Below are 54,948 nucleotides of genomic sequence, written 5' to 3' on the forward strand. Positions count from 1 at the left end.
CGCCTCACCCAGGTCCTCAACCCCCAGGGCCTGACCTGGGACTACGCATACGACACGGCCGGACACCTCATATCCGAGACCGACTTCGACAACCGGACACTGACGTACGAGCGGGACGTGGCCGGCCGACTCACCGCCCGCACCGACGCCCTCGGCCAAACCATCCGCTACGAGCGCGACGACCTCGACCGCATCGTCCGCAAGGACACCGCCGGGGCCGTGACGACGTTCGCGTACGACTTCACCGACCAACTCGCCGAAGCGGTCAACGCAGACGCCACGATCACATACCTGCGCGACCGGCACGGCCGCCTCGTCTCCGAGACCGTCAACGGCCGCACCATGTCGTACGCGTACGACGCACTCGGCCGCCGCACCGGCCGCACGACCCCGACCGGCGCGGTCAGCACCTGGACCTACGACGCCGCAGGCCGCCGCACCTCGCTCACCACCTCCGGCCGCACCCTCACCTTCGAACACGACGCGGCGGGCCAAGAGATCACCCGCCACATCGGCGACACGGTCACGCTGGCATCCCAGTACGACACCATGGGCCGCCTCACCAGCCAACACGTCACCGGCTCCGGCCGCAGCATCCAGCGGCGGGGCTACACGTATCGCGCCGACGGCAACCTCATCGGCCTCGACGACCAACTCGCGGGCGCGAAGACCTTCGACCTCGACGCAGCCGGCCGCGTGACGGCGGTCCAGGCCGCAGGCTGGACCGAGCGCTACGCCTACGACGAAGCGGGCAACCAGACGGAGGCATCCTGGCCCGCGGCGCATCCGGGCCAGGAAGCGGTCGGCACCCGCACCTACACCGGCACCACGATCACCCGCGCAGGCAACATCCGCTACGAACACGACGCACTCGGCCGCATCACCCTCCGCCAGAAGACCCGCCTCTCCCGCAAGCCGGACACCTGGCGCTACGAATGGGACGCCGAAGACCGCATGCGCTCGGTGACCACACCAGACGGGGTGGTGTGGCGGTACGCGTACGACGCACTGGGCCGTCGGATCTCCAAGCAGCGGCTGGCGCAGGACGGCCGGACGGTCGTGGAGCGTATTGACTTCACCTGGGACGGCACGACTCTGTGCGAACAGACCAGCCGCAGAGAGGCCCTCGCGCACCCGGTGACGCTGACCTGGGACCACAACGGCTCGCGTCCGCTCACCCAGACGGAACGCATCCTCGGGGCGGACGCAACACAGGAAGCGATTGACGAGCGCTTCTTCTCCATCGTCTCAGACCTCGTTGGCACTCCGACCGAGCTGATCGACGAGTCGGGCGCGCTGGCGTGGCAGACACGCGGCCTACTCTGGGGCGCGACAGCGTGGACAAGGGCGAGCACGGCGTACACGCCTCTCCGATTTCCGGGACAATACTTCGACCCAGAAACATGCCTCCACTACAATTTTCACCGCCACTATGACCCACAAACTGCGCGCTACCTGACCCACGATCCTCTTGGTCTTGAGCCCGCACTAAACCCCGGCGCCTATGTTCTAAACCCTCACCGGGAGATCGATCCGCTCGGGCTTTCTCCGTACAAGGTTCTGTATCATGGCACACGAGAATGGAAGGGGGAAGAATTTTCGCTGAACCCGGAAATAAATACAAAGCGTGAATATACCCCCAATGCTGGGATCTATCTGACGGACGATTTCAATCGGGCGGCGACTCAGTATGCCGGTCCGGAGGGAATGGTCGCGCGAGTGCAGGTGCCGATAGATAGGGCCGAAGCTTGGCTCAGGCTCCATGAAGGACCGGCAGGAAATTTGCCAGAGTACTTCGTGAACTCTGTCGACGACCTGCAGTACCTCAATAGTGATTTGCGAGTCCTATCGCAGCGTGAGGCGATAGTTCAGCACTTTATGGGGCTCTTCTAGATGTCGTGAGGAAAGATGGCAAACTCGTTCACATCATCTGAAACGTCGCTCGCGAGGGAAGTTTTCGGCCCTCTAGGCGGAATCGTGGAGCTGGGTGCTGTTGCTGCAGCACGCCAGCAGCCCCTGCGTCAGGTTTCTGTAGGCGACTTCGTCGAACGTCATCGCAGCGAACTGGATCAAATCTTGATCGCCGTCCGAGAGGTCGGTGATTTTCATGACGAGACCATGGCGATTGTTGACGACCTTGGGTGGCATCGTGAGCATGAAATCACAGCCCCATCCCTGCTTCTATGGTCCGCCTGCATCGACGAATTCTCGCCGCGGCTCGATGAACCTTCTGCTGTGCGGAGAATGGTACGGGTCGGATCCGATCTTCAATTGGTGAACCTGATGCAAGCGCTGGTGGGAACTGCGTCACACAGGGCACACAACGTAGAGTCGACATCGGAACTCATTATTAAAGTTACTGGCCTCGCTGCTGCATTGGTGGGGATTGATGGAGAACGGCCAGTTTTCGACATCTTTCGAATGTGGCGTGTTGCATTCTTGCCTCAAGTCCTGATCCCTTCCTCTAAGTCTCCTGAGGAAATTAAGCGAAAATTCCGGAGGTATGCGCACGTACTGGAGAAAATGCTTATTGGGGAATGAATGGGTCGATGATCGATCTGTCCAACGAGCCGTGCTGCTTTACTCGGCGGGAGGGGACAGCCCAGAGGTTGACCTCGCCTGAGCGGTCCCCGGTGAGCCATAATGGCGAGGGGGTGCTCTGCGCAGGCATGACGGCATGGCGTCAGCCGATCGGCTGACGCACTTCCTCGCGGATCTTCTGCACCTGCCGTGCGATCGCGTCCAGATCGACGGAGTCCGGGTCCTGCGCGTCTGAAGCGGGCGTGAGGAAGGCGACGTACGCGGCCGTGTTCTCGTCGCCCCACGCGCAGACCGGAATGGTGGACGTGCCATCCGTGTCCTTCGACAGCATCACGGTGCACTTGAACGCGACGTCTGCTCCCGTTGGCGTGATCGTCCGCGCGGGCTTCGGCTCGCTCATGCCGTCGCCCTTGCGCATCCCGTCCAGAAGGCTGTCGCGGGGCTGCTCCGGATTCCGGAACTGCCCGTACATGCCGGTGATGACGGCCCCGCTCTGCCTCGTGCTGCTGGTGCCGTTGTAGGAGCCGAGGACCGCCTTGACGTTCCGGGCGTCCGGGCCGGCGCCGTAACCGCTCTTCTCCGCGTCGGCGTTCGCCTCCGAGGAGCCGTCCTTGATCAGCTCGTACTCGCCGTCCAGGAGCGTCTTCGGCACGGTCAGCCGGTACGCGGCCATGGGGAACGGCTCCGAAGAGTCGTCTCCTCTGTAAGCGAGGAAGTAGAGGCCCAGCCCGGCCGCTATCGTCCCGAACACGACGCTCAAGGTGAGAACTGCGGTGCTCTTGCGTCGCGGTGCCGGTGGCGGAGGCCCCCAGGTGGCTTGCCCGGGATACGGCGCGTACGGCTGCGAAGGCGCGGTGGGGTGGCCGTAATGCGGCTGAGGCGGGCTCTGTGGATACGGCTGGCCGTACGGGTGTGGCTGAGGCGGCGGTCCGTACGGTCCGGCCGGCTGCTGCGGCGGAGGCATGGTCATGATCGAACGCTATGACAGCCCGCAGGCCGGCTGGCAGTTACCGGACAGCCTCAGGAACGACCGAAGTGGTCGAACTCGCCGGCCTGGACGCCCCGTACGAACGTCTCCCACTTCGGACCCGTCGTCGTCACGACCCCGCCTATGCGGACGAGGCCGTCGGGAGTGTGGGACACGGTTATGTGGGGGCTCGGCGTGCCCGTCTTGAGGGCGTGCGTGAGGGCGGCGAAGGCGCGGCGGGTGGTGTTGAGTATCGCCTCATCCGGGTCGCTGCTCTCGGTGAGGCTGACTGCGGTGTCCGTGCCGGACACGTGCACGCACGACTCTCCCTCGCCGCAGTACGACGACTTCTGCCAGTTGCCGACGGGCATGTCTCGTTTCCTCACAGGTCCTTGGCGATGTTGTGGATGAAGTCCGCGGACTCGGTCGCGCCCAGGGCGAGGCTCTCCAGTCGGGCGAAGACCTGACGGTACTTGTGCAACTGCGCCTCCGCGTCCAGCAGTACGGGGCCGTGGGCCTGATCCAGCTGGACCGTGTCGAGTTGGGGTACCGGTCCGTGGACGTAGTACAGCGGCTGGCCGGAGCCGGGGAACGCGCCCGCAGCGAAGGGGATCACTCTGATGGTGATGTGGTCGCGCTGTCCCGCGTCCAGCAGGTGCTGGAGCTGACGGCCCGCGACGCTTCGACCGCCGAACCTCATGCGCAGGGCGGCCTCGTGGATGACTGCCTGATAGGGGGCGGCGTCCTCCCGGTCCAGAACCGCCTGTCGCTTGATGCGGAACGAGATGCGGTGTTCCACATCCGACGGCGGAAGGGCAGGGACCACTTGGCGCATGATCTCGCGTGCGTGGTCCAGAGTTTGGAGCAGGCCGGGGATGCCGGAGGTGTGGGCGGTGCGCAGGCGGCGGCCGTGGTGCTCCAGTTCGGCCAGGTCGAGCAGGCCGTTGGACAGGATCTCGCGGTATTCCTCCCACCAGCCGCGCTTTCGGTCTCCGGTCATGGCGGCGAGTGCGTCGACGAGCTCGGTGTCGGCGCAGTCGTAATGGCAGGTCAGGGCTCGTACGCGCTCGGCGCTGACGCCGTACCGACCGGCCTCGATGTTGCTGATCCTTGCCTGGTTGCCACCCAGCAGAGCGGCGGCCTGCGTTGCGGTGAGGCCGGCTCGTTCCCGCAGCTTGCGCAGCTCAGCACCGAGGCGCTGGCGACGGGCAGTTGGAGTGAGGCTCGGCGTCATCGAATCTCCCTGAGTGGGTCACCCACAAGAGGGTAACTGGAATGGATTCCTTGGGATTCATGGAATGTATTCCATGAAGCGCCCTACGGTGTGTCTCAGGCCACCGCCTGGAAGCACCCCGCTCGACGGAGCGACCTGGTCACCAGGCACCGCACCATCACCAGCGACAACGCGCCTTCCGTCGAGGAGACTTCCATGCCCACCGTATCCCCGCCCTGGACCTACGCCCTCCAACTCCCGCAGGATCCCCGCGCTCCCGGCATCGCCCGGCACACCCTGCGCGCCGTCCTGAACGCCCACAGCCTGGCGCGGCTCGCCGAGAGCGCCGAGTTGCTCGCCTCGGAGCTCGTCACCAACGCCCTGTGGCACACCGACGGCCCCTACGGGCTCCGGCTGCGGGCCGTCGGGCAGGGGCGGATCAGGCTCGGGGTGTGGGACACCAGCCCCGACCTGCCCGCGCCCTTCGAAGGGCTGCCGCGGCGGCCGGGGCCGGACGCGGAGGGCGGTCGGGGGCTGTGTCTCGTCGCGCACTGCGCCGACGCGTGGGGAGCGACCGCGTTGCCCCAGGGCGGGAAGCTGCTCTGGGTCGAGCTGGGCGGGGGACGGGCGTGATCGGCCGACCTGGGCCCTGCACACGAAGCCGGCCGGCGGCAGCTACAAGGACACCCTGCGCGGCAAGTACGGCGAGGACGTCCCGCTGCCCGAGCCACTGGCGCTCAGGCTCGCCACCGGTGACCTGCCCGTGTACGCGGCCCCGCTGAGGCCCCCGCTCAGCGCGGCCCGATGAACAGGCTCTGGGCGCTGCGGCCGATCGGGCCCTTCTCGTCGTGGAGGCGGGCGTCCGCCAGGCCGATGCCTGCCTCGTCCACGCTGGTGCGCGCCTCGACACAGACCCATTCGCCCACCGGGTGGCGGTGCAGATGGACCGTCAGGTCGGGGTTGATGAACAGGTGCCGTGAGAAGTCCAGGACGTTGCTCATCCCGTTGCCGGAGTCGGCGGCCACGAGGACGCGGTCCAGTGGGCGGGGTGCGTCGCCCGCGACGAGGGGCATGCGCATGCGCATCCAGCACGTGCCGGGGCCCTGTTCCTGCCAGGCGCCCTCGGCGAAGCGGGTCTCGACCGCCGTGTGGTAGCCGACGTCCCACGGGACGCCGAAGAAGGGGGTGGGGGCCGTGTCCTCGGGGGAGGGGAGCAGCGGGCCCTGGGTGACGGACGGGCCGGGTTCGGGAGCGGTCCGTACGCGAAGGGCGCGGGCGAGCATCACGGGCCGGTCCGAGCGTTCCGGTGTCAGCGTCGCCTCGACGACCTCCACGCTCCGGCCGGCGCGCACCACGGTGGTGGACAGCTCCAGGGGTGCGATGGGCACCGGGCGCAGGATCTCGTACGTGACGCGTGCCAGGCGCATGTCCGTACGGGCGCCGGGGCGTTCCTCGATGGCGCGGCCCAGGAGCGCGGCGGGAGGGCCCGCGTGCTGGGAGGCGGCGTCCCAGGGGCCGCGGGTGTGCTCGGTGGGGGCGTAGCGCTCCTCGGAGAGCCGCTCGTAGAACGCCTGAGGTTCCGTCATGCGGGGCCGCCTTCCCTGCCACCTCGCGGATGGGTGTACGGCACACGCTACCTGCCGGTAACCGGGTGATCCAGGGGCCGGAGCACGGCAAGGGGCCCGCGCTTCCTTGCGGTACGCGGGCCCCTCGGGTGGGCTGCGGGGTTCAGCCGGAGACCACCATGTAGCCGAGCAGCGCGACCGCGATGCCCAGCAGTGCGATGAACGTCACCGTGGCGGCGGTGCCGCCGGCATCGTCGCGGCGGCCCTGACGGCGGGCCGCGATCGCCCCCTTCAGCCCTCTGTTCTGCGTGTCCTCCGTAGCCGGCGCGTCGGTCACGATCGCAGAGTTCTTCACGTGCACTCCTGTGTTGCTGGCCCCGCCGTGGTCACCGGAGGGGGTCTGACCTCAGCCTTCCTGGCTGCGTTACACAGAGTAGCGGCAACTGGTCCAGACCACTTGCCCCGGGTGTACGCCCGCGCGAACCGGCGCCGGCCGCGCCGCCGCTGCCCTTCCCCGACCGTATGCCCGGCCGTGGCAGCGGACTCTTTTTCACGCCAACCCTGCTGCTACAGAGAGGAGTTGACTATGGTGCCTGGCGTGACCGACGACGCGCACCTGAGAGCACGCATCGACACCAGCCGGCCCCACACCGCCCGGATCTGGAACTACTGGACCGGCGGCAAGGACAACTACCCCGTCGACCGCGCCGCGGGCGACCAGATCCGCGCCCTGCACCCCGGCATCGGGGACTACGCGCTCGCCGACCGGCGCTTCCTCGGCCGGGCCGTACGCCACCTCGCGGCCGAGGCCGGCATCCGGCAGTTCCTCGACATCGGCACCGGGCTGCCGAGCGCCGAGAACACGCACCAGGTGGCCCAGCGCATCGCACCCGACGCGCGCATCGTCTACGTCGACAACGACCCGCTCGTCCTCGTCCACGCGCGCGCCCTGCTCACCGGCACGCCCGAGGGCCGCACCGACTACCTCGACGCCGACCTGCGGGACACGGACACCATCCTCGAACAGGCCGCCAAGACGCTCGATCTCACGCGGCCCGTGGCGCTGATGCTGCTCGGAGTCGTCATCTTCGTCGAGGACGACGAGGAGTCGTACGCGGTGGTGCGCCGGCTCATGGACGCGCTGCCGGCCGGCAGTCATCTGGTGCTGTCGCACACGATCACCAGCCCCGACATGCCGGACGTGGACGCGGCGGTGGCGTTCTGGAACGAGAACGGCACGCCGCGCCTGACCCAGCGCACCCCGCAGCAGGTCACCCGCTACTTCGACGGGCTGGAACTGCTCGGACCCGGCGTGGTGTCGTGCAACCGCTGGCGGCCGGACGAGGAGACCCTGGCCGCCCCGGCCGAGGTGGCGATGTACGGCGGCGTCGGACGCAAGGGATAGCGGCGTCAGGCGCGAAAACGGCGGGGCGTGCGGAGGGGGGCGTGCGGACGGGGCGCGGCGGGCGCATCGGGGCGACGCAAGGCGTGGCGGCGCGCCCTGGCGCGGCGGGGCGGGACACCTACACTGACTTCCGGGTGGACTGCCGTGGGGTGAAGGGTGATTGACGGTGCGTAAGGCGTGGCTGGTCGCGGGCGCGTCGATCGGGCTGTGTCTGAGCTTCGTCGCGCTGCTCGTCGTCGGGACGTACTCGGCCGCCGCAGGGCTGTTCGGCGGCGGCGTCAAGGGCGGTGCCGTGGGGCTCGCCAAGGGCGCTGTGCCCGCGCTGTACCAGCCGCTGGTGCAGAAGTGGGGGAACCTCTGCCCCGCCATCAACCCGGCCCTCCTCGCCGCCCAGCTCTACCAGGAGAGCGGCTGGAACCCGAAGGCGCAGAGCCCGGCCACCGCGCAGGGCATCGCGCAGTTCATCCCGGGGACGTGGGCGACGCACGGCATCGACGGCGACAAGGACGGCGACCGCGATGTGTGGGACCCGGCCGACGCGATTCCGTCCGCCGCTTCGTATGACTGCGAACTGGCTGGATATGTTCGCAAGGCGCCCGGTGATCCGACCGACAACATGCTCGCCGCCTACAACGCGGGCGCGTATGCGGTCATCAAGTACGGCGGCGTCCCGCCGTACCGCGAGACGCAGAACTACGTGAAGGTCATCCGCAGCCTGGAGAAGAGCTTCGCCCGGCCCGTCGGACGGGTGGAGCCGTCCCGGCAGGCCGCAGGGGCCATCTACTTCGCCCAGAAGAAGCTCGGCACCAAGTACCTGTGGGGCGGCAACGGCACGCCCGAGCAGGACGGCCGCTTCGACTGCTCGGGCCTCACCCAGGCCGCGTACCGGACCGTCGGCATCGAGCTGCCACGGGTGGCCAACGACCAGTACAACGCCGGTCCGCACCCCTCGCGCGACGAACTGCTGCCGGGCGACCTGGTCTTCTTCTCGGACGACCTGACCAACTCGCGGGCGATCCGGCACGTCGGCCTCTACGTCGGCGGCGGGTACATGATCAACGCTCCGTATACCGGCGCGGTGATCCGATTCGACAAGATCGACACCCCGGACTACTTCGGCGCGACCCGTGTCACCAAGGAGGGCGCGGAGGCGCTGCCGACCGACCTGCCGGCGGCGTGAGGCAGCTCTCCCCGGCGGCGGCTCCGGTGGCCTCGGTGGCTGGAATGCGACCTCTCCGCCGGGGCTCTGAGCTGCGTGGGGATACCTCCCGGGCGAAGCTCTGGGGGAGCATCACTCTTCGATAACGTCATGGTGATCTTTCGGTGGAGAGTGGAACGACACCGGGGATGACGTCGTTCCCTGAACAGGAACGGCCGCACTGACCATGCAGCACACACCGGACTGACCACGGGGGTCGGCAGAACGGCGCACAGGCGGTGCGCCGGTGGCACAAGGCAAGGGGCCGCGGCAGATGTCTGGACTCGCAATCGGGTTCCCCCTGACGGAGACGAGGGGCGGGACGAACCCCGACGTCGGGCTGCTCTACGACATCAACGGCCTGGCCAAGGACGCGCCCGGCTGGTTCGACCGGACCATGGAGTTCGTCGGCGAGTACGGCATCATGCTCGGCCTGGTGCTGGTCACCCTCTGGTGCTGGTGGAGCGTCCGCAGGCGCGGCACCGCCGACGACTCGGTCGCCGCGGTGGCCGGACTCGTCTGGACGCCGCTGGCGGCCGGCATCGCCCTGCTGGTCAACATCCCCATCCGCGGATTCGTCGAACGGCCCCGGCCGTTCGTCGACCACGAGGGCCTGGAGGTCCTCGTCGCGGGCAAGACCGACTTCTCCTTCGTCAGCGACCACGCCACGATGGCGATGGCGATCGGTGCCGGACTCTTCGTCGCCCACCGCGGCTTCGGGCTCGCCGCGCTCGGCCTCGCCGTGGCCGAGGGCTTCTGCCGCGTCTACATGGGCGTGCACTACCCGACCGACGTCATCGGCGGCTTCGCGCTCGGCACCGCCGTGACCCTGCTGCTCGCCCCGCTCGCCCTGGCGCTGCTCACCCCGCTCGTGTCCGCGATCGCGGCCTCGCGCCGGCTGTCCTGGCTCGTGCGCTCCCGGCGGGCCGCCGCCGCGGCACTGGTCACGGAACCGCTGGACATCCCGGAGCCGCGCACGGAGGAGGCGGGCCCGGGCGAGAACGGCCTCGCGGCGTAGGGGGTGTCCGGCGGATCTGGGCCGGACAGGACGCGGCGTCTGGTGCATGGGGTCTCCCCAGGCCCGCAGGGGCCGAGTCCACCGGACACCCCCTAGGGCCTCTCCGTGCGTGCCTCGGTGTCCCCTCGCGTCTACAGGCCCTGCGGGTGGGCGAAGAGGCCGTCCGGGTCGTACCGGTGCTTCAGGCGCGTGAGGCGGTCCGCCGCCGGACCGTAGTAGGCCTGGCGCCAGTTGGGCAGGTTCGGGTCCGCGTAGTTCTGGTACGCCGCACCCGACGCGTACCGCCGCATCGACGCGTGGGCGTCCTTCAGCCAGGACTGCTGGGCCGAGCCGGACGTGCCCGGCTGCCAGGCAGCGATGTACTGGGCCAGCATCCGTGAGCGCCGGTGCACGAACGACGTGGCCAGCGGGTCCACCCGGTTCACCGCGCCGCCGAGTGCGGTCAGCGCGATCGAACCGCCTCCGCCGCCCCGGTTCGCGGGGATGCGGGTGAACGCCTCGGCCGCCGCGATCAGCGCCTGCCGGCCGGCCGGGGAGAGGTCGCGGTCGAAGAAGTCCGAGGCCGCCGCGTACGTCTCGCGCGGCAGCGCACCCTGCTTGCTGCGGCCCGGGGTGGTGCCGGGCAGGCGGCACTGGGCGTCCGTGAGGGAGAGGCAGCCCCCGTAGGAGAGCATCGCGTCCAGATAGCTGCGCGTCCGAAGCGCCACCGAGGACGCGGGGGAGCCCACGGCGTCGGCGAGGCGGTCGAGGGCGTTCCGCAGCTCGCCCTCGTCGCCGAGGGTGAAGGCGGCGACGGACAGCGTCGGCCGCACGCCGCCCGGACCGGCGGCCAGGTGCAGCGACGACCAGATCTCGTCGGGCAGCCCCGGACCCCAGCGCTGCCAGGCGCCGAGGACGGCGGCGGCCCTGGACCAGGGCCAGGTCAGAAAGGCGCTGACGGTCGCCGGCGTCGGGTGCGTACGGAAACGGAAGCCGGTCACCACCCCGAAGTTGCCGTTCCCGCCGCCGCGCAGCGCCCAGAAGAGGTCCTTGTTCTCCGTGGCGCTCGCGGTCAGCGTTCTGCCGTCGGCCGTGACGAGCGTCGCCTCGGTCAGGCTGTCGCAGGTCAGACCGTAGGCGCGCGAGGTCACACCGTGGCCGCCGCCGAGGGTGAGGCCGGAGATGCCGACCGTGGGGCACGAGCCCGCGGGGATCGTGCGGCCGCGGCGGGCGAGGACCCTGTAGACGTCGATGAGTTTGGCGCCCGCGCCGATGGCGCCGTCGGCGGCGATGCGGTCCAGCGACGACACGTCGACGACGAGCCGGCCGTTGCCGGACGACCAACCGCCGTAGGAGTGGCCGCCGTTGCGGATGGACACCGGCGTGCCGTGCGCCTTCGCGTACGCCAGGCACTCCTTGATGTCGTCCTCGCCCGCTACGTACGCGACCGCGGCCGGTTTCTGCCCGTCGAAGCGGGTGTTGTACAGCTGCCGGGCGCTCGGGTAGTCCGCGTCGCCGGGCCGGACCAGTTTCCCGTCGAGACCGCGGGCGAGCGCGGTCCAGTCGGCGGGGCCGGCCGGGCGTGCGGACGTCCGCCCGGCCACCGGCGTACGGGTGGCAGGCGTCGTGGTGCCGCTCGCCTCGGGGGTACCGCCGCCGCGGCTGCAGGCAGCGGTGGTCAGAGCGGTGGTGACAGCAACAGCGGTGGTGAGCAGCGCACGACGGTCCATGGGGCCTCCTGGGAGAGGAGACGGTACGGGGCCGGGGCGGGTTCCCGCGAGCCCCTGCCGGTCTCCGGGGCGTGTCAGGAGGTGGTGGCGTGCGCACGGGCGTCCGTACGTGCCCGGTCGCGGGACCTCCTCGCGGGACCCGACCAGCCGCAGCTGCAACGGGCGACCGCGAAGGAGCCACGCTCGACGGTCGTGGTGACGTGCGCCGGATGACCGGCGGGCGGGTCCTGCTGAGGCACTTGTCAACCGTACTGCGGCCCAGCGTGTCGCGATGCCCGGGGCCCGGCGTGACGAGGTGACCGGGCCGTCGTTATGCGTAGGGGTATCCCCAGGCCCTCTTGGGGCCGAGGGGAAGGGTGTCCAAGCAGGGGTCCGGCGTTGGGGGTTGGCAGGCGATGGTGGTGCAGCAGCACAGGCGCAGGGGCGGCGCGGTCGCCGTCGCGGCGACCGTGGTGGGGGTGATGGCCGCCACCGGGTGCTCCGGCGCGGGTGCCGTCGAGGACACCAAGGGCCGGGGCGCCACCGACGAGATCCGCAGGGCGGCGGACGCGCTGGCGGCGGCGAAGAGCTCCCGGGCGCGCACGTCGATGGAGATGGCGACCGGCGGCACCCGGGTCACCATCCGCGGCGAGGGCGGTTACGACTTCGCCCGGCGCATGGGCCGGCTGACGGTCGTCCTGCCGCCGGACCCCGCCGGTGAGGCCGGGCACAAGCCGATCACGGAGCTGCTGACGCCGGGCGCGCTCTACATGAAGAACCGCGGCGCCGGGGTGCCCGCGGACAAGTGGGTGCGGGTCGACACCACCGCGCTTGCGGACGGGAACCTCGTCACCGGCGGCGCGACCGACCCGCTTGCCGCCGCCGAGCTGCTGCGCGCCGCCGAGCACGTGACGTACGTGGGGGAGACGGAGATCTCCGGCGAGAAGGTGCGGCACTTCCGGGGCACGACGGACATCGGCCGGGCGGCGAGGAGCGCCGAACCGCACGCGCGGGCGTCGCTGGCGGCGGCGGCGAAAGGGTTCACCAGGGATGTGGTCCCGTTCGACGCGTATCTCGACGAGTCGGGCCTGCTGCGCAAGGTGCGGCATCGTTTCAGCTTTTCGAACGACGGCCGGACGGTGGCGGTCACCTCGACCACCGTGCTGTTCGACTTCGGGACCCCGGTGGAGGTACGGCTCCCGGACCGGAAGGACATCTACTCCGGCAAGGTCAAGGTCTGAGCGGCGGCTGCACGGGGGCGGCGTACGGTCGGCGCCGAGGGGCGGCCCGGGAAGGCCAGGGTCCAAATGGTCCGGACGTGCCATGCGCGGTGTGTGTCCCGCTCCCTACGCTAGGGAACCGACATCGGCCGGAAGAGGTGATTGCACGTGGCTCCGCCCAGTACGACGACGGTCCAGGAGGACCACGTGGCCGTCGCCCTCGCCGAGATCGAACTGTGCGGTGAGCTCATGATCGCCGCCTCCGCCGCCGACGAGGACCGGCTCAGTGCCGACCGTATCGACGAGGTGCTGATGGTCTCGGCGGAGGGGACCGCGGGGGCGCTCGGCGGGTGATGATCGCCACTCCCCGGTTCGGGGAGGGGTGGAGGAACCGAACGTATGGATCAAGCCACTCACGCCGCCCCGCGGTGCGTGGGCGACCACGGCGCGGGGCGGTGCGGGACGGCGCGAATCGGGACGGAACTCCTCGTCAGGTGCGCAGGAGACGGGCGATCGCCTTCGTCGCCTCCTCCACCTTGGCGTCGACCTCGGCGCCTCCCTTGACGGCCGCGTCCGCGACGCAGTGCCGCAGGTGCTCCTCCAGGAGCTGGAGCGCGAAGGACTGCAGCGCCTTGGTCGAGGCCGAGACCTGGGTGAGTATGTCGATGCAGTAGACGTCCTCGTCGACCATCCGCTGCAGGCCCCGGATCTGCCCCTCGATACGGCGCAGCCGCTTGAGGTGCTCGTCCTTCTGCTTGTGGTAGCCGTGCACGCCCTGGTCGTGGTCGGTGGCGGGGTCCGTGACCGGGGGGCCGGCCGCCTCGGTGGTCGTCATCGCGTCCTCCCGTGGTACAGAAAGGGGTTGTATACCCCTCGTGGGTATATGGTAGCGAATCGTGCGGAAACCCGTGGGGGTCTGTGCTGATCACGGTGGTTCATGGGCGACACTGGGACCTTGCCGGTTAGCCGTGGCCGGATGATGCGCCTAGCATCAGCCTGACCCAATCCAAAGCACCCCGAGGACCCCACGTGCGTTTTCGTCTGACCCCCAGGGAGACGAGCTTCTACGACATGTTCGCCGCATCCGCGGACAACATCGTGACCGGCTCGAAGCTCCTGATGGAACTGCTCGGTGCGGAGTCCTCCGCCCGGGCCGAGATCGCGGAACGGATGAGGGCAGCCGAGCACGCCGGGGACGACGCCACCCATGCGATCTTCCACCAGCTGAACTCCTCGTTCATCACGCCGTTCGACCGCGAGGACATCTACTCACTCGCATCGTCGCTCGACGACATCATGGACTTCATGGAGGAGGCAGTCGACCTCGTCGTCCTCTACAACGTCGAGGAACTGCCCAAGGGCGTCGAGCAGCAGATCGAGGTCCTGGCGCGGGCGGCCGAACTGACCGCCGAGGCCATGCCGCACCTGCGGACCATGGACAACCTCACCGAGTACTGGATCGAGGTCAACCGGCTGGAGAACCAGGCGGACCAGATCCACCGCAAGCTGCTCGCCCAGCTCTTCAACGGCAAGTACGACGCCATCGAGGTGCTCAAGCTCAAGCAGATCGTGGACGTGCTCGAAGAGGCCGCCGACGCGTTCGAGCACGTCGCGAACACGGTGGAGACCATCGCGGTCAAGGAGTCCTGAGCTTCGTGGACACGTTTGCCCTGATCGTGACCATTGGTGTCGCGCTCGGATTCACGTACACCAACGGCTTCCACGACTCCGCGAACGCGATCGCGACCTCCGTCTCCACGCGTGCGCTGACGCCGCGCGTGGCGCTGGCGATGGCCGCGGTGATGAACCTGGCAGGTGCGTTCCTCGGACAGGGCGTCGCCAAGACCGTCAGTGAGGGGCTCATCGCGACCCCGCACGGCGACCGCGGCATGGGCATCCTGTTCGCCGCGCTCGTCGGCGCGATCGTGTGGAACCTGATCACCTGGTACTTCGGTCTGCCGTCCTCGTCGTCCCACGCGCTGTTCGGCGGGATGGTCGGCGCGGCGCTCGCGGGCGGTACGGACGTGATCTGGACCGGGGTGCTCGAGAAGATCGTCATCCCGATGTTCGTGTCGCCCTTCGTCGGCATGATCGCCGGCTATCTGGTGATGGTCGCCATCCTGTGGATGTTCCGGAACGCCAATCCGCACAAGGCGAAGCGCGGTTTCCGTATCGCGCAGACCGTGTCTGCGGCCGGCATGGCCCTCGGCCACGGTCTCCAGGACGCGCAGAAGACCATGGGCATCGTGGTGATGGCCCTGGTCATCGCCGATGTGGAGAACGCGGGCGACCCGATCCCGACGTGGGTGAAGATCGCCTGCGCGCTGATGCTGTCGCTGGGTACGTACGCGGGCGGCTGGCGCATCATGCGGACGCTGGGCCGCAAGATCATCGAACTGGATCCGCCGCAGGGGTTCGCGGCGGAGACGACGGGGGCGTCGATCATGTTCGGCTCGGCGTTCCTGTTCCACGCGCCGATCTCGACGACGCATGTGATCACCTCGGCGATCATGGGTGTCGGGGCGACGAAGCGGGTGAACGCGGTGCGGTGGGGTGTCGCGAAGAACATCGTCCTGGGGTGGTTCATCACGATGCCGGCGGCGGCGGCGGTGGCTGCGCTGAGCTACGGGGTCGTGTACGTGATCTTCGGCTGACGCGGGGGTTGTTGCACGGTGGGGCCCGGTCACCTGGGGGGTGGCTGGGCCCTTTTGCTTGCCCCTCCCCGCCCTCCTCCTGCGGCCCGGCGGCCGTGGGAGGTACTCCCATCCCGCGTCCGGGGCTCCGCCCCGGACCCGTACCGCGCTTCGCGCGGTGTCCTCAATCGCCGGGCGGGCTGGAGTTGCCCCCGGTGACGAGAGACATGCGTGGGCCCGCCCCCTGGGAGAGGGGGCGGGCCCGTCGTCTTGTGGGTGGCACCGCCATGCAGCACCCCAAGACGTCTTATCCGAAGCGTCCCGAGATGTAGTCCTCGGTCGCCTGGACGGATGGGTTGGCGAAGATCCGCTCGGTGTCGTCGATCTCGACGAGCTTGCCGGGCTGACCGACCGCCGCCAGGTTGAAGAAGGCCGTGCGGTCCGAGACGCGCGCCGCCTGCTGCATGTTGTGCGTCACGATGACGATCGTGAAGCGCTCCTTCAGCTCACCGATCAGGTCCTCGATCGCGAGCGTGGAGATCGGGTCGAGCGCCGAGCAGGGCTCGTCCATCAGCAGCACGTCCGGCTCGACCGCGATCGCGCGGGCGATGCACAGGCGCTGCTGCTGACCGCCGGACAGACCCGAGCCCGGCTTGTTCAGGCGGTCCTTGACCTCGTTCCAGAGGTTCGCGCCCTTGAGGGACTTCTCGACGATGTCGCTCAGCTCGGACTTCTTGTAGTTGCCGTTCAGGCGCAGACCCGCCGCGACGTTGTCGAAGATCGACATCGTCGGGAACGGGTTCGGCCGCTGGAAGACCATGCCGACCGTGCGGCGCACGGCGACCGGGTCGACACCGGAACCGTAGAGGTTCTCGTCGTCCAGCATCACCTTGCCCTCGACGCGGCCACCGGGGGTGACCTCGTGCATGCGGTTCAGGGTGCGCAGGAACGTGGACTTTCCGCAGCCGGACGGGCCGATGAAGGCCGTCACGGAGCGGGGCTCCACCGTCATCGAGATGTCCTCGATCGCCTTGTGGGAGCCGTAGTAGGCGGTCAGGCCGCTGACGTCGATTCGCTTGGCCATGGGGATCACTTCACTTCCGGGTGGCCTCAGCGGCCGGTCTTCGGGGCCTTCCAGCGGGCGATGCCGCGGGCGACCAGGTTGAGGAGCATGACGAAGGCGATCAGCACCAGCGCGGCGCCCCAGGCGCGCGCGATCGAGGCGTCCGTGCCGACCGCGTACTGCTCGTACACGTAGAGCGGCAGGGAGGACTGGGCGCCTTCGAAGGGGTTGGGGTTGATCAGCTTCGTACCGAACACGAGGAGCAGCACCGGGGCGGTCTCACCCGTGACGCGCGCGACGGAGAGCATCACGCCGGTGGTGATGCCGCCGATCGCGGTGGGCAGGACCACCTTCAGGATGGTCCGCCACTTCGGCACGCCGAGGGCGAGCGAGGCTTCGCGCAGCTCGTTCGGGACCAGCTTCAGCATCTCCTCGGTGGAGCGGACGACCACCGGCATCATCAGGATCGCGAGCGCGATGGCGCCGGCGAAGCCGGAGGGTCCGAAGCCGAGCATCAGGTTCCACGTCGCCAGGACGAACAGGCCCGCGACGATCGACGGGATGCCGGTCATGACGTCGACGAAGAAGGTGACGGCCTTGGCCAGCTTCCCGCGGCCGTACTCGACCAGGTAGATCGCGGTGAGCATGCCGATCGGGGCGGCGATCACCGTGGCGATCAGGACCTGCTCGATGGTGCCGAGCAGGGCGTGGTAGATACCGCCGCCGGGCTGGGCGTCGAGCACGCCGTTCATCGAGTGGCTCAGGAAGTAGCCGTCGACGACCTCGATGCCCTTGCTGACGGTGACCCACGCGAGCGAGAACAGCGGCACGACGGCCAGCACGAAGCACACCCAGACGACGCTGGTGGCGACGCGGTCCTTGGCCTGGCGGACGTTCTCCACCTTGGACGTGACGACGAAGGTCGCGACGACGAAGATCAGCGCGGCGATCATGCCCCACTGGACGCGGCTGTGCCAGCCGGCGCCGAGGCCGATCGCGCAGCCCGCGGCGATCGAGCCGACCGCGATGGCCGCCGGCGCCCAGCGCGGCATGCGCGCGTGGGAGAGGGGGGCGGTGCGCACGGCGGGCGCCGGACGCGTTTCCTCAATGACCTGGCTCATGCGTTGGCCCCCGAGTACTCCTTGCGGCGGGCGATGATCGCGCGGGCCGCTCCGTTGACCAGCAGGGTGATGACGAAGAGGACGAGACCGGAGGCGATCAGCGCGTCACGGCCGAATTCGTCCGCCTCGTTGAACTTCGCGGCGATGTTCTGCGCGAACGTGCCGCCGCCCGGGTCCAGCAGGTGCCCGGAGATGATGAAGCTGGGGGACAGGACGACGGCGACGGCCATCGTCTCGCCGAGCGCGCGGCCGAGGCCCAGCATGGAGGCGCTGATGATGCCCGAGCGGCCGAAGGGGAGCACCGACATGCGGATGACCTCCCAGCGGGTGGCGCCGAGGGCGAGAGCGGCCTCTTCGTGCATCTTCGGCACCTGGAGGAAGACCTCACGGGTGACGTTGGTGATGATCGGCAGGATCATGATCGCCAGGAGGATGCCCACCGTGAACAGGTTGCGGGCGACACCCTCGCTGGTCTTCTCGAAGATGTAGGTCCAGCCGAGGTACTCGTTGAGCCAGCTGTTCAGGCCGTCGAGGTAGGGGACCAGGAAGATGGCGCCCCACAGGCCGTAGATGATGCTGGGGACGGCGGCGAGCAGGTCGACGACGTACGCGAGCGGGGCGGCGAGCCTGCGCGGCGCGTAGTGCGAGATGAACAGCGCGATGCCGATGGCGACCGGCACGGCGATGACCATGGCGATGACCGAGCTCACGACCGTGCCGAAGACGAGGACGGCGATGCCGAAGACCGGCGGGTCACCGGCCGGGTTCCACTCGGAGGCGGTCAGGAAGTTGGCGTCGTCCTTCGAGATGGCGATGCCGGCGCGGTACGCGAGGAATCCCGCGATCGCGGCCATGATCACCAGGAGGAAGATGCCCGCTCCCCGCGACATGCCGAGGAAGATGCGGTCGCCGGGGCGGAGCTTTCCGCGGGCGCTGCTCTCGGACGGAGGCGCGCCGGGCGCTGGGTTCTTGGTGGTGGTTGCTGTATCCATCAGGGTCTCCGGTCTGCGGAGCCGTGCGGCTCCAGGCGGCGGTGCACCGGATGCCGGGGCCGGTCCGCGGTGGCGGACCGGCCCCGGCCGGACGTCAGGCGAGGGTGGGAACGATCTCGCGGACCTTGGCCGCGATCTCGGCGGGCAGCGGGGCGTAGCCGGCCTCGGCGAGGACCTTCTGGCCCTCGTCGCTGACGGTGTAGTTCAGGAACGCCTTCAGGGTGGGCAGCGTCTCCGCCTTGTTGCCCTTGTCGCAGGCGATCTCGTACGTCACGAGGATGATCGGGTACGCGCCCTCGACCTTGGTCTTGTAGTCGAGGGACAGGGCCAGGTCGCTGCCGGTGCCCTTGACCTTGGCGGCGGCGATGGCCTTGGAGGCGTTCTCCGTCGTCGCCTCGACCGGGGTCGCGGCGCCGGTGTTCAGCTTGACGGTGTCGATGGACTGCGAGGTCGCGTACGACAGCTCGAAGTAGCCGATGGAGCCCTGGGTCTGCTTGACCTGGGCGGCGACACCGGAGGAGCCGTTGGCGGCCTGACCACCGGGGGCGAGCCACGACTTCGACTTCGGGTCGTGCTTCCAGTCGGCCGGGGAGGCCTCGCTCAGGTACTTGTGCAGGTTCTGCGTCGTACCGGACTCGTCCGAGCGGTGGAAGGCCTGGATCTCGGTGTCCGGGAGCTTCGCGTCGGGGTTGAGCTTGGCGATGGCCTCGTCGTTCCACTTCTTGATCTTCGAGTCGAAGATCTTGGCCAGGGTGGGCGCGTCCAGGACCAGGTTGTCCACGCCGTCCAGGTTGTAGCCGATCGCGACGGGGCCGCCGACCATCGGCAGGTTGATGCCCTGGCCGCCCTTGCAGATCTTCTTCGACTCCTCGACCTCCTCCGGCTTCAGCGCGGAGTCGGAGCCGGCGAAGGTGACCTGGCCCTGGTTGAACTTGGTGATGCCGCCGCCGGAGCCGATGGCCTGGTAGTTGACCTCGACGCCGGAGCAGGCGGCCTGGAAGTTCTTGACCCACAGGTCCATGGCGTTCTTCTGGGCGGTCGAGCCGGCCGCGAGCAGCTGGCCCTTGGCGTCGTCGCACTTGATGTTCGACGCAGCGCCGGTCTTCGTGCCGCTGTCGGGCGCGGTGTTGTCGTCCGAACCACACGCCGTGAGGACCAGGGCGCCGGACAGGGCGAGGGCGCCGAGCGCGGTGGCGCGAAGCCCGTTCTTGCGCTGAAGCTTCACTTTCGGGTGTTCCTTCCAGGAGCCGCCGGACGCTGACCTTTGTCGTGACGTTCTGTGGCGGCGTGTGTCGGGTGGGGATGACCGGCACTGCACCGGACACCGTGCACGGCCGAAATTAGGCAGATCAGGTGAAGTGACCAACGGGGGAGAGTGAACGCAAGGTGAACCGTGTCCGGCGGCCTGGTGCCGTCCCAAGGATTGACCCGCGCGAGGGCGTGCGCCCGCCGACACGCGCCGCAGGTGGCGCCGGTTGTCAGGCGGTGCGCAGTTCCTGGAGCAGGGCGTCGACCAGGGTGCGGTCGTGGGGCTGCGTGAGGCGTTCGCGGGCGGCGGCGGGCGGCAGCCAGACGATGCGGTCCACCTCGCGGCTGGCGGCGAACGACCCGGAGCGGGCCTCGGCGGCCCAGTACGTGACGTGCTTGGGGCGGCCCTTCGTGATGTAGCGGATCGAGGGCAGCCGGGCGCCCGGGATGCACCGGTGGCCGGTTTCCTCCAGTACCTCGCGCAGGGCGGCGGCGAGGGCGTCCTCACCCGGCTTGAGCTTGCCCTTGGGATGCGACCAGTCGTCGTACTTGGGCCGGTGGACGAGGCAGACCTCGATGCCGTCGTCGCCGTGGTGCGGTGCCCGGCGCCACAGCACGACGCCGGCGGCGAGCACTGTGCCGTCGTTCATGGTGCGGTGACCGTCGCCGTGGCGCGCCGCCACTCCTGCTGGAAGGCGAACCTGGCGGCCTCGACCTCGTGCCGCTGGTCGGCGTGAAGCACGCCGAGGGCGTACGCGGTGGCCGGCGCGATCCGGGGCGTACGGGCGGCTGCCGCGGCGGCCTCGGACGCCTCGGCGGCGTCGCGGTGGTGGTCCAGCACGCGTCCGGCGTGGCACAGGACCGGATCGGCGTCGGGGTGCAGTACCTCCTGCGCGTAGCGGTGCAACCGCAGCAGCCTGCGGACCTCGTGCCACGGGGCGTCCTGCTCCTCGCCGGCGGTGGCGGTCGTGAGGCCGTTGACCAGGGCGTCCGCGTTGTACGGATGGGCCGCGCGGCCCAGGGGCAGCTGGGCGACGGCGTCCAGCAGGCGCCGCTCCGCGACCTCGGCGAGCAGGCCGAGCGTCTCGGCGGCCGGGCCGGCGGCGGCAGGGGCCAGCGGGAGCTCGCTGGCCAGTAAGGCGACGGCGTCGGCGACGGCGTGGAAACGGGAGGAGCCGAGCGCCTGGAGCGCGGCGGAGTGCGCCCGGGTCCGGGCGAGGGTGAGCTGCCGCTCCAGCAGGGCCCCGGCCCGCGCGGCCCCGACGTTGAGTGCGCCGCCCCGCGCGGCGCTTCCGGTCCCGTTGACCGCGGGCCCGGCGGGCCGGTCCTCGTTCCCTCGGTCGGCTTCCCCACCGCGCAGGGGCGCTGCGTCGGCGGTCTCTTCGCCGCTTGCGGCGTCCCGTCCGGGCGTGGCCCCTGCGGCCGCGCTGTCCGCCGCGTTCGGCAGCGTGCCGGTCGTGGAATCTGTGGCCCCGCCACGGGAGGAGGCAACCGCGTACCGCAGGGACACCTCCGTACGCGCCGGCGGAAGCGGGGCCGTGCCCGACAGGCGGGACAGTGCGTCCAGCAAGCGGGACAGGCGTGACGTGCACGCGTGCTCGAGCGCCAGTGTCGCGGACAGCCAGCCCAGCTCCGTGCGCAGGCCGTCCGCCCACGCCGGGTCGAGCAGCGGGCGGAAGGTGTACAGCGTCCCGCTGATCCGGCGCGACGACGCCCGCAGCGCCCGCGCCGCCTCCGAGGCGCCCGCCGTGTCCGCACCGCTCTCGCCGTGCAGGCGCAGGCTGCGCAGGAAGTCCCCCGCCTGCGTGTGGAGGTAGTGGGCCACCGCCTCGCCCGCAGTGGCGGTGTCGCGGGAAAGTTCAGGGCTGTGCACGCCGGCGCCTCCGGGCGTCTATGAGCATCTCCTGTACGTTCCGCAGCGGCTGGCCGTCGGAGTCCGTGGCGTGCCGGGTCCACGCGCCGTCCGGGCCGAGGTGCCAGGACGACGTGGTGTCGGACATGCCCGTCTCCAGCAGCCGGGTCAGGGCCGCGCGGTGGGCCGGGTCGGTGACCCGTACCAGTGCCTCGATACGGCGATCGAGGTTGCGGTGCATCATGTCGGCACTGCCGAACCACACTTCCGGTTCGCCCCCGTTGCCGAAGGCGAAGACGCGGGAGTGCTCCAGGAAGCGGCCGAGTATCGAGCGCACCCGGATGTTCTCCGAGAGGCCGGCGACACCGGGGCGGATCGCGCAGATGCCGCGGACCCAGATGTCGATCGGCACGCCGACCGCGGCCGCCCGGTAGCAGGCGTCGATGATCGCCTCGTCCACCATGGAGTTGACCTTGATGCGGACATAGGCGGGGCGTCCGGCGCGGTGGTGGGTGATCTCCTTGTTGATGCGCGAGATCAGCCCGTCGCGCAGCGACTTGGGCGCCACCAGCAGCCGGCGGTAGGTCTCGCGGCGCGAGTAGCCGGAGAGCCGGTTGAAGAGGTCGGAGAGGTCCGCGCCGACCTGCGGGTCCGCGGTCAGCAGTCCCAGGTCCTCGTAGAGCCGGGCCGTCTTGGGGTGGTAGTTGCCGGTGCCGACGTGCGAGTAGCGCCGCAGCGTCTCGCCCTCCTGGCGGACGACGAGCGACAGCTTGCAGTGCGTCTTGAGGCCCACGAGCCCGTAGACGACATGGCAGCCCGCCTCCTCCAGCTTGCGCGCCCACTTGATGTTGGCCTGCTCGTCGAAGCGGGCCTTGATCTCGACGAGGACGAGGACCTGCTTGCCCGCCTCGGCGGCGTCGATGAGCGCGTCGACGATCGGGGACTTGCCGGAGGTCCGGTACAGCGTCTGCTTGATCGCGAGGACGTCCGGGTCGGCAGCGGCCTGCTCCAGGAACGCCTGCACGGAGGTGGAGAACGAGTCGTACGGGTGGTGCAGCAGCACGTCCCGTTCGCGCAGCGCCATGAAGATGTCGGGCGCGGACGCGGACTCGACCTCGGCCAGGTCCCGGTGGGTGCCGGCGACGAACTTCGGGTACTTCAGCTCGGGCCGGTCCAGCGCCGAGATCCCGAACAGGCCGGTCAGGTCCAGCGGCCCGGGCAGCGGGTACACCTCGGCGTCGGAGACCTTCAGCTCGCGGACGAGGAGATCGAGCACGTACGGGTCGATGGACTCCTCGACCTCCAGGCGCACGGGCGGGCCGAAGCGGCGGCGCAGGAGCTCCTTCTCCAGGGCCTGGAGCAGGTTCTCGGCGTCGTCCTCCTCGACCTCCAGGTCCTCGTTCCTGGTCACCCGGAACATGTGGTGGGCGAGGACCTCCATGCCGGGGAACAGCTCTTCGAGGTGCGCCGCGATGACGTCCTCCAGCGGCACGTACCGCTGCGGGCTGGCCTCCAGGAAGCGGGAGAGCAGCGGCGGGACCTTGACGCGGGCGAAGTGGCGGTGGCCGCTGACCGGGTTGCGCACGACGACGGCGAGGTTGAGCGAGAGTCCCGAGATGTACGGGAAGGGGTGCGCGGGGTCCACGGCCAGCGGCGTGAGGACCGGGAAGATCTGCTGCCGGAACAGGGTGAAGAGGCGGGCCTGCTCCTTCTCGGTGAGCTCGGGCCAGCGGATGAGGTGGATGCCCTCGTCGGCGAGCGCGGGGGCGACGTCCTGCTGGAAGCAGGCGGCGTGCCGGGCCATGAGCTCGCGCGAGCGCGTCCAGATCAGGTCGAGGACCTCGCGGGGCTGGAGGCCGGAGGCCGAGCGGGTGGCGACACCGGTGGCGATGCGGCGCTTGAGTCCTGCCACCCGGACCATGAAGAACTCGTCCAGGTTGGACGCGAAGATGGCGAGGAAGTTGGCCCGCTCCAGCAGGGGCGTGGCCGGGTCCTCGGCGAGCTCCAGGACGCGTTCGTTGAACGCGAGCCAGCTGCGCTCGCGGTCGAGGAACCGCCCCTGGGGCAGCTCACCGGCGAGCACGTGCTCCGCGTCCTCGACGTAGGTGTCGAGGTCCGCGTCGAGGTCGGGTTCGAGATCGGAGACGGTGGCGGCCACGGTGTGCGGCCGGTGCGCGGCTATGGACGCGACGGACGGCTGGGGGTGCTGGACCGGGACCTCGGCGGGCTGCTGGCTCATGGCCCCATTGTTCCGCGCGGAAAGTGTCACCGGCGCGTCGGAGAGGGCCGGGGCGAGGGCTTTTCTCCCGCGGGGGGAGTCGGGCACAGCGGGCTGCATTGGCCGAGGGTCGCAAGGGTGTCTGAATGGCCGGTAACGACGACATGACGTGAGGGAAAGCGTGGCGGGGCCTTAGGGGCTGCCCGGTGGATCTTGGCCGGGGCCCCGACGCCTGGCACGGCACCTCGCTGCGTTGCCGAAATGCCCCAATAGCTCCGCTATCAGGGCACTCCGGCGCCTTGCGATGTACCGCACCAGACGCCGCGTCCTGTCCGGCCCTGATCCACCGGGCAGCCCCTGGGGGGTCGGCCGGGGCCCCGCAGGGTGTCATCCGTGCCGGTGGCGGAAGATCCGGAACGCGGCGTACGTCACGACCGCGGCCAGCGCGAGGACGATACCGGTCTCGACGAGCTGGAGCGGCCACAGGTGCGACTCGGGATGGTAGTCGTACCAGCGGCCGGTGACACCGTGCTCGGCGAGGCAGGCGTCGCGGTCGGCGGTGAAGCAGATGTCGAAGCCGAGGCGTTCACCTGACGAGGTCAGCATCCCGGTGTCGGTGACCAGCCAGTCCTCCCAGAGGGGGTAGTGGGCGGGGCCGGTCCGGACGGCGTCGGAGACGGTGGGCCAGAGGTTTCCCCGCTGCGACGACATCGTGAGCATGACGGCCCCGGTGGCGAGACAGGCGACGGACATGGCGGCCAGGGTGCGGCGCACCAGCAGCCCGGTGAGTGCGCCGACGGCCACCGCGAGCAGGGCGTACGCGATCGACGCGGGCCCGATGGCGAGGAAGACGTGCCGCGTGTACCAGCGCAGGTGCGTGTTGTGGGACAGCGGGTCCCAGGCCAGGCGGAAGACGCCGACGAGGGCTGCCGTGAGGACCGTGACGGCCACCGCGGGGACCATGGTCTTCGTGGCGAACCACCGCTGCGGTGTCACCGACTGGGTCCAGGCCAGGCGGTACGTCCCGCTCTCCAGCTCGCGGGCGATCACCGGGCCCGCCACGACGGCCGCGATCAGCAGGGGCAGTGTCATGGCGGCCAGGCCGGCGTACTCGACGACCGGCAGCAAGCCGCTGCGCAGGTCCGACCGGGCGAACAGGTTCCTGTCGAAGTCGTCGGGCGGCGTCGCCTCGTACCAGACGCGCAGCCCGGCGGCCACGGCGGCGGACAGCACGAGCAGGGCCGCCGCGACGGTCAGGACCGCGCGGTGCTGGCGGACGACGACCCAGCTCGGGCCCTTCAGGCGCAGCGTGCTCATGCCGTCACCGCCGCGTCCGCCGTCAGCAGGGCGGGGGCCCCGGGGGAGCGGAGATGGGCCATGAGCAGTTCCTCCAGGGAGGGGTCCGACGTCAACCAGACGGGGTCGAGGGCGCCCTTCGGGCGTATCAGCGCGGTGAGCTGACGTCCTGTCGTACGGGACTCGACGACGGTGTGCGGCGCGAGGTCCGTGACGGGGCCGGTGAGCAGGGTGTGCGCGGCGACCAGGTCCTCGGTGTCGCCGGCCAGGCGCACCCGGCCGCCGTCGACGAGCAGGACGTAGTCGGAGGTCGCCTCCAGCTCGGACAGGATGTGCGAGGAGATCACGACCGTGGTGCCGTGGTCGGCGGCCTCGGCCATCAGGATGCCCATCAGCTGGTGCCGTGCCAGGGGGTCGAGGTCGGCCATCGGCTCGTCGAGCAGAAGGAGTTCGGGGCGCTTGCCGAGCGCGAGGGCGAGCGCCACGCGGGTGCTCCCCCACAGCCCTTCGGGCGTGGGAGGTACCCCCACCGCCGGAGAGGCTGCGGATGCGGTCGCCCGGGGTGAAGCCGCCCTCCTCGACGATCCGGCCGGCCAGGGCGGCGTCCCAGCGGCCCGGGTTGAGTTCGCGGCCCAGGCGGAGGGTGTCGGCGACGGTCAGCTGCGGGTACAGGGGCTTGTCCTGGGCGACGTACGCCATGCGGACGCGGGCTCGGCGCCGAGCACCCGCAGCGTGCCGTCGCCCGGGCGGGCGAGTCCCGCGGCGATGGCGAGCAGGGTGGACTTCCCGGCACCGTTGGGACCCGCGAGGGCGCACACCCGCCCGGCGGGCACGCGGAACGAGCAGTCGCGCAGGGCCGGCCGGCCGTGTCTGCGGTAGGTCTTGCCGAGGCCGTTCGCCTCGATCGCGGTCGCGGTCGCGGTCACGCGCCGCCCCCTTCGCTCTTGTGCGGTTCCTCTGCCTCCAGTACGGCGGCGAGGAGCGCGGTGATGTCGTCCGTCTCCAGTCCCGTCGCACGGGCCCGTGCGACCCAGTCGGCGAGCTCCGCGCGCAGCGGTGTGCCGGCCGCCTGGCCGCCGAGGGTCCGGGTCACGAAGGTGCCGAGGCCGCGGCGGGCCTCGACGAGTCCCTCGCGTTCGAGCTCGCGGTAGGCCTTGAGCACCGTGTTCGGGTTGATGGCCGTGGCCTCGACGACCTCGCGGGCCGTCGGGAGGCGGTCACCGGGCCGCAGCAGTCCGAGGCGCAGGGCGCTTTTCGTCTGCTGGACGATCTGGAGATAGGTGGCGACGCCACTGCGCCGGTCGATGCGGAACTCGACCACGTCACTGCACCACCCTTTCACTAATTGAATAGTGAAATGGTGGCGTAGGAAAGGGGGCGGTGTCAACGACCCCGCCCCCTCTGCCCGTTGGCCGGGCCGGATCAGGTCTCGGTGCGGTACATCAGGTCCACCTCGTGCGTCACGAAGCCGAGTTGCTCGTACACCCGCATTGCCGCCAGGTTGTCCGCGTCCACATAGAGCATCGCCGTCGGCAGGCCCTGGGCGGCGAGGTGGCGCAGGCCGGTCGCCGTGAGGGCCTTGCCGAGGCCGCCGCCCTGGGCGTCGGGGCTGATGCCGAGGACGTAGACCTCGCCGAGCTGTTCCTCCGCGTGCACCTTCGTCCAGTGGAAGCCGATGATCCGGCCTCCCTGCTCGGCCAGGAAGAAGCCCTTGGGGTCGAACCACGGCTCGGCCTTGCGGTCGTCCAGGTCCCGCTGGGTCAGCGAGCCCTGCTCGGGGTGGTGGGCGAACGCCGCTGCGTTGACGGCGAGCCAGTCGGCGTCGTCCTGTCCCGGCACGAAGGTCCGCACGGTGACACCCGGCGGGTACACCGGCTCGGGGATGCCCTGCGGGGTCAACGGGCGGCGCAACTGGCGCAGTTCGCGGAAGAGCGTCAGGCCGAGGACCTGGGCCATGTGCCGGGCGGCGGACTTCCCGCCGTGCGCCCACACGCGCAGCCGCTTGCCCGACGCGTCGAGCAGGGTCGTCCCCAGGGCCCGTCCGTGGCCGCGTCCGCGGTGGTTCGGGTGGACGACGAGCTCGGCCGCCGGGGCCTCGACGGGGTCGGTGTCCTCCAGCTGGGCGTATCCGACGAGCTGCCCCTCGACGGTGAGCAGGAAGTGCTGTACGCCTTCCCGCGGCCCGCCGCGCAGCTGCAGCCGGCCCTGCTCGGACACGGCCTGCATCCCGTCGGACCGGGCGGCCTCGGCGAGCAGCTCGGACACGGCCTCGGCCTGCTCGGCGGTGAGTTCGTCCAGGGACTGGATCTGCCGGCCGGGCTCCGGAATCACTGCGTCGATCGTCATGTGTCGAGGGTACGGCGGGCGATGGCGGTGCGGGTGGCGTGCGGCGGGGGTGGTGTCGGCCACGAGGGTGTGTCGTCGCAGCGGGCGAGCCCGCCGGGGCCCACGCCCCCGCCCCGGGAGCCGGCACCCTCCACCTCCGCGGCGCGCCTGACGCACCACTCCCCACGGGCGCCATCAGCCGTTTCGTCCCGATTCCTGAGTGATGGCAACCAGGTCGTAACCCGTATCCCCCTGTCGCGCTACGCGCGTTGACTCTAGGCTGCCGCTCGCCCCTCGCTCCCTCGTTGGACCTGACAAGGAGACAGATGTCAGCGACACCACCCAACCATCGCGCGGCCAAGCGGACCCGGCGCGTCCTCGCCGCCGCGGCCGGGCTGGCCACGGTCGGCGCGCTCGCGGCCGCGCTGCCGGCCGGTGCCGCCGGCGGTGACCGGCAGGGCTCCGGCCACCAGCCGCGCACCGTCGATGTGCAGCTGCTCTCCTTCAACGACCTGCACGGCAACCTGGAGCCGCCGGCCGGCTCGGCCGGCACCGTCTCCGAGAAGCAGGCCGACGGCACGGTCAAGACCGTCCCGGCCGGTGGCGTCGAGTACCTCGCGACCTCGCTGCGCACCGCGCGCCAGGGCCACCCGTACTCCGTCACCGCCGCCGCCGGCGACCTGGTGGGCGCGAGCCCGCTGCTGTCCGGGCTCTTCCACGACGAGCCGACCGTCGAGGCGCTCAACAAGCTGGACCTCGACGTGACGGGCGTGGGCAACCACGAGTTCGACGAGGGCGCGGTCGAGCTGGCCCGCCTCCAGAACGGCGGCTGCCACCCGACCGACGGCTGCTTCGAGGAGGGCAAGGAGTTCGAGGGCGCGGACTTCCCCTATCTCGCGGCGAACGTGACCAAGGAGTCGACCGGCAAGCCGATCCTCAAGCCGTACACCGTCTGGAAGAAGAACGGCGTCAAGATCGGTTTCATCGGCGTCACCCTGGAGGGCACGCCGGACATCGTCAGCGCCAACGGCATCAAGGGCCTGAAGTTCCACGACGAGATCGAGACCGTCAACAAGTACGCCCGTGAGCTGGAGCGCAAGGGCGTGAAGTCGATCGTCGCGCTCATCCACGAGGGCGGCTCGCCCGCCTCCACGTCGTACAACTACGACTGCGACTCGCCGGGCGTGGGCGACGGTGTCTCGGGCCCGATCGTCGACATCGCCAAGGGCATCACGCCCCAGGTCGACGCCCTGGTCACCGGCCACACCCACCAGGCGTACGTGTGCACGATCCCGGACCCGTCCGGCAAGCCGCGCATGGTCACCTCGGCGTCGTCCTACGGCAAGCTCTACACGGACACCACGCTGACCTACGACCGGCGGACCGGCGACATCGTCCGTACGTCGGTCAAGTCGGCGAACCACATCGTCAGCCGCGACCAGGCCAAGGCCCCGGACATGACGGAGCTGATCACGCGCTGGAACAAGCTGGCCGCGCCGATCGCGAGCCGTCCGCAGGGCTTCATCTCGGCCGACATCAACGGCCGCGGCGCCACCGCGCCGGAGAAGCCGCTGGGCGACCTGATCGCGGACGCGCAGCTCGCGGGTCTCGCCCCGGCCGACAAGGGCGGCGCCCAGCTGGCGCTGATGAACCCGGGCGGAATCCGCTCCGACCTGGTGTACAAGGCGTCGGGCAGCGAGGGCGACGGTGTGGTGACGTACGGCGAGGCCTTCACGGTCCAGCCCTTCACCAACATGATGAACGTCGTCGACCTGACCGGCGCCCAGCTGATCACCGCGCTCCAGCAGCAGGTCAGTGGCCCGAACGAGGCGTCCCCGAAGATCCTCCAGGTGTCGAAGGGCTTCACTTACACCCTGGACCTGACGAAGACCGGTGCCGACCGGATCGTCGTGAGCTCGGTGAAGCTGAACGGCGAGGCGATCGACCCGGCGAAGACGTACCGGGTCGCGATGAACGAGTTCCTCGCGGGCGGCGGTGACGGTTTCGCGGTCCTGAAGGAGCACACCAACAAGCTGGTGGGCGCCTCCGACCTGGACGTGTTCAACGCCTACCTGGCGGCGAACTCCTCGGCGTCGGCGCCGATCGCACCGCCGGCCGCGGACCGCATCACGGTCGTGCGGTAAGCGCGCAGGGTCGAACGGTGGGGCGGCGGGCCGGGGGGTCCGCCGCCCCACCGGCGTTTCCGGGGGCGACAGCCGGCCCGTGCGCCGGGCTCCCGGACCCTGGCCGTCTTGTCGTGACCGCGTCATACTCCCGCCCATGGACCGACGGAGACTTCTCGCGGGCGCGGCGGCATTCTCCGCCGCCGCCCTCATCGGCGCCCCCCACGCCGCCGCCGCACCGCGCAGCACCACCCTGTCCGCCCAGGACTGGATGGCCGGTGCCGCCGACTCGACACCCCTGCAACGGCTGACGATCCCGGGCACCCACGACTCGGGCGCCCGCTTCGGCGGGCTGTGGACGGAATGCCAGAACACGACCATCGCCGAGCAGCTGACCAGCGGCATCCGCTTCCTCGACGTACGGTGCCGGGTGACCGGCGGCTCGTTCGCCGTCCACCACGGGCCGTACTACCAGAACATGATGTTCGGCGACGTCCTCGTCGCCTGCCGCGACTTCCTCACCGCGCACCCGTCCGAGACGGTGCTGATGCGGGTCAAGCAGGAGTACTCGGAGGAGAGCGACGCGACCTTCCGCGCGATTTTCGACGACTACCTCGACCGCCGCGGCTGGCGGTCGCTGTTCCGTATCGGCGACGGCATCCCCGCGCTCGGCCAGGCACGCGGCAGGGTCGTCCTCCTCGGCGACAACGGCGGGCTGCCGGGCGTCCGTTACGCGGACGGCGCCCTCTTCGACATCCAGGACGACTGGAACGCCCCGCCCTGGGACAAGTACCCGAAGATCGAGTCTCACCTGCGCAAGGCGGTCCAGCAGCCGGGCAAGCTGTTCGTCAACTACGTGAGCACGTCCGCGTACATGCCACCGCGCTGGAACGCCGACGACCTCAACCCGCGCGTGCACCGCTTCCTCGACGGCACGGCGAGCGGCTGGCGCGGGCTCGGGATCGTCCCCATGGACTTCCCCAACACCCGTGCCGGACTGGTCGAGTCCCTCATCCGCCACAACGGCTGACGGGCGGCGGCGGCCGGCCGCCTGCAGCGACCGGCCGCCCGTCCCGGGTCTACCGGCCGAGCCGCAGCTCGGGCGGTCGACACCCCGCGCCGCCTCGCCCTCGATTCGGGCGGTGAACCGCAGCGGCTGCGGGGGCGGCGGCACGGCATTCTCCGTGAGGCGCCGGGCCGCTCCCGCGCGTCACGGATGCGGCTCGTCGCACCGTGCGTCCGCGACCGGGCCCGGAACGCGCCGGCGCCGCTGAAGCCACGCGGCCCCTTGCGCGGAATCGGGGACAGCGCCCCGGCGAACTGGGAGGCGGTAGCGGTGGCTGGGAGCAAGGGCGATTCCTTCGATGGGTGACCGAGGGGCGGATCTGCGAGACGATACGCATCGTCTCGACAAATACGGTATGCGAGGAAGGGCCGTCACCGCATGACGTTGCGTCTCGCGAAGGTGTCAGGGGGTGGACGGGGGCGGCGCCGCGGCACCCGGCAGGCGGATCACCGCAACGGTGCCGCCGCCCTCCGCCGCGGCGAGCGTCACCTCGCCGCCCGCCTGCTGGACCGTGCGGGCCACGATCGACAGACCGAGGCCCGAGCCCGGCAGCGACCGCGCCGACGGGGAACGCCAGAAGCGCTCGAAGACGTGCGGGAGTTCCTCCCGCGGGATGCCGGGCCCGTGGTCCCTGATGGTCAGTTCGCCGTCCCGCAGGCGCACCTCGACCGCGCCGCCCCGCGGCGAGAACTTCACCGCGTTGTCCAGGACGTTGACCAGCGCCCGCTCCAGGGCCGCCTGTTCGCCGCGTACGTACCAGGGCCGCACGTCCGCCTCGAACGTCAGCTCCGGTCCGCGCAGCCGGGCCCGCTCCAGCGCGCCGTCGAGGATCTCGTGCAGCGCCACGACCTGCACCTGGCGGCCGTGGGCCGCGCTGTCCGGCCGGGACAGCTCCTGGAGGTCGCCGATCAGCGACGCCAGTTCCGTCATCTGCGCCTTCACCGAGGCCAGCAGGGCCCGGCGGTCGTCCGGCGGGATCGCGCGTCCGGTGTCGTCGCTGCGGGCGAGCAGCTCGATGTTCGTCCGCAGCGAGGTCAGCGGAGTACGCAGCTCGTGACCGGCGTCGGCGATGAGCTGCTGCTGGAGGTCGCGAGAGGAGGCGAGCGCGGCGGTCATCGCGTTGAACGAGCGTGACAGCCGGGCGATCTCGTCGTCCCCCTCGGCCGGGATGCGCACGCTCAGGTCCTCGGTGCGGGCCACGTGCTCGACGGCGCCGGTCAGCCGGTCCACCGGGGCCAGCCCGGTGCGCGCGACCCACAGGCCGGCCGCGCCCGCGCCGAACACACCGATGCCGGAGACGACGAGCAGCAGCAGGGCCAGCTCGCGCAGCGTGTTCTCGGTCTCCTTGAGCGGGAACGCGTACATGACGGCCGTGTCCCGTACCACCCCGCCGCCCGGCGGGTCGGCGACGGCGGCGACGGTCAGCACGCGGACGGACCGGCCCTCGGTGTCGGTGCCGGTGCGGTACGTCTCGACCGTCGGGTCCCCGGCCCGCGCCACGTCCCGGTCGACGGCCGTGACGCGGACGGTGCCCGCGTAGTTCCTGGCGAAGACGCACGGCCGCTCGTCGTCGGCGCGCGCGAGCTGGAAGTAGTAGTCGGACCTCGGGCCCGGGAAGTCGGTCGGGTCGGAGGTCTCCCGGGCGCAGTTGCCGAGCGTGGTGGCGATGTCGATGGCCCGCAGCGGGGTGTTCTCGTTCGCCGAGTGCAGCTTGGCGTCCACCTCGTCGTACAGCTTGCCGCGCACGACGAACCAGCACACGGTGGAGACGACCGCGACCGCCGCCGCCACTGCCGTCGCCACCAGCAGCGCGAGCCGGGAGCGCAGGGGCAGGGCACGGAAGCGTGCGATCACTCGGGGCCGCCCGATCGCAGCACGTACCCCACGCCGCGCACGGTGTGCACCAGCCGCGGTTCGCCGGCCGCCTCCGTCTTGCGCCGCAGGTACATCACGTACACGTCCAGCGAGTTGGAACTGGGCTCGAAGTCGAAGCCCCAGACGGACTTGAGGATCTGTTCACGGGTGAGGACCTGGCGCGGATGGGCCAGGAACAGTTCGAGGAGGGTGAACTCGGTGCGGGTCAGCTCGACGGGGCGCGTGCCGCGGGTGACCTCGCGGGTCGCCAAATCCATGCGCAGATCGGCGAACGACAGCACGTCCTGGTCCCCGGCGGCCTCGGCCGCGGCCGCGTAGGAGCTGCGCCGCAGCAGGGCGCGGATGCGGGCGAACAGCTCGTCCAGCTCGAACGGCTTGACCAGGTAGTCGTCGGCGCCCGCGTCGAGCCCGGTGACACGGTCGCCGACCGTGTCGCGGGCCGTCAGCATCAGGATCGGCACCCGGGAGCCGGCGGACCGCAGCCGGCGGGCCGCGGTCAGGCCGTCCATCCGGGGCATCTGGATGTCGAGGACGACGAGATCGGGGGCGTACGCCTCCGCCTTGGCGAGAGCGTCGACGCCGTCGACGGCGACCTCGGTGCCGTACCCCTCGAAGGCGAGGGAACGCTGCAGTGCCTCGCGCACGGCGGGCTCGTCGTCGACGATGAGGATGCGGTCGCCTTCAGTCATGGGCCCAGCCTCGCACGCGTTCAGTTGTCACCGCCGGAGCGCAGACTGTCCAGGTCGGCCTTGACCGTGTCGATGGGGATCGCGAAGCCGAGCCCGACGCTTCCGGCGGTGGAGCCGGTGGCGGAACTGGGCGAGTACATGGCCGAGTTGATGCCGATGATCTCGCCGTTCATGTTGATGAGCGCACCTCCGGAGTTGCCGGGGTTGAGGGAGGCGTCGGTCTGGATCGCCTTGTAGGTGGTCTTCGCGTCGCCGGTGTCGCCGTTGAACTCCTGCCCGCCGAACTCGAAGGGCCAGTTCTGGCGGGGGTCCCGCTGTCCCTGGTCCTCCTCCTTGGCGACCGTCACGTCACGGTCGAGCGCGGAGACGATGCCGCTCGTGACGGTGCCGGTCAGACCCTCGGGGGAGCCGATCGCGACGACCTGGTCGCCGACCTCGACGGCGCCGGAGTCGCCCAGGGTGGCGGGCTTGAGCCCCGAGGCGCCGTTCAGCTCGATGAGGGCGAGGTCCTTGTCGGGGTCGGTGCCGACGATGTCGGCGGTGTACGTCGTGCCGTCGCTGAGCCGCACCTTGATGGTCTCGGCGCCGGAGACGACGTGGTTGTTGGTGACGATCTCGCCGCCGGAGGTGATGATCACGCCGGAGCCGGTGGACTGCCCGGCGGCGGAGGTGGCGTTGATCTCGACGATGCTGGGCGAGACGGCCTGGGCGACGCCGGCCACCGTGCCCTTGCTGCTCTGCGACACGGTGGTGCCGGCGACCGCGCTGCTGGCGCCGGCGTCCCGGTCGCCGACGAACTGGCCGACGAGCACGGACGTGCCGCCGCCGACGGCCGCCGCGGCGATGGCGACAGCGGCGAGCAGTGCGACGGGCCGCTTGGCGCGGCGGTGCGGCGCGGGGACCGGTGCCGGGCCCTGCTGCGCGGGCGGCTCGAAGCCGGGTCCGCCGCCCCCGGGCCACACGGTGACGGTCCCGGCCGGCTGGTGCGGCGGGGGCGGCGGCCAGCCTCCGCCGGCCTGGGTGAGGGGCGCTTCGTACGGCTGCTGGGTGCCGGTGTCGTCGTGGACGCCGCGGCGGTAGTGGTCGCTCATGGCATCGACTTTCGCGGGGCCAGATGAGAGCGGTCTGAGACGGCGCTGAGAAGCCCGACAGAACCGCGTATGCCCGATATAAGGACCCGGGCCCGCACCGTGGCGTCGCACAGGGCAACCCTGGCGGGCGCTCGTCGGTCTGACTGGCGCAGCCATATGCCCCGACGGGCTTCAGGAAGGGAATCCGAAGTGCACCAGGGGATCAGACGCGTTCTCACCGCGGTGACGGGGTTCGTGACGGCCGGCCTGCTGACGGCCACGCTGCCCGCCCAGACCGCCCAGGCCGCGGACGGCGCCTACCGCTGCCCCAGCGGTTACTTCTGCGGCTTCACCGGCACATCAGGCGACGGCGAGATGTTCACGACCAACCGGAGCATGGCGACGCTCGGCAGCTGGGACAACAGGATCCGCTCGCTCGTGAACCGCACCTCCAGCTACGCGTGCGCCTACAGCGAGCCCGACTACTCCCTCGCCGCGCCCGACGCCGACTTCCTCCGCGAGGAGCCCGGCGCCGGCGCCGGGGAGTACAGCTTCACGCCGTACATGGACCGCAGGATCAGCTCGATCAAGTTCGTCAGGACCGAGCGGGAGTGCCACATGCCGGCCTACCCGCAGTGGGTGGCGGCCCCCGCCGGCGCGGCGGCCGGCTTCGGCGACCTCGACAACGACCTGGTCCCCGACGTCCTCGTCCGGGACCTCGCCGGACGCCTGTGGCGCCTGCCCGGCGACCACTCGGGCCGGCTCGTCGGCGGCGGCTGGAACGGCATGACCGCCATGACCCGGCACGGCGACCTGACCGGCGACGGCAACGAGGACCTGCTTGCCCGGGACAGGGCGGGACAGCTGTGGCTGTACCCGGGCACCGGGCGCGGCGGGTTCGGCACCCGCAGGCTGGTCGGCGGCGGCTGGCAGGTCATGCGCCAGATCGCGGCCGCGGGCGACCTGACCGGCGACGGGCGGGGCGACCTGCTGGCGCGCGACTCGGCGGGGCAGCTGTGGATGTACCCGGGCAACGGACGCGCCTTCGGGACGCGCAAGCTGGTCGGCGGCGGCTGGCAGGTCATGAACGCCCTCACCGGGCCGGGCGACCTGAACAGCGACTCCCGGCCCGACCTGCTGGCGCGCGACACCGCGGGCAGGCTGTGGCTCTACCCGGGCAACGGCCGTGGCGCGTTCGGGACGCGCACGCTGGTCGGCGGCGGCTGGCAGGTCATGGACACGTTCATCAGCGTCGGCTCGTACAACGGCGGCACGCTCAACGACGTCCTGACGCTCACCAACGAGGGGTACATGGGCGGCAGCCCCGGCTGGCTGCTCGGCTACCGGGGCACCGGCGGCAGCACGCCCTTCCGGGCCGCAGAGTCGCTCGACGGCGACTGGCACGGACTCAACGGCGCCTGGTGAACCGGTGTCCGGACCGGGGGGCCACCCCCGGTCCGGGCCCGCGTGTCAGGCGTCGCAGCCGCAGGAGCGGCGGATCACCAGGCCCGACGGGAACAGCTTCACCCGCTCGCGGCGCGAGCCCGCCACCCGCAGGCCGTCGTCCAGGACCAGGTCCACCGCCGCGCGGGCCATCGCCGGCCGGTCCGAGGAGATCGTCGTCAGCGGCGGATCCGTCAGCGCCGCTTCCTTCACGTCGTCGAAGCCCGCGACCGCCAGTTCGCCCGGCACGTCTATCCGCAGCTCCCGCGCCGCCCGCAGCACGCCGAAGGCCTGGTCGTCCGTGGAGCAGAAGATCGCCGGGGGCCGGTCGGGCCCGGACAGGATCTTCAGGGCGACCTGGTACGCGTCGTAGCGGTTGTACGGCGCCTCGAAGAGCCGGCCCTCGATCGAGCGCCCGGACTCCTTCATGGCACGGCGCCAGCCCTCGACGTGGTCGGCCACCGGGTCGCCGACCGCGGGGGTGTTCGGCACGCCGCCGAGACAGGCGACGTACTCGTGGCCGTGCTCCAGCAGGTGCCGGGTCGCGAGCTGGGCGCCGCCGATGTCGTCCGTCACGACGGCGACGTCGTCGATCGCCTCGGGCCGCTCGTGCAGCAGCACGATCCGCGCGTCCCACGCCTCGATCTCGGCCGCGGCCCGCTCGCTCATGCCCTGGCTGACCAGGATCAGTCCCGAGACGCGCATGCCGAGGAACGCCCGCAGATAGTGGACCTCGCGCTCGTCGCGGTAGTCCGAATTGCCGACGAGCACCATTTTCCCGCGCTCGGCCGCGGCCTGTTCGACCGCGTGTGCCATTTCGGCGAAGAACGGCTGCCGTGCGTCCGGCACGATCATGCCTATGAGGTCCGTCCGTCGCGAGGCCATCGCCTGCGCGACCCGGTCGGGCCGGTACCCCAGCTCCTTGATCGCTGCGAGAACGCGCTCGCGCGTGGCCGGGGCGACCGGCCGGGGTCCGTTGTTGATGACGTAGCTGACGACGGCGGTCGAAGTACCCGCCAGTCGCGCTACGTCGTCCCGCGTCACCTTGGCCACGGCGCGCAGTCTACGCGGGGTGACCTACCTCTGGGCAGGGCGTACGCCCGCTTCCTCGATCACAGGGGCGTCCTCCGAGTGGGTGACGGCAGCCGCCGCCTTCGCCTTGGCCTCCTCGGCGGCCCGTTCGACCTTCTCGGGGGCGACGAAGCGGTAGCCCACGTTCCGTACGGTCCCGATGAGGGACTCGTGCTCCGGGCCGAGCTTGGCGCGCAGCCGCCGTACGTGGACGTCGACCGTGCGCGTACCGCCGAAGTAGTCGTAGCCCCAGACCTCCTGGAGGAGCTGGGCACGGGTGAAGACCCGGCCGGGGTGCTGGGCGAGGTACTTGAGCAGCTCGAACTCCTTGAAGGTCAGGTCCAGGACCCGGCCCTTCAGCTTGGCGCTGTAGGTCGCCTCGTCCACCGACAGATCGCCGTTGCGGATCTCCATCGGGGAGTCGTCGGAGGTGATCTGCTGGCGGCCCATCGCGAGCCGCAGCCTCGCCTCGACCTCGGCGGGCCCGGCGGTGTCGAGCAGTACGTCGTCGATGCCCCAGTCGGCGGTGACGGCGGCCAGGCCGCCCTCGGTGACGACCAGGACCAGCGGGCAGCCCGGACCGGTGGAGCGCAGCAGCTGGCACAGCGACCGCACCTGCGGCAGATCGCGGCGGCCGTCGACGAGGATGACGTCGGCACCGGGGGTGTCGACGAGGGCCGGGCCCTCGGCGGGGGCCACCCGCACGTTGTGCAGCAGCAGCCCGAGGGCGGGGAGGACCTCCGTCGACGGCTGGAGGGCATTGGTCAGGAGCAGAAGAGAGCTCATCGGATTCCACCCGTCCGGACCGCGTTGCGGTCCTCGTGTTCGGATCGGTGCTCGGTTCGCTCGTCCATGACGTCGGTTCCTCCTCGGTCCCTGCGAGGACGCCTGCGGTACTGCTTCGTGCGGCGGCTCTCTCGCGCCCGAGAGCCTTGGTGAGCTTGTGTTCACCCGGTCGTAACAACGGTGGGAAAACACAAAAGGACCCGGGGGCGGCATTGCCCGGATCCTCTGCCCAGCAGAATAGCCCACATGAGTTGCGAGGAAGAGGGCCGATTTCACACTGTGGACGTGTCCTCGATCTCTCCCGGCCCACGGCGCGCCATATTGCGGGCTCTCGACGGTGTGCCGATCGAGGCGCTCCACGAGCCGTGCACGGCCGGTCCGGCCACGACGGCGATCGTCGTCGCGCACGGTTTCACGGGCTCCGTGGACCGGCCCGCGGTGCGGCGCGCGGCCGGCGTCTTCGCCCGGCGCGCGGGTGTGGTGACCTTCTCGTTCCGCGGGCACGGGCGGTCCGGGGGACGGTCCACCGTGGGCGACCGCGAGGTGCTCGACCTGGCCGCCGCCGTGGAGTGGGCCCGCTCGCTCGGCTACGCCAGGGTGGTGACGGTCGGGTTCTCCATGGGGGGCTCCGTCGTCCTGCGCCACGCGGCCATGGGGAAGCACGAGGGGCGCACGGAGGCGCGGACCGATGCGGTGGCCGCCGTGAGCGCCCCCGCGCGCTGGTACTACCGGGGTACGGCCCCGATGCGCCGCCTCCACTGGGTCGTCACGCGGCCGGTCGGCCGGCTGGTGGGCCGCTACGGCCTCCGCACCCGTATCCACCACCGCGACTGGGACCCGGTTCCGCTCTCCCCGGTCGAGGCCGTTCCGCTGATCGCGCCGACCCCGCTGCTGATCGTCCACGGCGACAGCGATCCCTATTTCCCGCTCGACCATCCGCGCATGCTGGCCGCCGCGGCCCGCGGGTCGGCCGAGCTGTGGCTGGAGGCGGGCATGGGCCACGCCGAGAACGCCGCCGGCGAGGCCCTGCTCGTCCGCCTCGCGGACTGGCTGGCCGGCGCATGACCCATCATGGAGGGCGGCGCGACACGAATGAGAGGAGTGCCGCTATGGCAGCCGGAACCATCCGCTACTGGGCCGCGGCCAAGTCCGCGGCCGGCGTCGCGGAGGAGCCGTACGCCGCCGAGACGCTCGCCGAGGCGCTCGACGCGGTGCGCGAACGGCACCCGGGCGAGCTGACGCGGGTACTCCGACGGTGTTCGTTCCTCGTCGACGGTGACCCCGTCGGGACCCGGAGCCATGAGACCGTACGCCTTGCCGAGGGCGGCACGGTCGAGGTGCTCCCGCCGTTCGCAGGAGGGTGAACCGCACAGCATGAGCAGCGATCAGCAGTACCCGTACGGTTCGTACGGGGCGCACGAGCCGTACGGACAGCAGCAGCCGGGGCCGTACCAGGGGCAGCAGGACGCCTACGGGCAGCAGCCCTCCCCGGACGCGGGTGCCACGCAGACCTGGCAGGGCGACACCTGGGACACCCAGTACCAGCCGGTCGTGCAGCCCGCTGCCGCGGCCGGCACGGGCTACTTCCCGCCGCCGCCCCAGCCCGCCGCGCCGGACACCGCGCTGCCGCCCGAGGCCCCGGCCGCTCCCGCGCAGGAGGGCCACGCGGCGAGCGGGACCAGCCAGGACACACGGCTCACCGCGGCCCAGCGGGCCCGCGCCGAGGGCCGCTCGCCGATCATCGCGCCCGGTGTGCAGCCCGCCGGGCTGACCGCCGTACTCGCCCTGCTGCTCGCGGGCGGCGCGGCCCTCGGCACGTACGCGCTGCTCGTACCGCTCGTGCTGCTCCAGGCGGTCACCGCGGCGGGCTGGTTCCGGCTGAACGGGATGTGGCCCGCGCGGCAGGGCATCGCCCTGGCCTTCGCGGGCGGCCTCGTCGCCGACGCCGCCCTGCTCACGGCGGGCCGGGCGAACGCCCCCGCCGCGATCATCGGCACGCTCGGGGTGTGGGTGCTGCTCACGCTGGTGCTTCAGCTGCGCAGCCACGCGAGCGCGGACGAGCGGATGTCCGGGTTGATGGCGACGGTCGCATCGGCCGCACTGGCGATCCTGGCCACGGCACTCCTCGCGGCGGCCCCCGACGCGGTGACGATCGGCGCGAGCGCCGTCGCCGTGGCCGCCGTCGCCCGTGCGCTGCCGCTGCCGGGTGCGGTCTCCGTCGTGGTCGCGCTGCTGGCGGCCGCCGGGGCGGGCATCGCCGTCGGCGGTCCGACCGGTCCGGGGCAGGCCGGCGCGCTGCTCGGGTTCGCGGCCGGCGCCTGCGCGCTGATCGGACTGCGGGTGGCCAGCTACGACTACCCGTCCCGCTTCGTCCACATGACGGCGGGGGTGGCGCTGCCGCTGACGGCCGCGGCGCCCGCGGTGTATCTGCTCGGCCGCGCGCTGGTCTGAGCGTGCGGCGGACCCGGCGGTCGCGGTGCGCCCCCCTAGGCCGTCCGGAACCAATGCCGGGTCCCGGACGTCGATCATTGAGCAGACGGCGTCGTCCGGACCGTTTCACGCCCGCGGGCGACCGGGGGCCGACAGGACAGGGTCAGGACAGGGTGGGGGACACCGAGCAATGCGAGCACTGCGGATACTGCTGATCGTCGCCGTGATCCTCGGCGGCCTCTTCGTCGCCGCCGACCGGCTGGCGGTCAATATGGCCGAGTCCGAGGCGGCCGACAGGATCAAGAGCAGTCAGGGCCTGTCCTCGACCCCCCAGGTGTCGATCGGCGGCTTCCCGTTCCTCACCCAGGTGCTGGGCAAGGAGCTGGACGAGGTGGACGTGAGCCTCTCCGGCATCACCGCCACCGCGGGCGGGCGCGAGGTCAACGTCACCGAGGTGAAGGCCCAGTTGCGCGACGTGCGCGTCGACGGCAGCTTCTCCTCCGCGACCGCGGGCCGGGCCGACGGTTCGGCCAACATCTCCTACGCGGACCTGACCGAGGCGGCTCCCAAGGGAGCCACCGTCGGCTACGCGGGTCCCGAGCGGGCCGCGAAGGGGCAGGTCAAGGTGACCGGACCGCTCGTCGGGCTGCTGGAGGGCGCGGGCGTGCGCGTGCCCGGCACGCTGAAGATGCTGCTCGGCGACCGGCAGGTCAGCACGTACAGCACGGTGGGCCTGAGCGACGGGACCACGGTGCGGCTGAAGGCGGAGGAGCTGCCGCGGCTGCCCCTGCCGGGCTTCGACGACAAGCTGCGCGAGGCCGTGGACTACGACCTGGAGATCGACGGCCTGCCGTCGAGCATCACGCTGGACAAGGTCGGGGTGACGGACGAGGGCCTGCGCTTCTCGGGTACCGGCACGAATGTGGCCCTGACCGGCTGAGACCGGGCTCTCCGGCGGCCGGACCGAGCGCGTCGGAACGGGCCCCGGCCGCATGGTGAGACGGCGGCGTCCGGTGGGCAGGAGAGCACGGGCCGAACGTCCCCGCCGGCGCGGTGGGGAAAGGGCTCCATCCCCGCTCCGTCCCGCATAGTGGACGATCGCGTCTCAGAATACGACACGCCGGTGACATGGCCGCCGACTCGTCCCTACGATCGGTCCCATGAAGCAGCGACAGGCGGATCTCACGAAGCGGCGGGCAGTAGACCTGTGCCGCGTCGCCGCCATGCTCTGTCGCACTGTCTGAGCGGGCCCCGACTCCCGTATCCCTCAGGCCCTTCGACCTCTGTCGGGGCCGCCCCGTGCTGATCGACGCGCCTTCCGCGTACCCGCACACCTCTCGCGCACAACCCCTCGCGCACCACCGCCGCACACTGCCCCGGAGGAGAAGAAGCATGAGCCGCAGCGACGTCCTGGTAGACGCCGACTGGGTCGAGGCCCACATCGACGACCCGAAGGTCGTCATCGTCGAGGTCGACGAGGACACCTCGGCCTACGACAAGAACCACATCAAGAACGCGATCCGCATCGACTGGACCAAGGATCTGCAGGACCCGGTCCGCCGTGACTTCATCGACCAGGAGGGCTTCGAGAAGCTCCTGTCGGCGAAGGGCATCGCGAACGACTCCACGGTCGTCCTCTACGGCGGCAACAACAACTGGTTCGCGTCCTACGCCTTCTGGTACTTCAAGCTCTACGGCCACAGCGACGTCCGTCTCCTCGACGGCGGCCGCAAGAAGTGGGAGCTCGACTCCCGCGACCTCGTGGACGGTGCTCAGGTGCCCGCCCGTCCGGCCACCGAGTACAAGGCCAAGCCGCAGGACACCTCCATCCGTGCCTTCCGTGACGACGTCGTCGCCGCGATCGGCGCCCAGAACCTGGTCGACGTGCGGTCGCCCGACGAGTTCAGCGGCAAGCTGCTCGCCCCGGCGCACCTCCCGCAGGAGCAGTCGCAGCGCCCCGGCCACGTGCCGAGCGCCCGCAACATCCCGTGGTCGAAGAACGCCAACGACGACGGCACCTTCAAGTCGGACGACGAGCTCCGCGAGCTCTACGCCGAGGAGCAGGTCGACCTGGCGAAGGACACCATCGCGTACTGCCGGATCGGTGAGCGTTCCGCGCTGACCTGGTTCGTCCTGCACGAGCTGCTCGGTGTCGAGAACGTCAAGAACTACGACGGCTCCTGGACCGAGTACGGCTCCCTCGTCGGCGTGCCGATCGAGCTCGGCGCCAACAAGTAATCCGGACCCCGACCCATAAGGACGAAAACATGTGTGGAGCGAAGGCCGGCGGCCCCGACGCCTCGACGATCAAGCCCGGTGAGACCACCATCCAGGGCCAGGTGACCCGCGACGGCGAGCCCGTCACCGGTTACGTGCGCCTGCTGGACTCGACCGGCGAGTTCACCGCCGAGGTCCCGACCTCGGCGACCGGACAGTTCCGTTTCTACGCGGCCGAGGGCACGTGGACCGTGCGCGCCCTGGTCCCCGGCGCCACGGCGGACCGTACCGTCGTCGCGCAGACGGGCGGGCTCTCCGAGGTCGCGATCGCCGTCTGATCGCCGACTGACCGGCCGAAGGGCCGCACCTCCTGGGGGTTGGACGCTTACCGGGAACGAGGTGCGGCCCTTCGGTCGTCCTTCGGTCGTACGCTGAAGGCATGTACGCGCGACGGCGTCGCAACTATCTGTTGCTGATGGGCGGATGCCTCGTCCTGTTCGTCTCCGCCTGGGCCGTCGTGCGGCTGTGGTCGGTGCCGGTGGCCGTCGGCATGTGCCTCGTCGCCATGGTCATCCCGCCGGTCGCGGCGGTGATCGCCAACCGGCGGGGACCGGACGACCGCTGGTGGGACGACCCGTCCGGGGATCCGACGTCCGACGAGTGGTGGGACGAACTCGACGGGAAGCGCAGGCCGCGTCAGTAGACGAGGGCCTGCACGTCGTCCTGCACGGCCTCGCTGACGAAGACCTGCGCGCCCGCGATCCGTACGCCCTCCAGCACGTCCTTCTCCGTGATCTCGCGCCGGGCCGCGCACTGGGTGCACAGGGTGATGCGCCCGCCGGCCAGGACGGAATCGAGGAGGTCGGGCAGCGGCGCGGCATGCGGCAGCTCGAACTCGGCCGCGCGCCCGGGCAGGGCGAACCACGAGGACTCGCCGGTCAGCCAGAGCGAGACCTCGACCCCGCTGGCGACGGCCACGGCCGCCACGGTGAAGGCCTGGGAGCAGCGTTCGGGTGCGTCGGCACCTGCGGTCACCTTGATCACGAGCTTCTTCGCCATATGCCGAACTGTAATGCTCGTGGCCACAACCCCAGGGCGGGGCCGGTGGTCAGGTGTGTGCGCGGATACGGAATCCGCGCTTCATGCCTTGTGGGGGACTCTTTGGAAACGCAGGACACCGGGGCCTCGCCGGCCCCGGCCCCTGGCACGCCTCCGGAACCGGTCCAGGCTCCGGAACCGGCCGCCCCGGCGCGGGCCGTGGCCGAGCCCGTCGTGGCCGAGCCCGTCACTCCCGGTCGCGGGCGTCGGCGCCGCCGCCGTACCGTCGCGCTGATCGCCGCCGCCGCGGTGCTCGGCGTCGTCGCCGGCACGGTCACCGGCTACGCCGTGCAGTACCAGCGCGAGCCCACCGCGCTGCCCGTGCTGTCGCAGCCCGGCCTCCGGACCCCGAAGCCCGTCCCTGCCACGGCGGACACGACCGCCCGTTCCCTGAACGCGAACCGGTGGGTCAGGACCGACGGCGACCTGCGGGAGCTGCTGCTGCCGAAGCCGAAGGGCGCGACGTCCGAGCGGAAGGCCGACTGGCACGACCTGTACTCCTTCTCGACCTGGTTCGAGAAGGAGGCGGCCATGTTCGAGAACCTGGCCGAGGACGGGTTCCGCCGGTGCGCGACCGTCAGCTGGTCCGTGGACGGCGAGGTCTACGTCGACATCAAGCTGGTGCAGTTCCGCGAGGACGAGGAGCTGAACGCCGCGGCCTTCGGCGAGGCGCAGCAGTGGTACCTCGACGACGACAAGTGGGCGGGCAACGAGGGCGAACCGATTCCCGGCAGCCCCGAAGGCCGTACGTACATCTGGGACGAGCCGCTGCGCGAGGCGGGCTACGAGCCCCTTTACCAGGGCCGGGCCGTGGCCTGGCGGGGCGACATCGTGATGGTCGTCGAATACGCGAACAACTCGGGACCGGTCGACGAGAAGGACCTGAAGTCGCTCGCCAAGCGTCAGTGGGAGCGACTGTGACCGAGCCGACAGATCCGACCGCGCCGGCGGCGGCGCCGCACCCGGAGCCCGACGCGACCGAGCCCGGGGGCGCGCCCGCGCCCGGTGGGGCGCCGGCACCCGAGCCGTCCCCCGCCGCAACTGAGCCCGCCGCCGAGCCTGAGGGCGCGACCGGGCCCGTGACCGATCCCGCGCCCGCCGGAACGCCCCGGCGGCGACGCTTCCCGGTCGCGCTCGTCGCCGCCGCCGTGAGCCTCGGCCTGATCGCCGGCGGGGGCGCCTGGGGCTGGTCCGTCGTGCAGGACGCGGACCGCACCGCCCCCACCGTCGTCTGGGCCGAGCCCGACGAGCACCCCGAGGCCGACATCCCGGCGCTGGAGCCCACCGGCCTGGCCGCCGAGCTGCTGCCGATGCCGTCCTTCTACCGGCCGGGCCCCGATGTCGACGAGTTCGGCAACGACAGCGTGCTGGATGCCGAACGGGCCGTCGCGCTGTTCAAGGACGGCTCGCGCGGGCTGCCGAGCGCGAAGCGCAAGCGGCACGACAAGGCCGTCGACAAGCTGGGCATCAAGGGCCTCGCCGTGCGCAGCTACCGCCCCGCGGACTCGCGCTTCGTCGCGGAGATCCGGCTGGCGCAGCTGGAGAACACCAAGGCCGTGCGCGGCATGGCCGCGTTCCAGAAGGAGCTGGCCGACGCCTTCGGCGTCTTCCGCAAGGGGCCGAAGATCGAGGGCCACCCGAAGGCGACGTGTTTCCTGATGCCCACGGTGGACAAGGTGGAGCTCGACGTCATGACGTGCACCGCCCCCGTGGGCGAGATCCTCGTGAGCGTGTACGCGTACGGCCCGAAGCCGCTCGCCACCGGAACGATCAAGAATCTCGTGCGCGACCAGCTCGACCACATCTCGTCGCCCGGGGAGGCCGTGTGACCGACAACGCCCAGCCCATGCCGCCCCACCCCCTCGCGCCGGAGCCCATCGCGCCGGACACCCTGCCCTCTGCCCCGGACACCCCGCCCCGGGACCGGCGGGTGCTGCGGGCCGCGCTGCGCTGGACCGCCGCGGTGGTCGTCTTCGCCGCGGTGGGCACCGGCACCGCGTACGGCATCGTCTCGAAGGAGCGCACCGACGTCCCCGGGCTGTCGACGCTGAGCGACGGACGGTGGCAGTACCCGAGGCTCACCAAGCCGGCGCTGCCGGCCGGCGCCCCGCTGCCCTTCGACCCGACGAACACGGCCGAGATCCACTACGCCGGCCTGGAGCAGTTGCTGCTCCCGGCCCCGGCGGACAGCACTCCCGAGCCGACCCTGCGCGGCGAACGCAGCCGGGTGCCGTTCGACCGCTTCGTGCGGGAGTACATGGACGACGAACAGGACAGCCTGCGCGAGCACCTCACCGAGTCCCGCGCGCGCCACGTCGTGGCACGAGGCTGGACGATGCCCGACGGCACATCGGCCCGGATCTTCCTGATCCGGTTCCACACGTCGGCGATCGCGGGCGACTTCTTCGACACGCAGCTGGGCGGCGGCCCCGACACGCTGCTGCAGCCGAAGGGGGTGGAGGAGATGTCGTCGTACGACGACGCCTACGACCCGAAGGCGAAGGTGAGCTCCACCGAGCGCTACGTCTACGACGAGGCGGCGCCGCGCGGACCCGTCCATGTGCGCCACGCCTACATCACGGCGGGCGACACGGTCGCGTTCGTCGTGTTCTCCCGCAAGGGCGAGGTGCCGCGGGTGCCGTTCCACCAGACCGTCGTCCTGCAGAACCAGCTCCTCGGCTGACGCGGACCTCACAGAACGGGTCCGGCCCCGGCCTACTAAGCTGGGGACCGGCCCGTTCTGCCTTCACCGCTCATTCGAGGAGCACTCCGTGATCGTTTTCTTCGAAGCCCTGCTGGTCCTGGTCTGCGTCGGCGTCCTCGCCTTCACCGGTCTGGCTGTGAAGAAGCTGTACCAGGGCCAGCGCTGACCGCCCGTACCGTCACCGACCGACAGAGCTGCTCATGATCGAGATCCCGTCCGACCTCAACCCGGACCTCGTCCCCCTCGCGTTCCTCCTCGGCACGTGGGAGGGCGCGGGCGTATCCGACTTCCCCGGCGCCGAGAAGTGCAACTTCGGCCAGAGCGTGACCTTCAGCCATGACGGCCGGGACTTCATCGAGTACGTCTCGCACTCCTGGGTCCTCGACTCCGACGGCAACAAGGTCAAGCCGCTGGAGAGCGAGAGCGGCTACTGGCGCATCGACAAGGACCGCAAGGTCGAGGTCGTCATGGTCCGCGACCAGGGCATCGTGGAGGTCTGGTACGGCGAGCTCGCCCACCAGAAGCCGCAGATCGACCTGGTGACCGACGCCGTCGCGCGCACTGCCGCCTCGGGCCCGTACAGCGGCGGCAAGCGGCTCTACGGCTATGTGAAGAGCGACCTGATGTGGGTCGGCGAGAAGTCCACCCCCGATGTCCCGCTGCGGCCGTACATGTCGGCGCACCTGAAGAAGGTCGTCACCCCGGAGCAGGTCGAGGCCTGGGCCAAGGACCTCGGAGACCTGCCCGACGACGGCATCGCGTTCTTCAAGTAGGACAGGGCTTCGGACAAGCCGGCGCCGGGCGGGGTGCCGCTGCCTACACTGGGGGCTGTGGTGAGCACCGACTGGAAGAGCGATCTGCGGCAGCGCGGCTACCGGCTGACCCCGCAGCGCCAGCTTGTCCTGGAGGCCGTGGACACCCTCGAGCACGCCACCCCGGACGAGATCCTCGGCGAGGTGCGCAAGACGGCGTCCGGGGTGAACATCTCCACGGTCTACCGGACGCTGGAGCTGCTGGAGGAGCTGGGCCTGGTCTCGCACGCCCATCTCGGCCACGGTGCCCCCACCTATCACCTCGCCGACCGGCACCACCATCTGCACCTGGTGTGCCGGGACTGCACGGACGTGATCGAGGCGGACGTCGAGGTGGCCGCCGACTTCACCGCCAAGCTGCGCGCGACCTTCGGTTTCGACACGGACATGAAGCACTTCGCGATCTTCGGCCGGTGCGAGGACTGCGCGGGGAAGGCGAAGGAGCAGGCGCCCGGCCGGACGCCGCCTACCGGGTCGTAGTCTTGCTGGTATGAAGAGCCCTCTCCTGTCCCTGCCCGGCGCGGTCCCCGCCGAGGGACGCGACGAAGGGGTCGCCGCGCACTACGGCGACCTGTTCCGTGAGCAGCGCGCGCTCGCCGGCGGCAAGGGTCTCGTCGACCTCTCGCACCGCGGCGTCGTCACCGTCACCGGCGACGACCGGCTGAGCTGGCTGCATCTGCTGCTCACCCAGCACGTGAGCGATCTGCCCGCGGGCCAGGCCACCGAGGCGCTGATCCTCTCCGCACACGGGCACATCGAGCACGCCCTGTATCTCGTCGACGACGGCGAGACGGTGTGGGCCCACGTCGAGCCGGGCACCCAGGAGGCACTGATCGCCTACCTGGAGTCGATGAAGTTCTTCTACCGGGTCGAGGTCGCCGACCGCACCGACGATTTCGCCGTCGTCCACCTGCCGGCCGGTTCGATCGCCGAGGCGCCGGAGGGCGTGGTCGTCCGGGAGACCGCGTACGGCCGCGACCTGTTCCTGCCGCGCGCGGACCTGGAGGCGTACGTGGCGCAGCACGGCCCGGTCGCCGGGATCCTCGCGTACGAGGCGCTGCGGATCGAGCAGCACCGGCCGCGGGTCGGTTTCGAGACCGACCACCGCACCATTCCGCACGAGCTGGGCTGGATCGGCAGCGCGGTCCATCTGCAGAAGGGCTGCTACCGCGGCCAGGAGACCGTCGCGCGTGTCCACAACCTGGGGAAGCCGCCGCGCAGGCTGGTCTTCCTGCACCTGGACGGCAGCGAGGTACACCTGCCCGCCGCCGGCACGCCCGTGCGGCTGGCCGCGGAGGGCGACGAGGGCCGCCAGCTGGGCTTCGTCACGACGTCCGGCCGCCACCACGAGCTGGGGCCGATCGCGCTCGCGCTGGTGAAGCGGAACGTGCCGGTGGACGCGGAGCTGATGGCCGGCGACACGGCTGCCGCCCAGGAGACGATCGTCGAGCCGTAGCGCTGCCCGGCGGACCGGGGCACGTCCCCGGTCGCTACACCTCGACGATGATCGTGAACGGGCCGTTGTTCGTCAGCGAGACACGCATCTGCGCGCCGAACCGGCCCGTCTCCACGTGCGCGCCCAGCGACCTCAGCCGGGCGACCACCTCGTCGACCAGAGGTTCGGCGACAGGGCCCGGCGCCGCCGCGTTCCACGTGGGGCGGCGACCCTTGCGGGCGTCCCCGTAGAGGGTGAACTGCGAGATCACCAGCAGCGGCGCCCCCGTGTCCGAGCAGGACTTCTCGCCCTCCAGCAGCCGTACGGACCAGAGTTTGCGGGCCAGCTGGGCCGCTTTCTCCTTCGTGTCCTCGTGGGTGACCCCCACCAGCACACACAGTCCTTCGCCGACGATCTCGCCGACCGTCTCCGGCCCCGACTCACCGGGAACCACGACGCTCGCGCCGTCCACCCTCTGCACCACTGCTCGCATGGGGAGAAAACTACCTGGCCGCCATTCGGGGCCGAACAGGTGCAGACCGCCTGCGACGGGACGTATCGGAGTGGCACGATGCACGCAGGCGGTGCATCCCCCAGGCCCTCCGGGCCCGGAGAGGCCCATGCACCGGTTGCGAGGGGACGGACAACGCACATGAGCACATCTGGCGCCGGGCGGTCGCTCGGCCCCGTATCGGTTTCCGGGCCGGGTTCCCGGCCGGTCGCCGTGCCGGTCTCCCTGGCGGGTCCGCGGGCGGTGTCCGCGGCGGATCCCGCCCCGGCCGCACGGCCGCCCCACCAGCGCACCTGCGCCGAGCTGCCCGAGCCCGTCCGGCACGATCTCGCCGCGCTGCGGCTGCCCGAACTACGCGCCCTGCGCCGGGACTCGCAGCGGGACGAGGCCGACCTCAGCTATGTGCGGCGGCTGGTCCAGGGCCGGATCGACATCCTGCGGGCCGAACTGGAGCGCAGGGCCGACCCGGAGGCGCCGGTCGTCGACCGGCTCTCCGAGATCCTCGCGGACGCCCCGTCGCGCCGGGGGTCGTCCGCCCGGCACGTCACGCTGTCGACGCCGCACGGGGAGGAGTACCGCCGCCTCGCGTCCGACATGCTCGACGAGGTGGGCCTGTCCGACCTCGACGCCCGCACGGACGACGAGCTGCACACCGCGATGGGGCGGCTGCTCGCCTACGAACAGCAGGTCTCCCGGCGCCGGCAGGAGCTCCAGCGGACCGCCGACGACTGCAGCGCCGAGATCACCCGCAGGTACCGTGAGGGCGAAGCACAAGTCGACGACCTGCTGACCTGACACGGGCTCCTGGGGGCGATCCTCCCAGGGACGGTGTCCGCGGTCGCCCGTCCGGAAGGCCGCCCGCCATGCCCCCCTCCGCCCCCTCCCCGGTCCTCGCCGAGGTCGTGCGTTCCGGCTTCGTCGAGGGCCTGCACCGGGGCGCACTGGTCGTGCTCGCGGCGGACGGCGGGGTCGAACTGGCGCTGGGCGACGTCACCGCGCCCGTCTTCCCCCGCTCGTCGAACAAGCCGATGCAGGCCGCCGCGGTGCTGCGCGCCGGGGTCGACCTGTCCGGCGAGCGCCTCGCGCTGGCCGCCGCCAGCCACTCCGGTGAGGGCTTCCACCTCGACCTCGTCCGCACGATGCTCGCCGAGCACGGGCTCACGGCCGATGACCTGCGCACGCCGCCGGACCTGCCGCTGGACCGGGTGGAGGCCGAGGCGTACCTCGCGGCCGGGCAGGTGCGGGACAGGGTCGCCATGGACTGCTCCGGCAAGCACGCCGCCATGCTGGCGGCCTGCGTCCACAACGGCTGGGACCGCGCGGGCTACGCGGACCCCGACCACCCGCTCCAGCGGCTGGTGCGGTCGGTCGTCGAGGAGTCCGCGGGGGAGCCGGTCGCGGCCGTGGGCACCGACGGCTGCGGCGCGCCGCTGATGGCCATCAGCCTGACCGGACTCGCGCGCGCCTTCCGCCGCTTCGTGCTGGCGGAGCCCGGCTCGCCCGAGCGCCGCGTCGCGGACGCGATGCGCGCCCACCCCGAGTACGTCGCGGGGACGCGCCGCCCCGATACCTGGCTGATGCGGGAGGTGCCCGGAGCGCTGGCGAAGGTGGGCGCCGAGGCGGTGCAGGCGGTGGCGCTGGCGGACGGGCGCGCGCTGGCGCTCAAGATCGACGACGGGGCGTCCCGGGCGCTGGGGCCGGTGACGGCGCGGACGCTGGCGCTGATGGGCGTCGACTCGCCGGTCCTCGCCCGCATCGGGCACATGCCGCTGCTCGGCGGAGGCGCCGAGGTGGGCGCGGTCCGCGCGGTGTTCTGACGCGGGCGGCCCGGGCGAAAACGACATGCGCGGGGCTCGACGGGCGGCCTAGCGTGGGCGCATGAGTGTCGAGACGCGCCGGATCTCCGCGACCGAGTTCCCCGACTGGCTGAAGGCGCTGGCCACGGGCTTTCTGCGGCCGCCGGTGGTCACCGACGAGGAGGTCGCGGACCGCCTCCCGCACACCGACCTCACCCGCACCCGGGGCGCGTTCGACCAGGGCCGCTGTGTGGCGACGTACCGCTCGTTCGCCCAGGAGCTCACCGTCGTCGGCGGCGCCCGCGTCGCGGCCAGTGCCGTGTCGAACGTGACCGTTTCGCCGACCCACCGCCGCCGCGGCCTGCTCACCCGGATGATCACCGAGGACCTGGCGGAGGCCAAGGAGCGCGGCGACGCGGTCTCCACGCTGATCGCCGCGGAGTACCCGATCTACGGGCGGTACGGCTACGGCCCCGCCGCCTCGCTCACCGAGTGGTCCGTCGACGTGCCGCGCGCCGGCCTCGACGGCCGCTGGTCGCGCCCGGACGACGGCGGCCGCGTCGACCTGGTCGACGGCGCGGACGTGCGCAAGCTGGGCCCGGAGCTGCACGGGCGCCTCGCCGCCCGGCAGCACGGCGTGGTCAACCGCGACGAGCGGTGGTGGCAGGTCAACACGGGCCAGGTGGTGACGCCCGCGTTCCCGTGGACGGAGCCGTACTACGCGGTGTACCGGTCGGCCGCCGGCGAGGTGGAGGGCCTGCTGACGTACGCGGCGGACGACAAGTGGGGCGATGCCAAGCAGCCGCTGAACACGGCCACCGTCCGGGATCTGATCGCGGTGACGCCGGCCGCGGAGCGGGCGCTGTGGCACTTCGTGTGCTCGGTGGACTGGATCACCACGGTCCGGTCCGGCGGGCGCGCACCCGACGACCTGCTCCCGGACCTGCTGCCCGACCCGCGGGCGGCCAGGGTGGTGACGCAGGCGGACTTCCTTTGGGTGCGTGTGCTGGACGTCGTACGGGCGCTGGAGGCGCGGACGTACACGACGGAGGCGTCGCTGGTGCTGGAGGTCGTGGACACCGAGGGTCTCGCGGGAGGCCGTTTCGCCCTGACGGTGTCGCCGGACGGGGCGACCTGCGCCCCGTCCTCGTCCACGCCCGATCTGACGCTGGACGTACGGGAGTTGGGTGCGCTGTACCTGGGCGACGCCTCGGCGCTGCGGCTCGCGGCGCTGGGCCGGGTGGCGGAGAACGGCCCGGGCGCCGTGGCGCTGGCGGACAGGGTGTTCCGCGCGGCGCGCCGGGCCTGGTGCCCGGACGTCTTCTGAGACCCGGGGTGTGAGGGGCGGGGGCGGGGGCCCCGCCGGTGTCACCGGACCGGCAGGCTCACTGGCCGGGACCGGTCAGCAGCATCACGAGGATGATCGAGCCGATGGCGGTGCAGGTCGCGTTCCTGGCCTTCACCCCGATGGTCAGCATGGCCAGGCCCACCACGCCCATGGCGCCGAACTGCCATTGGATCAGCTGCTCGAAGCCGAGGGCGAAGACGGCAAGTACGAGGGCGAGCAGAGGCATGGGGGTCCCCTCCTTCACGATGGCGGGGAGCGCCTGTGCCCGCACGCCGTTGTACCTGCTGGGCGCCCCGTGAGTCGGTCAAGAAGTCAAGTCGCAGACAAATCCTTCTCGTTGACCTGATGGTTGTCTTCCCTGTGTCAGGTGACCAGTAAACTTGTATGAATATTTGATCGCCTACTTGACCGGAAAGGTGCGATCAAGTGGAAGATGGCCGAATGGCGTCGCACAGGGCGTCGTGATCTGTCCGACCTGACAAGGCAATTACGCACCGGGTTCGTCTGGTTGTACGGTGGTTGCGTGGCGGTACAGGGAACAGCGGGCGAGGACAGCACCAAGTACGAGTACGTCGCAGGCAAGTTGCGTGACGGCATCCTGGACGGTGTGTACGGGGCCGGCAAACTGCTGCCGCCGCAGCGTGAGTTGATGGAGGCGTTCGACGTCTCCCGCGCGACCGTGACCAAAGCTCTGCACGTGCTCCGGCAGGAAGGGCTGATCGCGTCGCGACAGGGCAGCGGGGCCCGCGTCCTGGTCCCCGGCGGCCGTCTGCCCCGTACTCCGGAGCCCGCGCCGCACGGCGAGCCCCGCCAGGCCCTGGAGACACTGCAGCCCCACCTCCAGGCGGCCTTCGAGGCGGATGTCATCACCATGGACGTCTTCTCTCTGACGTCGGAGACGATGAACCGCCAGCTGGGTGCCCAGATCACCCGGATTCATGACGGCGAAATCCGGCCACAGAGCATCTCCCTGCGGCTGATGGTGCCCGACCCGGGCATCAAGCTCGCCTTCCCCGCCTCGCTGGACGACCCCGACGACGACCGGCCGCGCCGGCGCCACCGCGACACCCTGATCCGCTGTTCCGAGTCGCTGAAGGACGAATTGCGTACGCTCAGGCGACAGCGGCTGGTGCCCCAGGTCTCGGTCCGGATCCGGACCGTCGCCCTGACACCGATCAGCAAGATGTACCTGCTGAACAAGGACCTGCTCCTCGAGGGCTACTACACCCTGGAAGGAACGGATCCGCAGACCGCCGAGGGCGAGGAGCCGGAGGGCACAACCCTCAACTCGCTCGGCCTCGGTGCCACGCTCTTTCCGTACTCCAAGCCCGACCAGGCACTGAAGGTGGAGACAGCGCAAGCGTTCTTCGACTCCTACTGGGACCTCCTGGCCCGAGATGCGGATTTTGGCGACTGATCGTGTTGCTCACCTCCCCTCCCTCACCCTCCAAGCGGCTGCGGGAGCTGTTCTCCCGTGCCCGTCTCGTCCTCCTCGACTTCGACGGACCCGTGTGCGACCTCTTCGCGGAGCGCAGCGCCCCGGAGATCGCCCGCCGGCTGTGCGAGCGCATCGGCCCTGACGGGCTCCGCAGGGCCGGCATCGACGAGGGCGTCACCGACCCCCTCGCCGTGCTGCTCGGCACCCATCGCGCCGACCCCGGCGACGTGTCCGGCCTCGCCCTCGCCGTGCGCAAACTGCTGGCCGAGGAGGAGACCCTGGCCGCCGCGACCGCCGTGCCCACGCCCGGGGCCGTACACCTCATGGAGCGCCTGGCCGGGGGCGGGAAGCTGCTGGGCATCGCCTCCAACAACTGCGTGCCCGCCATCCGTACCCACCTGGACCTGCACGGTCTGCTCGCGTACGTCACCGATCCGGGCCGTCCGGGCGACGGACACCGCATCGTCGGCCGGCACGACGACCCCGACCTGATGAAGCCCCATCCGTACGCCCTGCGGACGCTGCTCACGGCGACGGGAACGGACCCCGGTGACGGCGTGATGATCGGCGATTCGCCCAACGACGCGCTGGCCGCCGCCGAGGCGGGAGTGCCGTTCATCGGCATCCATCCGGACGCGGCCAAGCGCGACGCGCTGCGCGCCGCCGGCGCCGAGTGCCTGGTCGACTCCATGCACGTGCTGGCGGCCGCCGCCGCCTGACCGGCGAGTGACCTGACGGTCTCTCAACTTCTCTCTTGCGCAAGTGGTTTGAGGCCACAGCTACTCTTGGGTATGAAGGTGATCGGCGGCCGGCACGGCCCGCCCGTTGGTGCCTTCGGCCTCGAGAGCGCAGGACCCGCATGCCCGATGTAGCCCGTAGTGCCTCCGGACGTGTCGTGGACAGCTGGGAATCGCTGTACCGAGCAGCAGGCCAGGGCACCCCCCTGGCCGGTTACTACCACCGCAACTACTGCGTGGAACTGCCGCATCCGCTGGCGCGCTCCCTCGCGCTGCCCTCCGGCACGATCGTCAAGGTACGGGCTCCGATCAACGGCGCCGGGCAGTTCAACCTGCGCATCTGGCCCGAGGAGGAGCTGCTCTTCGCGATCGAGGGGCGCGTGCAGGGCAACCCCCGCGTCCTCGCCGACCGCCCCGGATTCACCGTGCACTCGTACGCCGAGGGCGTGGCGCTGTCGGAGCGGCTCGGCCGGGGCGGGCGGCTCGGCCGCGCGTACACCGACGCGCTCGGCGAGCTGTTCCGCCAGACGACCGCCGTGCCCGCGCGGCTGCTGCCGCCCTGCCCCGCGGGCTGGCCGGCGGACGGCGACTGCCCCGGCTTCCTGCGGGCACTGATCGACTTCACCCGGAGCGAGGTGAAGGGCCGGCACGGCAAGGACTTCGGGTCGCTGTTCGACGAGCTGAAGGTGCCGGACGACGCGTTCGAGCGGCTCGCGCAGCGCGCCGACGCGCTTGG

At 71.0% G+C, this 54,948-nt stretch carries 61 protein-coding genes (1 of these 61 only partly in view); 33 read left to right on the plus strand and 28 right to left on the minus strand.

From position 1 onward, the window contains the following. A partial coding sequence (locus ACF08N_RS23395; RefSeq protein WP_392326612.1) for an RHS repeat-associated core domain-containing protein occupies positions 1–1,893 on the plus strand: 1,893 nt, incomplete at its 5' end. Positions 1,894–1,908: 15 nt separating this feature from the next. After that, entirely contained in the window at positions 1,909–2,541 is a 633-nt protein-coding gene (locus ACF08N_RS23400) for a hypothetical protein (protein ID WP_392326613.1), read from the plus strand. A gap of 142 nt (positions 2,542–2,683) precedes the next feature. Here ACF08N_RS23400 and ACF08N_RS23405 read toward each other — a convergent pair whose 3' ends face one another. From ACF08N_RS23405 to ACF08N_RS23415, 3 genes are all read right to left on the minus strand, one after another. Then, on the minus strand, positions 2,684–3,292 hold the full coding sequence (locus ACF08N_RS23405; protein ID WP_392326614.1) for a hypothetical protein: 609 nt from the start codon (positions 3,290–3,292) through the stop codon (positions 2,684–2,686). Positions 3,293–3,561: 269 nt separating this feature from the next. Next, on the minus strand, positions 3,562–3,879 hold the full coding sequence (locus ACF08N_RS23410; protein ID WP_392326615.1) for a DUF397 domain-containing protein: 318 nt from the start codon (positions 3,877–3,879) through the stop codon (positions 3,562–3,564). Between the two features lie 11 nt (positions 3,880–3,890). After that, on the minus strand, positions 3,891–4,742 hold the full coding sequence (locus tag ACF08N_RS23415; protein WP_392326616.1) for a helix-turn-helix domain-containing protein: 852 nt from the start codon (positions 4,740–4,742) through the stop codon (positions 3,891–3,893). 195 nt (positions 4,743–4,937) lie between these two features. On the opposite strand from ACF08N_RS23415, the gene ACF08N_RS23420 reads away from it, so the two are divergent. After that, positions 4,938–5,354 (plus strand): ATP-binding protein, encoded by a 417-nt coding sequence (locus ACF08N_RS23420; RefSeq protein ID WP_392326617.1) that lies wholly within the window; start codon positions 4,938–4,940, stop codon positions 5,352–5,354. 158 nt (positions 5,355–5,512) lie between these two features. Here the strand turns inward: ACF08N_RS23420 and ACF08N_RS23425 are convergent, their stop codons facing one another. Beyond that, positions 5,513–6,307 (minus strand): thioesterase family protein, encoded by a 795-nt coding sequence (locus ACF08N_RS23425; RefSeq protein ID WP_392326618.1) that lies wholly within the window; start codon positions 6,305–6,307, stop codon positions 5,513–5,515. 142 nt (positions 6,308–6,449) lie between these two features. After that, the gene (locus tag ACF08N_RS23430) at positions 6,450–6,641 is read right to left on the minus strand and encodes a hypothetical protein (protein ID WP_392326619.1); all 192 of its coding nucleotides are present in this window, start codon (positions 6,639–6,641) and stop codon (positions 6,450–6,452) included. A 231-nt stretch (positions 6,642–6,872) separates the two neighbouring features. On the opposite strand from ACF08N_RS23430, the gene ACF08N_RS23435 reads away from it, so the two are divergent. From ACF08N_RS23435 to ACF08N_RS23445, 3 genes are all read left to right on the plus strand, one after another. Further along, a complete protein-coding gene (locus ACF08N_RS23435) occupies positions 6,873–7,691 on the plus strand; it encodes an SAM-dependent methyltransferase (protein ID WP_392326620.1) in 819 nt (272 codons plus the stop codon). Positions 7,692–7,857: 166 nt separating this feature from the next. Further along, the gene (locus ACF08N_RS23440; protein ID WP_392326621.1) at positions 7,858–8,871 is read left to right on the plus strand and encodes an NlpC/P60 family protein; all 1,014 of its coding nucleotides are present in this window, start codon (positions 7,858–7,860) and stop codon (positions 8,869–8,871) included. A gap of 292 nt (positions 8,872–9,163) precedes the next feature. Then, positions 9,164–9,907, plus strand: coding sequence for a phosphatase PAP2 family protein (locus tag ACF08N_RS23445; protein WP_392326622.1), 744 nt, complete (start codon positions 9,164–9,166; stop codon positions 9,905–9,907). A gap of 131 nt (positions 9,908–10,038) precedes the next feature. Here ACF08N_RS23445 and ACF08N_RS23450 read toward each other — a convergent pair whose 3' ends face one another. Both ACF08N_RS23450 and ACF08N_RS23455 read right to left on the minus strand, forming a co-directional pair. Beyond that, a complete protein-coding gene (locus tag ACF08N_RS23450; RefSeq protein WP_392326623.1) occupies positions 10,039–11,616 on the minus strand; it encodes an FAD-binding oxidoreductase in 1,578 nt (525 codons plus the stop codon). 74 nt (positions 11,617–11,690) lie between these two features. Further along, positions 11,691–11,855, minus strand: coding sequence for a hypothetical protein (locus tag ACF08N_RS23455; protein WP_392326624.1), 165 nt, complete (start codon positions 11,853–11,855; stop codon positions 11,691–11,693). 156 nt (positions 11,856–12,011) lie between these two features. Here ACF08N_RS23455 and ACF08N_RS23460 point away from each other — a divergent pair, with 156 nt between their 5' ends. Both ACF08N_RS23460 and ACF08N_RS23465 read left to right on the plus strand, forming a co-directional pair. After that, positions 12,012–12,836, plus strand: coding sequence for a hypothetical protein (locus ACF08N_RS23460; protein WP_392326625.1), 825 nt, complete (start codon positions 12,012–12,014; stop codon positions 12,834–12,836). A 141-nt stretch (positions 12,837–12,977) separates the two neighbouring features. Continuing rightward, on the plus strand, positions 12,978–13,169 hold the full coding sequence (locus tag ACF08N_RS23465) for a hypothetical protein (protein ID WP_392326626.1): 192 nt from the start codon (positions 12,978–12,980) through the stop codon (positions 13,167–13,169). A 136-nt stretch (positions 13,170–13,305) separates the two neighbouring features. Here ACF08N_RS23465 and ACF08N_RS23470 read toward each other — a convergent pair whose 3' ends face one another. Beyond that, positions 13,306–13,650 (minus strand): metal-sensitive transcriptional regulator, encoded by a 345-nt coding sequence (locus ACF08N_RS23470; protein WP_392326627.1) that lies wholly within the window; start codon positions 13,648–13,650, stop codon positions 13,306–13,308. Positions 13,651–13,844: 194 nt separating this feature from the next. On the opposite strand from ACF08N_RS23470, the gene ACF08N_RS23475 reads away from it, so the two are divergent. Both ACF08N_RS23475 and ACF08N_RS23480 read left to right on the plus strand, forming a co-directional pair. Beyond that, positions 13,845–14,465, plus strand: a complete 621-nt coding sequence (locus ACF08N_RS23475; protein WP_392326628.1) for a DUF47 domain-containing protein — start codon at positions 13,845–13,847, stop codon at positions 14,463–14,465. Between the two features lie 5 nt (positions 14,466–14,470). Beyond that, positions 14,471–15,469 (plus strand): anion permease, encoded by a 999-nt coding sequence (locus ACF08N_RS23480; RefSeq protein ID WP_392326629.1) that lies wholly within the window; start codon positions 14,471–14,473, stop codon positions 15,467–15,469. 286 nt (positions 15,470–15,755) lie between these two features. Here ACF08N_RS23480 and pstB read toward each other — a convergent pair whose 3' ends face one another. The 12 genes from pstB to mshD form a co-directional block, all read right to left on the minus strand. Continuing rightward, a complete protein-coding gene (gene pstB / locus ACF08N_RS23485; protein ID WP_392326630.1) occupies positions 15,756–16,532 on the minus strand; it encodes a phosphate ABC transporter ATP-binding protein PstB in 777 nt (258 codons plus the stop codon). 26 nt (positions 16,533–16,558) lie between these two features. After that, complete coding sequence (pstA, locus tag ACF08N_RS23490; RefSeq protein ID WP_392326631.1) at positions 16,559–17,632, minus strand: phosphate ABC transporter permease PstA; 1,074 nt, start codon at positions 17,630–17,632, stop codon at positions 16,559–16,561. Next, positions 17,629–18,624 (minus strand): phosphate ABC transporter permease subunit PstC, encoded by a 996-nt coding sequence (gene pstC / locus ACF08N_RS23495; RefSeq protein WP_392326632.1) that lies wholly within the window; start codon positions 18,622–18,624, stop codon positions 17,629–17,631. Before pstC ends, pstA begins: the two co-directional genes overlap by 4 nt. 94 nt (positions 18,625–18,718) lie before the next feature. After that, the gene (gene pstS / locus ACF08N_RS23500) at positions 18,719–19,849 is read right to left on the minus strand and encodes a phosphate ABC transporter substrate-binding protein PstS (protein WP_392326633.1); all 1,131 of its coding nucleotides are present in this window, start codon (positions 19,847–19,849) and stop codon (positions 18,719–18,721) included. Positions 19,850–20,102: 253 nt separating this feature from the next. Next, positions 20,103–20,522 (minus strand): NUDIX hydrolase, encoded by a 420-nt coding sequence (locus tag ACF08N_RS23505; protein ID WP_392326634.1) that lies wholly within the window; start codon positions 20,520–20,522, stop codon positions 20,103–20,105. Next, entirely contained in the window at positions 20,519–21,745 is a 1,227-nt protein-coding gene (locus tag ACF08N_RS23510) for a CHAD domain-containing protein (RefSeq protein ID WP_392326635.1), read from the minus strand. Before ACF08N_RS23510 ends, ACF08N_RS23505 begins: the two co-directional genes overlap by 4 nt. Beyond that, complete coding sequence (locus ACF08N_RS23515) at positions 21,732–23,963, minus strand: RNA degradosome polyphosphate kinase (protein WP_392326636.1); 2,232 nt, start codon at positions 23,961–23,963, stop codon at positions 21,732–21,734. The genes ACF08N_RS23510 and ACF08N_RS23515 overlap by 14 nt, the downstream gene beginning before the upstream one ends. 366 nt (positions 23,964–24,329) lie before the next feature. Continuing rightward, positions 24,330–25,259, minus strand: a complete 930-nt coding sequence (locus ACF08N_RS23520; RefSeq protein WP_392326637.1) for an ABC transporter permease — start codon at positions 25,257–25,259, stop codon at positions 24,330–24,332. Beyond that, positions 25,256–25,723, minus strand: coding sequence for a hypothetical protein (locus ACF08N_RS23525; RefSeq protein WP_392326638.1), 468 nt, complete (start codon positions 25,721–25,723; stop codon positions 25,256–25,258). Before ACF08N_RS23525 ends, ACF08N_RS23520 begins: the two co-directional genes overlap by 4 nt. Positions 25,724–25,894: 171 nt before the next feature. Beyond that, positions 25,895–26,164, minus strand: coding sequence for an ATP-binding cassette domain-containing protein (locus tag ACF08N_RS23530; protein ID WP_392326639.1), 270 nt, complete (start codon positions 26,162–26,164; stop codon positions 25,895–25,897). Beyond that, positions 26,161–26,559 carry a GntR family transcriptional regulator gene (locus ACF08N_RS23535; protein ID WP_392326640.1) on the minus strand — a complete coding sequence of 133 codons (399 nt, stop codon included), beginning with the start codon at positions 26,557–26,559 and terminating at the stop codon, positions 26,161–26,163. The genes ACF08N_RS23530 and ACF08N_RS23535 overlap by 4 nt, the downstream gene beginning before the upstream one ends. Positions 26,560–26,660: 101 nt before the next feature. Next, on the minus strand, positions 26,661–27,584 hold the full coding sequence (gene mshD / locus ACF08N_RS23540) for a mycothiol synthase (protein ID WP_392326641.1): 924 nt from the start codon (positions 27,582–27,584) through the stop codon (positions 26,661–26,663). Positions 27,585–27,889: 305 nt separating this feature from the next. On the opposite strand from mshD, the gene ACF08N_RS23545 reads away from it, so the two are divergent. After that, the gene (locus ACF08N_RS23545) at positions 27,890–29,707 is read left to right on the plus strand and encodes a bifunctional metallophosphatase/5'-nucleotidase (protein ID WP_392326642.1); all 1,818 of its coding nucleotides are present in this window, start codon (positions 27,890–27,892) and stop codon (positions 29,705–29,707) included. Positions 29,708–29,843: 136 nt separating this feature from the next. Next, on the plus strand, positions 29,844–30,716 hold the full coding sequence (locus ACF08N_RS23550; RefSeq protein ID WP_392326643.1) for a phosphatidylinositol-specific phospholipase C: 873 nt from the start codon (positions 29,844–29,846) through the stop codon (positions 30,714–30,716). 438 nt (positions 30,717–31,154) lie between these two features. On the opposite strand, the gene ACF08N_RS23555 is transcribed toward ACF08N_RS23550, so the two are convergent. Genes ACF08N_RS23555 through ACF08N_RS23565 form a run of 3 tightly spaced genes read right to left on the minus strand, consistent with a single transcriptional unit; the run spans position 31,155 to position 34,407 of the window. Next, positions 31,155–32,606 carry a sensor histidine kinase gene (locus ACF08N_RS23555; RefSeq protein WP_392326644.1) on the minus strand — a complete coding sequence of 484 codons (1,452 nt, stop codon included), beginning with the start codon at positions 32,604–32,606 and terminating at the stop codon, positions 31,155–31,157. After that, a complete protein-coding gene (locus ACF08N_RS23560; RefSeq protein ID WP_392326645.1) occupies positions 32,603–33,316 on the minus strand; it encodes a response regulator transcription factor in 714 nt (237 codons plus the stop codon). The genes ACF08N_RS23555 and ACF08N_RS23560 overlap by 4 nt, the downstream gene beginning before the upstream one ends. 20 nt (positions 33,317–33,336) lie before the next feature. After that, a complete protein-coding gene (locus ACF08N_RS23565; protein WP_392326646.1) occupies positions 33,337–34,407 on the minus strand; it encodes a S1C family serine protease in 1,071 nt (356 codons plus the stop codon). 189 nt (positions 34,408–34,596) lie between these two features. On the opposite strand from ACF08N_RS23565, the gene ACF08N_RS23570 reads away from it, so the two are divergent. Then, a complete protein-coding gene (locus ACF08N_RS23570; RefSeq protein WP_392326647.1) occupies positions 34,597–35,811 on the plus strand; it encodes a peptidase inhibitor family I36 protein in 1,215 nt (404 codons plus the stop codon). Between the two features lie 45 nt (positions 35,812–35,856). Here ACF08N_RS23570 and ACF08N_RS23575 read toward each other — a convergent pair whose 3' ends face one another. Both ACF08N_RS23575 and ACF08N_RS23580 read right to left on the minus strand, forming a co-directional pair. Further along, the gene (locus ACF08N_RS23575) at positions 35,857–36,882 is read right to left on the minus strand and encodes a LacI family DNA-binding transcriptional regulator (RefSeq protein ID WP_392326648.1); all 1,026 of its coding nucleotides are present in this window, start codon (positions 36,880–36,882) and stop codon (positions 35,857–35,859) included. A gap of 24 nt (positions 36,883–36,906) precedes the next feature. Continuing rightward, on the minus strand, positions 36,907–37,686 hold the full coding sequence (locus ACF08N_RS23580) for a response regulator transcription factor (protein WP_392326649.1): 780 nt from the start codon (positions 37,684–37,686) through the stop codon (positions 36,907–36,909). A 246-nt stretch (positions 37,687–37,932) separates the two neighbouring features. On the opposite strand from ACF08N_RS23580, the gene ACF08N_RS23585 reads away from it, so the two are divergent. The 8 genes from ACF08N_RS23585 to ACF08N_RS23620 all read left to right on the plus strand — a co-directional run bounded on the left by ACF08N_RS23585 (position 37,933) and on the right by ACF08N_RS23620 (position 43,036). Next, positions 37,933–38,751 (plus strand): alpha/beta hydrolase, encoded by an 819-nt coding sequence (locus tag ACF08N_RS23585; protein WP_392326650.1) that lies wholly within the window; start codon positions 37,933–37,935, stop codon positions 38,749–38,751. A 44-nt stretch (positions 38,752–38,795) separates the two neighbouring features. Continuing rightward, positions 38,796–39,050 (plus strand): MoaD/ThiS family protein, encoded by a 255-nt coding sequence (locus ACF08N_RS23590; protein ID WP_392326651.1) that lies wholly within the window; start codon positions 38,796–38,798, stop codon positions 39,048–39,050. Between the two features lie 10 nt (positions 39,051–39,060). Continuing rightward, positions 39,061–40,137, plus strand: coding sequence for a hypothetical protein (locus tag ACF08N_RS23595; RefSeq protein WP_392326652.1), 1,077 nt, complete (start codon positions 39,061–39,063; stop codon positions 40,135–40,137). A gap of 169 nt (positions 40,138–40,306) precedes the next feature. Next, the gene (locus tag ACF08N_RS23600; RefSeq protein ID WP_392326653.1) at positions 40,307–41,056 is read left to right on the plus strand and encodes a DUF2993 domain-containing protein; all 750 of its coding nucleotides are present in this window, start codon (positions 40,307–40,309) and stop codon (positions 41,054–41,056) included. 220 nt (positions 41,057–41,276) lie between these two features. Continuing rightward, complete coding sequence (locus ACF08N_RS23605) at positions 41,277–41,360, plus strand: putative leader peptide (protein ID WP_355648638.1); 84 nt, start codon at positions 41,277–41,279, stop codon at positions 41,358–41,360. Positions 41,361–41,508: 148 nt separating this feature from the next. Next, complete coding sequence (locus tag ACF08N_RS23610; protein ID WP_392326654.1) at positions 41,509–42,354, plus strand: sulfurtransferase; 846 nt, start codon at positions 41,509–41,511, stop codon at positions 42,352–42,354. A gap of 29 nt (positions 42,355–42,383) precedes the next feature. Continuing rightward, entirely contained in the window at positions 42,384–42,671 is a 288-nt protein-coding gene (locus tag ACF08N_RS23615; protein ID WP_017945923.1) for a DUF1416 domain-containing protein, read from the plus strand. 101 nt (positions 42,672–42,772) lie between these two features. Then, entirely contained in the window at positions 42,773–43,036 is a 264-nt protein-coding gene (locus ACF08N_RS23620) for a DUF3099 domain-containing protein (protein WP_392326655.1), read from the plus strand. Here the strand turns inward: ACF08N_RS23620 and ACF08N_RS23625 are convergent. Continuing rightward, on the minus strand, positions 43,030–43,392 hold the full coding sequence (locus ACF08N_RS23625) for a DsrE family protein (RefSeq protein WP_392326656.1): 363 nt from the start codon (positions 43,390–43,392) through the stop codon (positions 43,030–43,032). The two genes, ACF08N_RS23620 and ACF08N_RS23625, sit on opposite strands and share 7 nt — an antisense overlap. Before the next feature lie 198 nt (positions 43,393–43,590). Here ACF08N_RS23625 and ACF08N_RS23630 point away from each other — a divergent pair, with 198 nt between their 5' ends. The 6 genes from ACF08N_RS23630 (at position 43,591) to ACF08N_RS23655 (ending at position 48,403) form a co-directional block, all read left to right on the plus strand. After that, on the plus strand, positions 43,591–44,352 hold the full coding sequence (locus ACF08N_RS23630) for a hypothetical protein (protein ID WP_392326657.1): 762 nt from the start codon (positions 43,591–43,593) through the stop codon (positions 44,350–44,352). Further along, positions 44,349–45,260, plus strand: coding sequence for a hypothetical protein (locus ACF08N_RS23635; RefSeq protein ID WP_392326658.1), 912 nt, complete (start codon positions 44,349–44,351; stop codon positions 45,258–45,260). Before ACF08N_RS23630 ends, ACF08N_RS23635 begins: the two co-directional genes overlap by 4 nt. After that, complete coding sequence (locus ACF08N_RS23640) at positions 45,257–46,114, plus strand: hypothetical protein (protein WP_392326659.1); 858 nt, start codon at positions 45,257–45,259, stop codon at positions 46,112–46,114. The genes ACF08N_RS23635 and ACF08N_RS23640 overlap by 4 nt, the downstream gene beginning before the upstream one ends. Before the next feature lie 221 nt (positions 46,115–46,335). Beyond that, a complete protein-coding gene (locus ACF08N_RS23645) occupies positions 46,336–46,908 on the plus strand; it encodes an FABP family protein (protein WP_392326660.1) in 573 nt (190 codons plus the stop codon). Positions 46,909–46,965: 57 nt separating this feature from the next. Further along, positions 46,966–47,427 carry a Fur family transcriptional regulator gene (locus tag ACF08N_RS23650; RefSeq protein ID WP_392326661.1) on the plus strand — a complete coding sequence of 154 codons (462 nt, stop codon included), beginning with the start codon at positions 46,966–46,968 and terminating at the stop codon, positions 47,425–47,427. A gap of 10 nt (positions 47,428–47,437) precedes the next feature. Beyond that, a complete protein-coding gene (locus ACF08N_RS23655; protein WP_392326662.1) occupies positions 47,438–48,403 on the plus strand; it encodes a YgfZ/GcvT domain-containing protein in 966 nt (321 codons plus the stop codon). 34 nt (positions 48,404–48,437) lie between these two features. Here the strand turns inward: ACF08N_RS23655 and dtd are convergent, their stop codons facing one another. Then, on the minus strand, positions 48,438–48,875 hold the full coding sequence (dtd, locus tag ACF08N_RS23660; protein WP_392326663.1) for a D-aminoacyl-tRNA deacylase: 438 nt from the start codon (positions 48,873–48,875) through the stop codon (positions 48,438–48,440). A gap of 159 nt (positions 48,876–49,034) precedes the next feature. Between dtd and ACF08N_RS23665 the strand changes: the two genes are divergently transcribed. The 3 genes from ACF08N_RS23665 (at position 49,035) to ACF08N_RS23675 (ending at position 52,016) form a co-directional block, all read left to right on the plus strand. After that, the gene (locus tag ACF08N_RS23665; protein WP_392326664.1) at positions 49,035–49,688 is read left to right on the plus strand and encodes an AmfC protein; all 654 of its coding nucleotides are present in this window, start codon (positions 49,035–49,037) and stop codon (positions 49,686–49,688) included. A 68-nt stretch (positions 49,689–49,756) separates the two neighbouring features. Beyond that, positions 49,757–50,710 carry an asparaginase gene (locus tag ACF08N_RS23670; protein WP_392326665.1) on the plus strand — a complete coding sequence of 318 codons (954 nt, stop codon included), beginning with the start codon at positions 49,757–49,759 and terminating at the stop codon, positions 50,708–50,710. Positions 50,711–50,771: 61 nt separating this feature from the next. Next, positions 50,772–52,016: a GNAT family N-acetyltransferase gene (locus ACF08N_RS23675; RefSeq protein WP_392326666.1), complete on the plus strand. Its 1,245-nt coding sequence runs from the start codon at positions 50,772–50,774 to the stop codon at positions 52,014–52,016. Between the two features lie 58 nt (positions 52,017–52,074). Here the strand turns inward: ACF08N_RS23675 and ACF08N_RS23680 are convergent, their stop codons facing one another. Further along, entirely contained in the window at positions 52,075–52,263 is a 189-nt protein-coding gene (locus ACF08N_RS23680; RefSeq protein WP_392326667.1) for a hypothetical protein, read from the minus strand. A 297-nt stretch (positions 52,264–52,560) separates the two neighbouring features. On the opposite strand from ACF08N_RS23680, the gene ACF08N_RS23685 reads away from it, so the two are divergent. The 3 genes from ACF08N_RS23685 to ACF08N_RS23695 all read left to right on the plus strand — a co-directional run. Next, entirely contained in the window at positions 52,561–53,454 is an 894-nt protein-coding gene (locus tag ACF08N_RS23685; RefSeq protein ID WP_392326668.1) for a winged helix-turn-helix domain-containing protein, read from the plus strand. 2 nt (positions 53,455–53,456) lie between these two features. Next, on the plus strand, positions 53,457–54,194 hold the full coding sequence (locus ACF08N_RS23690; protein WP_392326669.1) for an HAD family hydrolase: 738 nt from the start codon (positions 53,457–53,459) through the stop codon (positions 54,192–54,194). A gap of 176 nt (positions 54,195–54,370) precedes the next feature. Then, a protein-coding gene (locus ACF08N_RS23695; RefSeq protein WP_392326670.1) for a phosphotransferase crosses the window boundary here: on the plus strand, positions 54,371–54,948 show its 5' portion. Its footprint extends 487 nt past the window's final position; the window shows 578 of its 1,065 coding nt (coding positions 1–578); the start codon lies at positions 54,371–54,373; its stop codon lies beyond the right edge, outside the window.

The sequence above is a fragment of the Streptomyces sp. NPDC015127 genome (assembly GCF_043080095.1).
In the GTDB taxonomy this organism is placed as follows: domain Bacteria; phylum Actinomycetota; class Actinomycetes; order Streptomycetales; family Streptomycetaceae; genus Streptomyces.

Bases quoted from the DNA above. Each gene is read 5' to 3' on its own strand.
- ACF08N_RS23400 (WP_392326613.1), top strand. From the start codon at position 1,909: ATGGCAAACTCGTTCACATCATCTGAAACGTCGCTCGCGAGGGAAGTT.
- ACF08N_RS23410 (WP_392326615.1), bottom strand. From the start codon at position 3,879: ATGCCCGTCGGCAACTGGCAGAAGTCGTCGTACTGCGGCGAGGGAGAG.
- ACF08N_RS23415 (WP_392326616.1), bottom strand. From the start codon at position 4,742: ATGACGCCGAGCCTCACTCCAACTGCCCGTCGCCAGCGCCTCGGTGCT.
- ACF08N_RS23420 (WP_392326617.1), top strand. From the start codon at position 4,938: ATGCCCACCGTATCCCCGCCCTGGACCTACGCCCTCCAACTCCCGCAG.
- ACF08N_RS23425 (WP_392326618.1), bottom strand. From the start codon at position 6,307: ATGACGGAACCTCAGGCGTTCTACGAGCGGCTCTCCGAGGAGCGCTAC.
- ACF08N_RS23435 (WP_392326620.1), top strand. From the start codon at position 6,873: ATGGTGCCTGGCGTGACCGACGACGCGCACCTGAGAGCACGCATCGAC.
- ACF08N_RS23445 (WP_392326622.1), top strand. From the start codon at position 9,164: ATGTCTGGACTCGCAATCGGGTTCCCCCTGACGGAGACGAGGGGCGGG.
- ACF08N_RS23450 (WP_392326623.1), bottom strand. From the start codon at position 11,616: ATGGACCGTCGTGCGCTGCTCACCACCGCTGTTGCTGTCACCACCGCT.
- ACF08N_RS23460 (WP_392326625.1), top strand. From the start codon at position 12,012: ATGGTGGTGCAGCAGCACAGGCGCAGGGGCGGCGCGGTCGCCGTCGCG.
- ACF08N_RS23470 (WP_392326627.1), bottom strand. From the start codon at position 13,650: ATGACGACCACCGAGGCGGCCGGCCCCCCGGTCACGGACCCCGCCACC.
- pstB (WP_392326630.1), bottom strand. From the start codon at position 16,532: ATGGCCAAGCGAATCGACGTCAGCGGCCTGACCGCCTACTACGGCTCC.
- pstA (WP_392326631.1), bottom strand. From the start codon at position 17,632: ATGAGCCAGGTCATTGAGGAAACGCGTCCGGCGCCCGCCGTGCGCACC.
- pstC (WP_392326632.1), bottom strand. From the start codon at position 18,624: ATGGATACAGCAACCACCACCAAGAACCCAGCGCCCGGCGCGCCTCCG.
- ACF08N_RS23505 (WP_392326634.1), bottom strand. From the start codon at position 20,522: ATGAACGACGGCACAGTGCTCGCCGCCGGCGTCGTGCTGTGGCGCCGG.
- ACF08N_RS23515 (WP_392326636.1), bottom strand. From the start codon at position 23,963: ATGAGCCAGCAGCCCGCCGAGGTCCCGGTCCAGCACCCCCAGCCGTCC.
- ACF08N_RS23520 (WP_392326637.1), bottom strand. From the start codon at position 25,259: ATGAGCACGCTGCGCCTGAAGGGCCCGAGCTGGGTCGTCGTCCGCCAG.
- mshD (WP_392326641.1), bottom strand. From the start codon at position 27,584: ATGACGATCGACGCAGTGATTCCGGAGCCCGGCCGGCAGATCCAGTCC.
- ACF08N_RS23545 (WP_392326642.1), top strand. From the start codon at position 27,890: ATGTCAGCGACACCACCCAACCATCGCGCGGCCAAGCGGACCCGGCGC.
- ACF08N_RS23550 (WP_392326643.1), top strand. From the start codon at position 29,844: ATGGACCGACGGAGACTTCTCGCGGGCGCGGCGGCATTCTCCGCCGCC.
- ACF08N_RS23560 (WP_392326645.1), bottom strand. From the start codon at position 33,316: ATGACTGAAGGCGACCGCATCCTCATCGTCGACGACGAGCCCGCCGTG.
- ACF08N_RS23565 (WP_392326646.1), bottom strand. From the start codon at position 34,407: ATGAGCGACCACTACCGCCGCGGCGTCCACGACGACACCGGCACCCAG.
- ACF08N_RS23580 (WP_392326649.1), bottom strand. From the start codon at position 37,686: ATGAGCTCTCTTCTGCTCCTGACCAATGCCCTCCAGCCGTCGACGGAG.
- ACF08N_RS23585 (WP_392326650.1), top strand. From the start codon at position 37,933: ATGAGTTGCGAGGAAGAGGGCCGATTTCACACTGTGGACGTGTCCTCG.
- ACF08N_RS23590 (WP_392326651.1), top strand. From the start codon at position 38,796: ATGGCAGCCGGAACCATCCGCTACTGGGCCGCGGCCAAGTCCGCGGCC.
- ACF08N_RS23595 (WP_392326652.1), top strand. From the start codon at position 39,061: ATGAGCAGCGATCAGCAGTACCCGTACGGTTCGTACGGGGCGCACGAG.
- ACF08N_RS23600 (WP_392326653.1), top strand. From the start codon at position 40,307: ATGCGAGCACTGCGGATACTGCTGATCGTCGCCGTGATCCTCGGCGGC.
- ACF08N_RS23605 (WP_355648638.1), top strand. From the start codon at position 41,277: ATGAAGCAGCGACAGGCGGATCTCACGAAGCGGCGGGCAGTAGACCTG.
- ACF08N_RS23610 (WP_392326654.1), top strand. From the start codon at position 41,509: ATGAGCCGCAGCGACGTCCTGGTAGACGCCGACTGGGTCGAGGCCCAC.
- ACF08N_RS23615 (WP_017945923.1), top strand. From the start codon at position 42,384: ATGTGTGGAGCGAAGGCCGGCGGCCCCGACGCCTCGACGATCAAGCCC.
- ACF08N_RS23620 (WP_392326655.1), top strand. From the start codon at position 42,773: ATGTACGCGCGACGGCGTCGCAACTATCTGTTGCTGATGGGCGGATGC.
- ACF08N_RS23625 (WP_392326656.1), bottom strand. From the start codon at position 43,392: ATGGCGAAGAAGCTCGTGATCAAGGTGACCGCAGGTGCCGACGCACCC.
- ACF08N_RS23645 (WP_392326660.1), top strand. From the start codon at position 46,336: ATGATCGAGATCCCGTCCGACCTCAACCCGGACCTCGTCCCCCTCGCG.
- ACF08N_RS23655 (WP_392326662.1), top strand. From the start codon at position 47,438: ATGAAGAGCCCTCTCCTGTCCCTGCCCGGCGCGGTCCCCGCCGAGGGA.
- dtd (WP_392326663.1), bottom strand. From the start codon at position 48,875: ATGCGAGCAGTGGTGCAGAGGGTGGACGGCGCGAGCGTCGTGGTTCCC.
- ACF08N_RS23665 (WP_392326664.1), top strand. From the start codon at position 49,035: ATGAGCACATCTGGCGCCGGGCGGTCGCTCGGCCCCGTATCGGTTTCC.
- ACF08N_RS23670 (WP_392326665.1), top strand. From the start codon at position 49,757: ATGCCCCCCTCCGCCCCCTCCCCGGTCCTCGCCGAGGTCGTGCGTTCC.
- ACF08N_RS23675 (WP_392326666.1), top strand. From the start codon at position 50,772: ATGAGTGTCGAGACGCGCCGGATCTCCGCGACCGAGTTCCCCGACTGG.
- ACF08N_RS23680 (WP_392326667.1), bottom strand. From the start codon at position 52,263: ATGCCTCTGCTCGCCCTCGTACTTGCCGTCTTCGCCCTCGGCTTCGAG.